This window comes from Alteromonas sp. BMJM2 (genome assembly GCF_027257845.1).
Taxonomy (GTDB): Bacteria; Pseudomonadota; Gammaproteobacteria; order Enterobacterales; family Alteromonadaceae; genus Alteromonas.
Map to the genome: position 1 here is coordinate 57,672 of NZ_JAPVOT010000012.1, position 57,671 is coordinate 115,342.

General features: G+C 44.2%; 48 protein-coding genes and 5 tRNA genes (2 of these 53 cut by a window edge). 20 read left to right on the forward strand and 33 right to left on the reverse strand.

Annotation, left to right across the window (positions count from 1 at the left end; translation table 11 throughout):
* Window positions 1-493, forward strand: partial view of a CAF17-like 4Fe-4S cluster assembly/insertion protein YgfZ gene (ygfZ, locus tag O9X84_RS13320; protein ID WP_269520213.1) — the final stretch only. 521 nt of this gene lie to the left of the window's left edge; 493 of the gene's 1,014 nt are visible here — the last part of the coding sequence; its start codon lies off the left edge, out of view; it ends in the stop codon at window positions 491-493.
* 55 nt (window positions 494-548) lie between these two features.
* Entirely contained in the window at window positions 549-1,034 is a 486-nt protein-coding gene (locus O9X84_RS13325) for an FKBP-type peptidyl-prolyl cis-trans isomerase (RefSeq protein ID WP_269520214.1), read from the forward strand.
* A gap of 73 nt (window positions 1,035-1,107) precedes the next feature.
* Here the strand turns inward: O9X84_RS13325 and O9X84_RS13330 are convergent, their stop codons facing one another.
* The gene (locus O9X84_RS13330; RefSeq protein WP_032096901.1) at window positions 1,108-1,446 is read right to left on the reverse strand and encodes a P-II family nitrogen regulator; all 339 of its coding nucleotides are present in this window, start codon (window positions 1,444-1,446) and stop codon (window positions 1,108-1,110) included.
* Between the two features lie 2 nt (window positions 1,447-1,448).
* The gene (gene nadE / locus O9X84_RS13335) at window positions 1,449-2,285 is read right to left on the reverse strand and encodes an ammonia-dependent NAD(+) synthetase (RefSeq protein ID WP_269520215.1); all 837 of its coding nucleotides are present in this window, start codon (window positions 2,283-2,285) and stop codon (window positions 1,449-1,451) included.
* A gap of 284 nt (window positions 2,286-2,569) precedes the next feature.
* On the opposite strand from nadE, the gene O9X84_RS13340 reads away from it, so the two are divergent.
* Window positions 2,570-3,136: a GspH/FimT family pseudopilin gene (locus O9X84_RS13340; RefSeq protein ID WP_269520216.1), complete on the forward strand. Its 567-nt coding sequence runs from the start codon at window positions 2,570-2,572 to the stop codon at window positions 3,134-3,136.
* A 22-nt stretch (window positions 3,137-3,158) separates the two neighbouring features.
* On the opposite strand, the gene O9X84_RS13345 is transcribed toward O9X84_RS13340, so the two are convergent.
* Window positions 3,159-3,623: a type IV pilin protein gene (locus O9X84_RS13345; protein WP_269520217.1), complete on the reverse strand. Its 465-nt coding sequence runs from the start codon at window positions 3,621-3,623 to the stop codon at window positions 3,159-3,161.
* Here O9X84_RS13345 and O9X84_RS13350 point away from each other — a divergent pair.
* Genes O9X84_RS13350 through O9X84_RS13365 form a run of 4 tightly spaced genes read left to right on the forward strand, consistent with a single transcriptional unit; the run spans window position 3,622 to window position 5,994 of the window.
* Window positions 3,622-4,158: a pilus assembly FimT family protein gene (locus tag O9X84_RS13350; RefSeq protein ID WP_269520218.1), complete on the forward strand. Its 537-nt coding sequence runs from the start codon at window positions 3,622-3,624 to the stop codon at window positions 4,156-4,158. The genes O9X84_RS13345 and O9X84_RS13350 overlap by 2 nt on opposite strands.
* On the forward strand, window positions 4,152-4,748 hold the full coding sequence (locus O9X84_RS13355; RefSeq protein WP_269520219.1) for a prepilin-type N-terminal cleavage/methylation domain-containing protein: 597 nt from the start codon (window positions 4,152-4,154) through the stop codon (window positions 4,746-4,748). Before O9X84_RS13350 ends, O9X84_RS13355 begins: the two co-directional genes overlap by 7 nt.
* The gene (locus tag O9X84_RS13360) at window positions 4,738-5,664 is read left to right on the forward strand and encodes a hypothetical protein (RefSeq protein WP_269520220.1); all 927 of its coding nucleotides are present in this window, start codon (window positions 4,738-4,740) and stop codon (window positions 5,662-5,664) included. Before O9X84_RS13355 ends, O9X84_RS13360 begins: the two co-directional genes overlap by 11 nt.
* Before the next feature lie 33 nt (window positions 5,665-5,697).
* Window positions 5,698-5,994, forward strand: a complete 297-nt coding sequence (locus O9X84_RS13365; protein ID WP_269520221.1) for a hypothetical protein — start codon at window positions 5,698-5,700, stop codon at window positions 5,992-5,994.
* 71 nt (window positions 5,995-6,065) lie between these two features.
* Here the strand turns inward: O9X84_RS13365 and O9X84_RS13370 are convergent, their stop codons facing one another.
* From O9X84_RS13370 to murJ, 11 genes are all read right to left on the reverse strand, one after another.
* Window positions 6,066-6,527, reverse strand: coding sequence for a type IV pilin protein (locus O9X84_RS13370; RefSeq protein WP_269520222.1), 462 nt, complete (start codon window positions 6,525-6,527; stop codon window positions 6,066-6,068).
* 2 nt (window positions 6,528-6,529) lie between these two features.
* Window positions 6,530-10,633 carry a PilC/PilY family type IV pilus protein gene (locus O9X84_RS13375; RefSeq protein WP_269520223.1) on the reverse strand — a complete coding sequence of 1,368 codons (4,104 nt, stop codon included), beginning with the start codon at window positions 10,631-10,633 and terminating at the stop codon, window positions 6,530-6,532.
* A gap of 8 nt (window positions 10,634-10,641) precedes the next feature.
* Complete coding sequence (locus O9X84_RS13380) at window positions 10,642-11,205, reverse strand: pilus assembly PilX family protein (protein ID WP_269520224.1); 564 nt, start codon at window positions 11,203-11,205, stop codon at window positions 10,642-10,644.
* A complete protein-coding gene (locus O9X84_RS13385; RefSeq protein ID WP_269520225.1) occupies window positions 11,202-12,146 on the reverse strand; it encodes a PilW family protein in 945 nt (314 codons plus the stop codon). Before O9X84_RS13385 ends, O9X84_RS13380 begins: the two co-directional genes overlap by 4 nt.
* Window positions 12,143-12,772, reverse strand: a complete 630-nt coding sequence (gene pilV, locus O9X84_RS13390; protein ID WP_269520226.1) for a type IV pilus modification protein PilV — start codon at window positions 12,770-12,772, stop codon at window positions 12,143-12,145. Before pilV ends, O9X84_RS13385 begins: the two co-directional genes overlap by 4 nt.
* A 409-nt stretch (window positions 12,773-13,181) precedes the next feature.
* The gene (gene ispH / locus O9X84_RS13395; RefSeq protein WP_269520227.1) at window positions 13,182-14,126 is read right to left on the reverse strand and encodes a 4-hydroxy-3-methylbut-2-enyl diphosphate reductase; all 945 of its coding nucleotides are present in this window, start codon (window positions 14,124-14,126) and stop codon (window positions 13,182-13,184) included.
* 2 nt (window positions 14,127-14,128) lie between these two features.
* Window positions 14,129-14,596, reverse strand: coding sequence for an FKBP-type peptidyl-prolyl cis-trans isomerase (fkpB, locus tag O9X84_RS13400; protein ID WP_269520228.1), 468 nt, complete (start codon window positions 14,594-14,596; stop codon window positions 14,129-14,131).
* An 11-nt stretch (window positions 14,597-14,607) separates the two neighbouring features.
* Entirely contained in the window at window positions 14,608-15,162 is a 555-nt protein-coding gene (gene lspA, locus O9X84_RS13405; protein ID WP_269520229.1) for a signal peptidase II, read from the reverse strand.
* Window positions 15,155-17,974, reverse strand: coding sequence for an isoleucine--tRNA ligase (gene ileS / locus O9X84_RS13410; RefSeq protein WP_269520230.1), 2,820 nt, complete (start codon window positions 17,972-17,974; stop codon window positions 15,155-15,157). Before ileS ends, lspA begins: the two co-directional genes overlap by 8 nt.
* Window positions 17,975-18,102: 128 nt before the next feature.
* A complete protein-coding gene (gene ribF, locus O9X84_RS13415; protein WP_269520231.1) occupies window positions 18,103-19,023 on the reverse strand; it encodes a bifunctional riboflavin kinase/FAD synthetase in 921 nt (306 codons plus the stop codon).
* 164 nt (window positions 19,024-19,187) lie between these two features.
* Window positions 19,188-20,747 (reverse strand): murein biosynthesis integral membrane protein MurJ, encoded by a 1,560-nt coding sequence (gene murJ, locus O9X84_RS13420; RefSeq protein WP_269520232.1) that lies wholly within the window; start codon window positions 20,745-20,747, stop codon window positions 19,188-19,190.
* A gap of 337 nt (window positions 20,748-21,084) precedes the next feature.
* Here murJ and rpsT point away from each other — a divergent pair, with 337 nt between their 5' ends.
* On the forward strand, window positions 21,085-21,348 hold the full coding sequence (gene rpsT, locus O9X84_RS13425; protein WP_032096948.1) for a 30S ribosomal protein S20: 264 nt from the start codon (window positions 21,085-21,087) through the stop codon (window positions 21,346-21,348).
* 189 nt (window positions 21,349-21,537) lie between these two features.
* Here rpsT and O9X84_RS13430 read toward each other — a convergent pair whose 3' ends face one another.
* The 3 genes from O9X84_RS13430 to O9X84_RS13440 are packed head-to-tail and all read right to left on the reverse strand — an operon-like array spanning window position 21,538 to window position 24,269.
* A complete protein-coding gene (locus O9X84_RS13430; RefSeq protein ID WP_269520233.1) occupies window positions 21,538-22,290 on the reverse strand; it encodes an SDR family oxidoreductase in 753 nt (250 codons plus the stop codon).
* A complete protein-coding gene (locus O9X84_RS13435; RefSeq protein WP_269520234.1) occupies window positions 22,290-23,387 on the reverse strand; it encodes a phosphotransferase family protein in 1,098 nt (365 codons plus the stop codon). Before O9X84_RS13435 ends, O9X84_RS13430 begins: the two co-directional genes overlap by 1 nt.
* Window positions 23,388-23,447: 60 nt before the next feature.
* Window positions 23,448-24,269, reverse strand: a complete 822-nt coding sequence (locus tag O9X84_RS13440) for an SDR family oxidoreductase (RefSeq protein ID WP_269520235.1) — start codon at window positions 24,267-24,269, stop codon at window positions 23,448-23,450.
* 192 nt (window positions 24,270-24,461) lie between these two features.
* Between O9X84_RS13440 and O9X84_RS13445 the strand changes: the two genes are divergently transcribed.
* From O9X84_RS13445 to O9X84_RS13460, 4 genes are all read left to right on the forward strand, one after another.
* Window positions 24,462-26,180, forward strand: a complete 1,719-nt coding sequence (locus tag O9X84_RS13445) for a lysophospholipid acyltransferase family protein (RefSeq protein WP_269520236.1) — start codon at window positions 24,462-24,464, stop codon at window positions 26,178-26,180.
* A 230-nt stretch (window positions 26,181-26,410) separates the two neighbouring features.
* The gene (locus O9X84_RS13450) at window positions 26,411-26,581 is read left to right on the forward strand and encodes a hypothetical protein (protein ID WP_269520237.1); all 171 of its coding nucleotides are present in this window, start codon (window positions 26,411-26,413) and stop codon (window positions 26,579-26,581) included.
* A 520-nt stretch (window positions 26,582-27,101) separates the two neighbouring features.
* Window positions 27,102-29,351: a catalase/peroxidase HPI gene (gene katG, locus O9X84_RS13455; RefSeq protein WP_269520238.1), complete on the forward strand. Its 2,250-nt coding sequence runs from the start codon at window positions 27,102-27,104 to the stop codon at window positions 29,349-29,351.
* 121 nt (window positions 29,352-29,472) lie between these two features.
* Window positions 29,473-31,980 carry an excinuclease ABC subunit UvrA gene (locus O9X84_RS13460; RefSeq protein WP_269520239.1) on the forward strand — a complete coding sequence of 836 codons (2,508 nt, stop codon included), beginning with the start codon at window positions 29,473-29,475 and terminating at the stop codon, window positions 31,978-31,980.
* 114 nt (window positions 31,981-32,094) lie between these two features.
* Here the strand turns inward: O9X84_RS13460 and O9X84_RS13465 are convergent, their stop codons facing one another.
* The 11 genes from O9X84_RS13465 to O9X84_RS13515 form a co-directional block, all read right to left on the reverse strand.
* Window positions 32,095-33,987, reverse strand: coding sequence for a SurA N-terminal domain-containing protein (locus O9X84_RS13465; protein ID WP_269520240.1), 1,893 nt, complete (start codon window positions 33,985-33,987; stop codon window positions 32,095-32,097).
* Window positions 33,988-34,259: 272 nt separating this feature from the next.
* A complete protein-coding gene (gene hupB / locus O9X84_RS13470; RefSeq protein ID WP_044057587.1) occupies window positions 34,260-34,532 on the reverse strand; it encodes a nucleoid-associated protein HU-beta in 273 nt (90 codons plus the stop codon).
* Window positions 34,533-34,839: 307 nt separating this feature from the next.
* Complete coding sequence (gene lon, locus O9X84_RS13475; RefSeq protein ID WP_269520241.1) at window positions 34,840-37,191, reverse strand: endopeptidase La; 2,352 nt, start codon at window positions 37,189-37,191, stop codon at window positions 34,840-34,842.
* Between the two features lie 398 nt (window positions 37,192-37,589).
* Window positions 37,590-38,864, reverse strand: coding sequence for an ATP-dependent protease ATP-binding subunit ClpX (gene clpX / locus O9X84_RS13480; RefSeq protein WP_269520243.1), 1,275 nt, complete (start codon window positions 38,862-38,864; stop codon window positions 37,590-37,592).
* Between the two features lie 74 nt (window positions 38,865-38,938).
* Entirely contained in the window at window positions 38,939-39,568 is a 630-nt protein-coding gene (gene clpP, locus O9X84_RS13485; RefSeq protein WP_269520244.1) for an ATP-dependent Clp endopeptidase proteolytic subunit ClpP, read from the reverse strand.
* Window positions 39,569-39,666: 98 nt separating this feature from the next.
* A complete protein-coding gene (gene tig, locus O9X84_RS13490) occupies window positions 39,667-40,971 on the reverse strand; it encodes a trigger factor (protein WP_269520245.1) in 1,305 nt (434 codons plus the stop codon).
* A 355-nt stretch (window positions 40,972-41,326) separates the two neighbouring features.
* Window positions 41,327-41,403 (reverse strand) — tRNA-Pro (locus O9X84_RS13495).
* A 43-nt stretch (window positions 41,404-41,446) separates the two neighbouring features.
* Window positions 41,447-41,531, reverse strand: a tRNA-Leu gene (locus tag O9X84_RS13500).
* A gap of 7 nt (window positions 41,532-41,538) precedes the next feature.
* A tRNA-His gene (locus O9X84_RS13505) sits at window positions 41,539-41,614 on the reverse strand.
* Between the two features lie 86 nt (window positions 41,615-41,700).
* A tRNA-Arg gene (locus tag O9X84_RS13510) sits at window positions 41,701-41,777 on the reverse strand.
* A gap of 64 nt (window positions 41,778-41,841) precedes the next feature.
* Window positions 41,842-41,918: transfer RNA gene (locus O9X84_RS13515), tRNA-Pro, on the reverse strand.
* Window positions 41,919-42,413: 495 nt separating this feature from the next.
* Here O9X84_RS13515 and folD point away from each other — a divergent pair.
* From folD to O9X84_RS13545, 6 genes are all read left to right on the forward strand, one after another.
* Window positions 42,414-43,268 carry a bifunctional methylenetetrahydrofolate dehydrogenase/methenyltetrahydrofolate cyclohydrolase FolD gene (folD, locus tag O9X84_RS13520; protein ID WP_269520246.1) on the forward strand — a complete coding sequence of 285 codons (855 nt, stop codon included), beginning with the start codon at window positions 42,414-42,416 and terminating at the stop codon, window positions 43,266-43,268.
* 222 nt (window positions 43,269-43,490) lie between these two features.
* Window positions 43,491-44,105, forward strand: coding sequence for a DUF1415 domain-containing protein (locus O9X84_RS13525; RefSeq protein ID WP_269520247.1), 615 nt, complete (start codon window positions 43,491-43,493; stop codon window positions 44,103-44,105).
* Window positions 44,102-44,818 (forward strand): tRNA (N6-threonylcarbamoyladenosine(37)-N6)-methyltransferase TrmO, encoded by a 717-nt coding sequence (gene tsaA, locus O9X84_RS13530; RefSeq protein ID WP_269520248.1) that lies wholly within the window; start codon window positions 44,102-44,104, stop codon window positions 44,816-44,818. The genes O9X84_RS13525 and tsaA overlap by 4 nt, the downstream gene beginning before the upstream one ends.
* 83 nt (window positions 44,819-44,901) lie before the next feature.
* Window positions 44,902-46,626, forward strand: a complete 1,725-nt coding sequence (locus O9X84_RS13535; protein WP_269520249.1) for a proline--tRNA ligase — start codon at window positions 44,902-44,904, stop codon at window positions 46,624-46,626.
* Window positions 46,627-46,668: 42 nt separating this feature from the next.
* Window positions 46,669-47,517: an MBL fold metallo-hydrolase gene (locus tag O9X84_RS13540; protein ID WP_269520250.1), complete on the forward strand. Its 849-nt coding sequence runs from the start codon at window positions 46,669-46,671 to the stop codon at window positions 47,515-47,517.
* 73 nt (window positions 47,518-47,590) lie between these two features.
* Complete coding sequence (locus O9X84_RS13545; RefSeq protein WP_269520251.1) at window positions 47,591-48,601, forward strand: phospholipase A; 1,011 nt, start codon at window positions 47,591-47,593, stop codon at window positions 48,599-48,601.
* A gap of 99 nt (window positions 48,602-48,700) precedes the next feature.
* Here O9X84_RS13545 and O9X84_RS13550 read toward each other — a convergent pair whose 3' ends face one another.
* From O9X84_RS13550 to guaB, 5 genes are all read right to left on the reverse strand, one after another.
* A complete protein-coding gene (locus O9X84_RS13550) occupies window positions 48,701-49,600 on the reverse strand; it encodes a histone deacetylase family protein (RefSeq protein WP_269520252.1) in 900 nt (299 codons plus the stop codon).
* A 78-nt stretch (window positions 49,601-49,678) separates the two neighbouring features.
* Window positions 49,679-51,301, reverse strand: a complete 1,623-nt coding sequence (locus O9X84_RS13555) for a methyl-accepting chemotaxis protein (RefSeq protein ID WP_269520253.1) — start codon at window positions 51,299-51,301, stop codon at window positions 49,679-49,681.
* Window positions 51,302-51,457: 156 nt separating this feature from the next.
* Window positions 51,458-52,564 carry a hypothetical protein gene (locus tag O9X84_RS13560; RefSeq protein ID WP_269520254.1) on the reverse strand — a complete coding sequence of 369 codons (1,107 nt, stop codon included), beginning with the start codon at window positions 52,562-52,564 and terminating at the stop codon, window positions 51,458-51,460.
* 149 nt (window positions 52,565-52,713) lie between these two features.
* Entirely contained in the window at window positions 52,714-54,291 is a 1,578-nt protein-coding gene (gene guaA / locus O9X84_RS13565) for a glutamine-hydrolyzing GMP synthase (protein ID WP_269520255.1), read from the reverse strand.
* A 180-nt stretch (window positions 54,292-54,471) separates the two neighbouring features.
* The gene (guaB, locus tag O9X84_RS13570; protein WP_269520256.1) at window positions 54,472-55,941 is read right to left on the reverse strand and encodes an IMP dehydrogenase; all 1,470 of its coding nucleotides are present in this window, start codon (window positions 55,939-55,941) and stop codon (window positions 54,472-54,474) included.
* Between the two features lie 100 nt (window positions 55,942-56,041).
* On the opposite strand from guaB, the gene xseA reads away from it, so the two are divergent.
* Window positions 56,042-57,394 (forward strand): exodeoxyribonuclease VII large subunit, encoded by a 1,353-nt coding sequence (xseA, locus tag O9X84_RS13575; RefSeq protein ID WP_269520257.1) that lies wholly within the window; start codon window positions 56,042-56,044, stop codon window positions 57,392-57,394.
* An 11-nt stretch (window positions 57,395-57,405) separates the two neighbouring features.
* Window positions 57,406-57,671, forward strand: the beginning of a protein-coding gene (locus tag O9X84_RS13580) for a hypothetical protein (RefSeq protein WP_269520258.1). Its footprint extends 784 nt past the window's final position; the window shows 266 of its 1,050 coding nt (coding positions 1-266); its start codon is at window positions 57,406-57,408; its stop codon lies beyond the right edge, outside the window.

Genomic DNA, 57,671 nt, shown 5'->3' on the forward strand with positions numbered 1-57,671 from the left:
AGCAAACATAGCCAAGAACGCACTTCCCTGTTATGCACAATCGGTGTTTGACGCCATAAAAATTGTTAATGCCCACGCGGCAGTCAACGGAAGTACAGTGGGTGAATATGTACCCCAAATGCTAAATGTACACGCCCTTAATGCCATTGATTTTGATAAAGGTTGCTACATGGGCCAAGAAGTGGTGGCGAGAACCCGTTTTTTAGGGAAGAACAAACGTGCTGCATTCAGCTTTTGTGTTGATGGTAATGTTGAGGTGTCTGCAGGAGATACTATTGAGAAGCAACTTGGCGATAATTGGCGAAGAGCCGGCGTGGTAACAAGCGTTGCCTGTTTAGGTAATGAAACTCACTTTATGGCGGTACTTCCTAACGATACCACACCACAAGATTTACACAGGTTGGCTGATAATGAGACTGTAACCTGTTACCCTAGTGCGCTGCCTTACAGTATTGAGCAACAGGCCAGCAACATCATAAAGAAACGTCGCTGATTTGTAAGGCAACGATTTACATTCATTACCCACATGGGAAAACTTAGGATTTTATATGACTATTACCTCTGATAGCGTTGTAACACTTCACTATACTGTTTCAACCGAAGATGGAACCACATTGGATTCTTCTGAAGGAAAAGAACCGCTAGTCGTGTTGCTTGGTCAACGCTTCCTTATTGAGGGACTAGAAGACGCATTAATTGGAAAAGACAAAGACGATAGCTTCAATGTTTCTATCGAGCCTGAAAAAGCATACGGAGAGCGTGTAGACGAGTTAGTTCAAACCGTTCCTCGCTCAATGTTTGAAGGTACCGAAGTTGAAGTAGGTATGTCTTTCCGCGCGACCACGCCACAAGGCGAGCAATCTGTAATCATCATTGAAACTAGTGATGAAGAAGTGGTTGTTGATGGCAACCATCCTTTAGCCGGTATTCCGTTGACCTTCGACGTTAACGTAGTAGATATTCGAGAAGCTACAGAACAAGAGCGTGAGCACGGCCACGTGCATGGACCTCAAGGTTGTGGACACGACCACTAAGGCATTCGCCTATATAAAATAACAAAGGGAGCATTAAGCTCCCTTTTTAACGCTGTTTAACCGCTTCACTCAATTAAATAGCGTCTTCGTTCTGTTCACCCGTACGAATTCGAACCGCACTTTCAACGTTATAAACAAAAATTTTCCCGTCGCCAATCTTGCCTGTTTTAGCCGCCGACTGAATAGCATCTAATGCTTGCTCTACCCGTTCATCGTCGAGCACTAACTCAACTTTGATTTTAGGGAGGAAATCGACTTGATATTCAGCACCGCGATATAGTTCAGTATGGCCTTTCTGCCTACCAAACCCTTTTACCTCAGTAACTGTCATCCCTGCAATACCGACTTCAGCTAATGCTTCCCTTACATCATCCATTTTAAATGGCTTAATGATAGCTTCAATTTTTTTCATGATTACAACTCATCATAGATTGTTGGAATGGGTACACGCTTGTGCTGTGTACGTTCATAAATATAAAGCAATTTCTCTTCCACTTCAGCGGAAACGGGTTTACCTTCCAAAAAATCATCGATTTGATCATAAGTCATTCCCAGCGCTTGCTCATCTGCCTTTTGTGGAGACAGGCTTTCCAAGTCCGCTGTGGGAGCTTTGGTAATGACATTGTGAGGAGCACCTAAGTGTGCGGCTAATGCCCTTACCTGCCGTTTACTCAAACCAAAGAGCGGCGCTAAATCGCAAGCACCATCACCATATTTCGTATAGAACCCTGTAATATTTTCAGCCGAGTGATCGGTACCGAGCACAAGCCCATCTACCATGCCGGCAATCTCGTACTGAGTTACCATGCGCGCTCTGGCCTTGACATTGCCTTTCACAAAATCTTGTTTGGCCGTACTGTCAGGCAGTAAACCTGTTTCTTTAAGCGCATCCGTTGTAGAAGTATGAATGGCATCAACACCTGGCTGTACGTTTACTGTGACAGAATGTGAAGGTTGAATAAAATCGATTGATTGCTGTGCATCAGCCTCATCGGCTTGGGTATCATAAGGAAGTCTGACAGCAATAAACTGGTAGTTTTCATGATTTTCTTTGTTCAATTCATTAACAGCGAGTTGCGCCAATCTGCCCAAAGTACATGAATCTATCCCGCCACTAATGCCTAGCACTAAAGCGTTCAAACCTGAAGTGAGCAACTGCTTTTTAATAAACGACACTCTTCGCGCTATCTCAAATTCAACATCGATTTCAGGAAGCACCTGCATCTCTTTAATAACTGCTTGTTTTTGCATCATAATATCCACGTGTTTTTAAGCGTCTTAGTCGTTGAGTTTACGATATTATCCGTATAGATGTTAGTGGTAAGATTAAAAGCCACGGTTTATCGTAGAACGTGTAGTAAGCCTAACGTAAAGGTGTATAGCGAATCATGCTATATAGAAATAATCTATACGCTATAGACTTCGTTTTAGTGTACGCTAAAGATTAGTGTTTTTGTTTATCAAATTCTGCATAATGAATTAAAAAAGTGTCAGATTTTAAACGAGAGCTTTAAGTGAACAAGATAAAAAGTCGAATGAAAAATAATAAGAAAATTTCAGTGAACCAAGCAGGTCTTACCTTACTTGAACTGCTAATTGCTATATCCATTGTTGCCATACTGCTAACAACGGTTGCGCCTGCGATACAGAGTATAGTTATAACAAGTAGAATTACTGCAGACCTCAATACCTTGAGCGCGGTAGCACAACGTGCTCGATTTACTGCAGTAGATGAGCAATCTAACGTGGTTATGTGCCCCACTACAAATTACGAAAGCTGCGTGAGCAGTTGGAAGAACGCTACCATGATTTTCGTCGATGAGAATGGCAACGGCTCTCGCGATACCTCAGAACCCCTCATCACAACCAGCGACCCGCTCAATAACGCGAATACGATTTACGGTATATCAGGAGCTATTACCTTCAATGAGCAAGGCGGTATTAGCCAAGCTGCTACCATTACGGTGTGCCCGAAAGATAATAACAGTAAATATGCGTCTGCACTGATTCTTTCCTTGTATGGCCGTATTGCAGTAGCAATAGACAGTGATGGCGATGGTACAAAAGAAGATTTAACTGGCACGGATTTGTCCTGTTCATAAATGAGGGCTATTTCCACACGCTCTAATTCGCTAACCAACACTGCCGAGGCAACAAGGCCGTGTTGGTGACAATAAGCTTGCGACATGGGGCATTGATATCAAAATAAGTGAGCTCGACCTCGTACTCGTAGTGGGTCGTACTGCTCGTTACTTCCGTTATTTCTACTCCGCCAGTATCTATGGCAGGTAACTGTGATAAAGAAACAAATACACCGCCACTTAGCCAATGGCGCGACTGAATTGACTGAAGCTTTATGATATGACTTTTCGCCGCATATCTAGATGCTACCTTTTTTCCTAATTGATAAGAGTGTAACGTCAGTGTGGTTAAAATACCCACAACACTCAATACAATTAACAACTCAATCAGGGTAACCCCTCTTCTCTTAAAATAATTACCTTCCATAGTACAGATTACCTGCGGCTCAGTTTCCCTATAGATTAACCCTATCAATTCACCCTCTTTGGCATAACCGACCGTTAGCATGGTTTATAACAACGCCGTTAAATATAGACAGCATATAAGTGGCCTAACGCTATTGGAGTTAATGGTCGCAATCTCCATTTTAATTATTACGCTACTTTTAGCTGTGCCTTCTTTTGCCAAGTGGCACGAGGGAAATAGGTTTAAGCACGCACTGCGTCATGTCAGTAACCTCGCTGAAACAGCAAAAGCAGTAGCCGTAACCTCACAATCGAACGTTTCATTTGTGGTAGACGTTAGCGCTGGTCAATGTGCGGGGAGCAGTCGTCTAGCAGAATGCGATTGTGCAACGGCCAACGCCTGTCATATTGATGGAAAAGAATACGCATTCTTAGCGATGCAATCAGGCATTACGCTGCTAACTGCTAACAATGAAAATCGCGTGGTCACATTTACTCATTTCGGAGCAGTGAGCTTTGGGCATAACACAACAATTACCGTTAAAAGCTCGTCTCACTCTGGCGAGGTGGTGATAAGTCCACTGGGGCGAATAAAACACTGCTCTACTACCAGTTTAAGTGGTGTAGCCACATGTTAACATCTAAGGGGTTTAGCCTAGTTGAGCTACTTGTGGCCACGTGCATAGCCAGCGCATTAATGGTTTTTGCGTCCCGTCATACTGCATTTTTTTACAGTGCGCTCTTAAAAGTTCAGCACACGGTCGCCATCGAAGCCGAGTTTCAGGCGCTGCGGCATGTTATCACAGCTCACCTTGAACGAGCAGGTTATGTACAACAACCGATATCTACTCAACTTGCTGTTTCTAATGCAAACCTGCCAACTGTTGATATTGCTAGTTTTGGCACTGAGGCACTAAATAGCTGCTTTACCTTTTCCTACGATCAGAATGATGATGGTGTTATTACACTCACACCTACTGAGCTTTTTGGTTTTAGGTTGCGAGAGGACGCTATTGAATACAGCGTTGCTAACCGAAGTTGTTCACAAACCCATTGGCAGGATTTAACTGACACTAACGATGTTCACATTAGCGAATTCTCAATCACTCCTTTAAACGCAAGCGGATGGGGAGTGACTTATGAAATCGTTGTCAAAGGATCAAGCAGCGTCTTTTATGGTATTGAAGCCTCTACAACATTTGTGGTGGAGGTAGCGAATGTTCAGTAGCGCTTCATCAAAAGACACTTTATTGCTATCTCCAAGATTCATTGCCAGAGCATTTATCGCTTGCAAGCAACAACAGCGAGGAGTGTTTATTATTTCGTCCGTTCTTGTGTTACTGGGTATTGCAGCATTTGCCCTAACGAGTGTTACCGTTGCCGTAAGTGACTTTCGAACAGTACGGGAAACTATGCTCGCTACCCAAGACCACTATTTAGACGTCAAAAAAGAGATGCGCAATATTAGTTCTCAGCTTCGTACTACACTTCCATCAAACGTCACTACAAGTAATTCTTCTGTCGCTCACTCTATTATACCCAGTGATTTTCATGGTGCTAACTTTCAAGCGGTTAAAGCTTTCGACATAACACTACATCACACTCAAAGTAATACCAGCGTTAAACAACGATTTGTACGATACCCATCTTTTATTAATGTACCCACTACGCTACAGGCCAGCGCACCAGACATAAACCTCACCCAGTGGCTTTTTAACAGAAGTTCTTCTGCACTACTGCCAAAATATTTTCCACTGAGTGTTGTTGCAAATTCATGCACTGATTTAGAAGAGGCAACCATGCATTGGATAAATGGGGATTGTGAACTTAACAACAACGACGTAGACCACAGCAGCAGTGTAAATCCTATGCTGCTTGTGATTAAAAATGGTCATTTGACTGTGTTAAACGGCACTTCTTTTTACGGCGTGGTCATTTTATTGTCAGACGATGGTAATGTTTACTCTGCGACTGTGAAACAAGGTGCAAGTATAAAAGGGGCGCTAACCTCCTCAAATACCATCACGCTGCAAAATGATGGCGCAGTAGACTATTCGTCACAGGTATTACACACGCTTCAGCAAGCACCCAGACTGGCTAAAGTAATTGCTGTTCCAGGTAGTTGGTTTGCCGAGTTCGAATAAAACCCTAAACACGATGTTGAAAGATATAAAATAATGATGAAAACACTGAGCACAATATGTTGTAAAACCCAACGTCACTTAAATAGAAAGGACATACAACAAGGAGGTGCTTTAATTGAAGTACTTGTAGCAAGCGCCCTATTTTTGTCCGTTACTGTGGGAATGGTGGGAGCGTTTATTCACACTGAATCACTTTGGGTTGTCATCTATGACAACGAAGTTTCTCGCAACGACAGTATCAACAGTGCGAAAGAGCAAATGATGATAAATAGCTATGACCAAACATGGGCCGATGTTCAACAATTAGGCCCTTTTACGTCTATTCCGTAGCTTATTCTAATATAATATTTGTCTTGGGAGCTCATTTTAAGCCCTCTTTGTAAAGCTCTTTATTGAAAGGCTTAACATGACCAACAGTATTCTCCAGTGTCTAGCGAGCCACTGTTGTTTTTATCCCACCCTTTTCGACCATCACTAAAATAAAACAGAGCGCCGTCTTCTGCTTGCCCAGACCCGCTCACCGGCGTCGCCTTTAACTCGTAACTCGCTGCATCTGCAGCAACGATGGTTAAATTGTAGCGTTTGCTTGCCGCAGTTTCCGATGACGGAGAATAGGTGGCAAATACAGTGGGGGCACCTGTGTCACCTCCACCGCTTCCCGCTTTCTTATAACTGAATGACCCACTTTGATGGCGCTCCATTGCTGCCGCAAAAGCAAGTAAATCAGCTTGAGCAGTCCCTCTATAACCATCAGCGATGACGCCTTGATAAGAGGGGTACGCAATAGCAGTAATGATCCCGACAATAGTTACTACAATCATTAATTCAATTAATGAGAAACCGTAGTGCTTTACGTTTACCATTACTATTGCTCTCTCTCGGTCTCGGAATGCCAACTTCCGCGTCTAACACGTTCGTATCGGCCGAAAATATTTTCAGATAAGCATCCGAATGGTGATGTACATGCTTGTGGGTTTCCATCTTCGTCGTCCTTAATGACTGCCGAGGCGCACTCTGTGCCGACACAAACAATTGGACTATCTTGTACAATGATTCCAGGTTCAGGCGCAATTCCAGGCTGCAAGAGATCAACCGAGCGGTCTCCGTCTTGCAATATTCCGTCATTGTTAATGTCTCTAACGGCGTTCGCGTTAAATAGGTTTACCAGGTAAGCCCTACTATTGCCTTCAGGTGGCGCACACGCACTGGCATTATTTACAGAAGGCACATACGTGGTAAAAAGTATTTTGTAATCTATTATGAGCGGAGACGCTAGCACCTTTTCGCCACTACCACCTAAATCTAAAACCCATCCCTTCTTATTTGCAATGCTGCTAGCAGCAATCGCCCGCTCTGTTTCATCATCGCTTGTAAGCGCATGGTTTGTGGCATTAAATAAATCGCTTTCAACGACTGTATTTTCGAAAAACTTATATTTATTATCTTCGTCTCTCTTAAATACTTCTCCATCCTTAATCATGTAAAATTTATCTTGTACCGATGTATCAAGCGGCGATGCTCTCCATCCGCTCCCCACTGCTATGCCATAATAAAGCTCGTCTGCTAACGCAATTTCAGTAACGTTAGGAGCGTAATAGAAACGACGATTACTTTCTTCGGTATCACCGCCAAAATCAGCGATTAGGCTTCCCGTAACAAGATTCTCAGTACTTTCACCATTGTAAATATCCAAGCGGAAAAGTTGACCGCCTAAGTCAGCCGCATACATATGGTCGGCATATCCATCGTTGTCGCGGTCAATAACTGCGATACTGGCTGGGATGCTATATTTCATGTCGCTAAGTTCTAAGTCAAAAGTACCGGCCATCCCTGCACTCCAGAGTAAGCTTCCAGTTTCTGCATCGACCATGAATATCGCGTTGCCTATACTGTCAGTGCTTCTTATGATTCGATCATCGTGGCCGTCACTATAACCACCGCCAAAGATCATGACGTTTTTATCAGCACCACCTATTTTCACTTTCGTAAAGACTGGGCGAGACCATGTTTGACCAAGTTTTTCAAACCCGACATCGCCGCCTTTTAAAATGAATTTTAAGGTAGGGGTGTCTTTTGAAGAAACATCGAATACATAGTAATTTCGCCCACCTCGACGCATTCCTGCGTAGAGATATTTGTTAGAACCATACTCGCGCAGCACAAGGTCACCATCTATGCCGTAAACATGATTTAACGTCGAGCTATCATTGTAAAAATGGTCTACGTTTGTCAGCAAAGATTTCGGCATTATTGCAAAATTTTCTTTACCATTTTCGCTATCAAATGAGTGGATCATGCCCTGATTAGTAGAAATAAATATTGACGTGCCACTTTCGCCATAATCGACAACGATTGGTTTAGAATGTATCGGGTCTCCCATTTGAAGGCGATAATCTGAGGTAGAGTTATCGTTGTTGCTATCTTTTAAATCGACCCCCCTAAACCACTTTAAGTACGTTTCTCTCACAACGTCATCGTTAGCACTATTTGGAATGCCCAAGTCGGCTTTTGTAATACTATTATTGTCCTCGTGGAGGAGATTTTCCTCGGCTATAATGCTAGACGATACTGTTGGTGAAGTATCATCAAATACATACAGGGCTCGTTCGAATCCTAACTGGCTAGCAGCCCCTCCAAGAGGCACTTCTGCACCATCTTTTGACGGCGACCAAAAACTTTTCGCATTTTCGTCAAAGTATCCATTTGATATAGCGTTAGCGTCATTAATGTCCACCACGTTTTGGCCATCTAATCGATAGCGTTTAAGGTTTCCAGGCCAGGTAGCACTGTCTGTTGGTTTAAATAGTGCGTAGTAAAGTTCATCCCTATGCGTCAAGCGATTTAGCTGATTCACCGCTATGCCAGGGGTAACAAAAGTCGTATTGACTTCTTTAGCAATAGAAAAAATAGCTTCGAAAGCATCTAATAATTCGTCGCTACTTGAGGCGGAGTGATAACCTCCCCCTCCATTTGACGCTAAGGCTTGCAAAAACGCAGTAGCATCACTGTTTGTTTCTAGACCAATTGTATGCGTGATAACTTTCGCGCCAATCGCCGAGTTTTCTGCATCTCGAAGATTAGAAACTAAATCTACGCCGCAGACTTCACCAGGTGCGTAAGAATTGTCACAGGTAGTGCCAATCAGAGATTCAATCTTTCCGGTGGCGTCATTAAGATTTGCCTCTCCGTCAGATAAAACCACAATGTGATTATTTACTTGGCATTGCAGGTCGTTAATGGGGCTAATGTACCTTGCGCCAGGAGGAATGAACTCTCCCTTACATAGCGGAGAGGAAAGGTTGTCTTCAGAGCATCCCAACGGAAGGACTGAATCTTCACCTACGTAGGAAGCCCTGTTACTTACACGATGGTGCTCTCTATTATCTTGGCCTCCGAAGTTTACTAACACTTCGCCCCTTTTCGAGCCGTAATCGACTAACCTCCCACCATAATAGTTGGCGGCCTCCAACAAGGTTGCAACGATTGGGGTGCCACCAACAACGTTGAATTCATCTACCTTGTTTTTGAGAAGCTCCCGAACGGTTATTGCCTCGCCCGCGGTTGAGTTGCCCTCAAACTTCACAATCAGCTTTACAGCTTTTGAGTTCGACCCGCTATGCGTAAAGGCAGATCTATTACCGTCAAACTGATCAAAGATAAAGCCCAATTTATTTCCGGCCTCCCAGCCACCTCTATTGACGATTTCCGACACAATAGAGGCGATATCGGGTGTTTGATAAACCGATTGTGCGACAAATGAGGGCATTGACCAGATTTGGCTAGCAGACGTTTTCGGACGATTTTGCAACGTGTATCGACTGGCAGTATTACCCCATTGCTTATTCGCATTATTACGGGCAATACCTCTTATCCGCATACTTGCCGAGTCTGAATTCCAATGTGAGGCAGTGAACTCCAAATAAGCCTCTTGAATTGCTGCACCTTGAGGAATCTCAACGTTGTCAAACCTAACTGCTGCATAGTTATTTGCATTGCTAGTAAAGCTCAGATAGCTACCTGTGTCTCTGTAACCTGAGGTATTTTCTTCGTAATTATCATTTTGATTATCTACCTGATACGTTGCTCTATCTGACATACAGCCTGTAGCAGTGCTGTCATCGAACGTAATCGACAGTTGAGGCCCATTACCTGTATTCGATTCCATTGACTTTATTTCTCGGCTACTCAAGGCATTTGTGCTACTGCCTTCAATAATGATATTCAAATCATTTCCACCACACCAATCAGATCTGTCAACTACGTTTTGTATAACAGAGCTCAAGTCAGGAGTGGCTACCAATTGACCGGAAACGGGAAAAGCATTGTCGTTTGACCAATTCAGCGTCTCTGAAGTACGAGGACGTCCACTTATATTGTCGTTATTATTGTTAAACCCTTCTGCATTGCCAACATCTTCGGCCGAAATATCGAGGGTTGTGGCAATAAAGTTCGCATTTTCAGCCGTGAAGAGTAACTTAGCACTGGTTATCATTGCTCCCCTAGGAATACGAACGCTTGAAAAATGTAGACCTGTAACTACTTCTTGGGTTCCATCACTTAATTTAAGAGTATCGCTATTTAATGCAACTTCTCCACCAACTTCGTTTCCATCGTGACTGCCCTCGCTAGGGGTAACCAATATTTCGGCATTTACCGGAGAATCAATATCGGTAATGGGGTAGATAATCGGTCCTCCTCCATTAGAAAAACGCATTAAGCCTGCATTGATATCCGTGGCATTGGTCAGCGACTCTTTTAGCGCCGTTCTAACTCGTGCAATCCGTGTTTCATCATCGTCATTTTCTTCTGTCATACTTCCTGATGAGTCGATGATAAAAAGTACATTAGGTTTAATTGTTGTTGTGTTACTAACGCTACCTAGATAAATATCGAGGTCATCACCAAAAGCAGAGAAACCGATACAGCTAAACAGTGTAATTGATGCAATGTACGTCTTTAATTTTTTCATAAATATACCTACTGTGCTGCTGGGCCGAAAACCGAAGCAGCTAAACTGTTCGCTACAACCGAAGATTTGCCCGAGACTTTTCCGCAACCTCTAACAACAAATACGTGGCATGTAATACTACTGCCGCCAATAACATTACTCGAGCCACGACAGGCCTGCTCTCTAATAAACGCAGTTCTAGACCAGCTCTTCGTCGACATCGATGACTGATAATTTCCCGAGGTAGTATGGCGACTTCCCGTAGTTAGTCCTCCCTCTGTCATATGCCTATCAGTCCAACTTCCTTCATCAAAACAGCTCATGTCATCAATATCCGGATCAAACACGGTTCCCTGGCGCGCTTCTGAAAGCGGATCGGTTAATGCACTATCGGTAAGTAAAACTTCATCTTCCGACTCAAAAAACACACCCGCTATAGCAGATTCTGCAGCATCAAATGCAAGGCCGCTTTGCTGCATAGACATCGCCATTTTCGATTGCGATAAACTACTTGTCACTGCGCTTACACCTAGTACGGTGATAGAAAGCAGTACAAGTAGTGCAAATACCATGACTAAACCACGCTGTTTCATCGTGAACTCCTAACAAAGTTTTTCATATTGCGAAGCGCAAGGGTCTTAGAAAAAACCTGATAGTAATGTGCGGTGTCCATGGTTTTTGCTGCTTCGTTTAGTAAGGCAAATTTTTGTGCGGTCGTTTGACGCACTTCGTTTTGATAACTTTTTAACATGAGCGCCCACCGAAGTGACACCACCTGTTGATTGAGTAAACGTAAGTTTCCTATCTGGTCTGCCGTAACGTAGGTGACCGCCTGTCCCTGTGAGGTAGCTAACGCGTCAGACACACCAAATTGAATTTGAAAGCTTTCAATATTATCTAACAGTGTAACCGTAACAGGTGACACTGTTTGCGATTTAAGACCGCGAAGTACCCTGCCGTCAAAGCCGGTGCATTTGAGCTCGTTACCCACAACGAAATAGTGATTTACCACGTGAAATTCGGTATCCACTGGGTAACCGTGTCGGTTTCCTGTGCAATCATTACCCGCCAAAAGGCTTACCACAAGCTTGTCATTCCCGCCACTGGTTGTCTGTATGCTCCCTAGCGCAACACTATTGATAAAGTCTCCTGGTACAGCGATAGGGTTATTTTGAATATAGGCTGACTCGGCAATGGTATCTACGGACGTATCTACATTTGCGGTAATAAGATCATAACGGCCAACTTCGTAGAACTCTTTGGACAACCGGCTCATAATGAAGCGGCCAGACTCCTGCACTTGCGACACGGCTTGATTGAGTTTATTGGTCACACTGCTACTCACTAGCACCTGAATTATGGCACCTGAAATAATCAGACCCAGCGTCAAGGTAATCATGAGCTCTAATAGTGAAAAGCCGCGCTGACTAGCTGCTACCTTACTGTCTAGGGTTAAGGTGTTTCCAGAATTATTGCGGCTATCGATATGAGGTGTATTGGACCGATTAAAATGGCTAAACAGAGCATTTATCATAAAGTAATATCCTTAACCACACAGGCATTACTGTCGCTTTCACTAGGGTTACAATCGGCATTTTTCGTGTATTTTCGGGTGTTCGACGAAGCCACCGGCCATGAAAGGATTACCCTGACGCGAGAGCCTGGACTGCAAGAATAAATGTCTACGCCATTAGTATCGGTGCAAGTAACTGCAATTCGGGTTTGAGGATTTGTTTGCACGGCTGAGCAAGATAATGCCCACCCATCATACTGAGCCATTTGTACTTCTGAACAGGTGTTATCTTCACAATTAGGAATACTGGCAGGCCGAGTAAGGCAACAAGACTCGTATGGTTGCCCAGAGTCTGCGCAACTTAATAAAGAAAAATTGTATGAGTCGTTGTTGAAATAGGTATTGTTCGCGACCATCCCGTCACCAACAGTCGCAGGTCTTGCGGCCGCACGAAAGCGTTCGGCGACTTGTGAGGCGACTAGCTCCGCCTGAGTTCTACTTATCGCGTCTTTGTTGGCAAACGAACCAGTAAATTGAAGCGCAGCGACGCCCAACAGTCCTACAGCAAGAATAAATAGCGTTATTAGAATTTCAATCAATCCTACGCCATGCTGTGTAGTAATACGGTTATCCTTAACGTGTTTCATTGTTTCCTTAAACGTCGCCATCATTGCCTACCAACTGCCAAACATTTACATTATTGCCAATGATGCAGTTTAAACTTACTCAGTATAAAGAAAAGTATACTTTGTAATAAAGTTGTATGATTTTATAACACTAATCATTTTATTTTTACAGCATTCACAATTGAAATCACCCTGCAGTAACTCGTTGTCAAAACGAATAATTTTGAGATCAGCGACGTATTTTCGCAGTCTGCCCGATAGATATTTCAACATGTAATTACACTGTATTAGTATGATTATCCATCCTTTTTTTGAATTCGCCAATAGCATATAACAAAAAACGCAGTAAAAACTGCGTTTTTTTCAAACAAAATATAAATTTTTGTTAATTTAAAGTTTGGACGAGAGCGTTCGTTTGCTGCTGATACTTTTACAACACTTGTTTCACTCTAAGCTCTTTAGGCACGGCAAACTCAACATTCTCTTCTCTACCCAAGCGCTCAGAGGCAGACACGGCTCCCCATGCTTTAAGGCGGTCCACAACCCCTTGAACGAGCACTTCAGGAGCAGAGGCACCAGCGGTTACGCCAACGTGCTTAACATTTTCCAACCAAGACTGTTGAATGCAGTTTGCATCGGCAATGAGATACGCTTTCGCGCCAATTTTTTCAGCAAGCTCTCGCAAGCGATTTGAATTAGAGCTATTTTGCGCGCCTACGACTAACAACACGTCGCAGTCCGTTGCCAAATCGCGCACAGCATCTTGACGATTTTGCGTGGCGTAGCAGATGTCGTCTTTACGAGGACCATTAATAGCGGGAAACTTCGCGCGCAGTGCGTCGATCACATCAGCGGTGTCATCTACCGACAACGTAGTCTGACTGCAGTAATAGAGCCTTGAAGGGTCTTTGACCGTCAGTTTTTCAACATCACTTTCAGACTCAACAAGATAGATGCCGCCATCTTCATTGCTATATTGCCCCATGGTGCCTTCAACTTCCGGATGACCTGCATGCCCAATTAAAATGCATTCGGTTCCAGATTTACTCGCTCGAGTGACTTCCATATGGACCTTAGTCACTAATGGACAAGTGGCATCAAACACCTTTAAGCCTCTGGAGGTGGCGTTCTTACGTACTGCCTGTGACACGCCGTGGGCCGAAAAGATAACAATACTATCGTCTGGCACCTCATGAAGCTCATCTACAAAGAGCGCACCGCGCTCACGGAGTCCATCAACCACAAATTTATTGTGCACGACTTCATGGCGAACATAGATCGGCGGCTCAAACATCTCCAAAGCGCGCTCTACTATCGTGATTGCGCGGTCAACCCCCGCACAAAAGCCCCGTGGATTAGCTAAATGAATTTGCATACTTATTTCTCGCCTTGAGCGCTAGCTCCAGATTTAACATCAACAATCTCGACATCAAACACAACGGTCTGTCCCGCAAGCGGATGGTTAAAGTCAACCGTTACAGAGTCTCCCGCGACACTTCTAATTATACCAGGAATTTCCGAGCCATCTGGCTGAGCAAAGGCCAAAATCATGCCTTCTTCAATACTCAAGTCTGCACCAAATCGACTTCTGTCCATATAGTGAACGTTATTTGGGTTCGGCTCACCAAATGCATCGTTCGCTTCTAACGTGAACGCTTTTTTATCGCCTTTTTCCAAACCTAAAAGGCAGGCTTCAAAATTAGGCGTAAGGCTTCCATCACCCATTACCATTTTCGCTGGCTTATTATTAACGCGAGTACTGTCCGCTGCAGAGCCATCTTCTAACTTCAAGTCGAAGTGAAGGATAACTTCGCTGTCATTACCTATTACTAATGAGTCTGTCATATCAATTCCGATTACTGCTGTGAAGTTTTGCTGCTATCAGCCTGTGGTTTGTCTGTATGCCTATCAACGTTTTTAAACATATCTACAATCAATAAACCTGCGCCAATAAAGATTGCACTATCGGCAATATTAAACGCAGGCCAATGCCAATTGTTTACGTAGAAATCAAGGAAATCGATGACATAACCATGTACTAAACGGTCGTAGACATTACCAAGTGCCCCCCCCAGGATAAACGCAAAAGCCACTGGCAAAAGCTTTTGTGACCGTGGCGACTGCTTAAGCCACCACAAGATTACCGCACTGATACCGATGGCAATAGCGGTAAAAAACCAACGCTGCCATCCACCAGCATTGCTTAAAAAGCTAAATGCTGCGCCGTAGTTATGCACATAAGTCAGGTTAAAAAACGGAAGAATTTCTATCGATTGATACAAGTTCATCGAATCTAGCACTGCATACTTGCTCCATTGGTCCAGAGCAAATGCCACAAGGCTTATCCACAGAAACCGCAGGCCAGTTTGACTAAAGAGCCTATTATTACCTGACGCGTTGGAATTAGGCATAGTGACGAGCTTCCCCTTCACCATCAATGTTAGTAACGCAACGACCACACAGTTCTTCGTGACCTGCATGTGTACCAACATCTTCTAAGTGATGCCAACAGCGCACGCATTTTTCGCCTTTCGCTTTATTAACGCTCAACCACAAACCATCAACATCGGTTTCTTGCGCGTCAGCAGGCTTACTGTCCACAAGGGTCAGTGACACACCTGAGGTGATCAGAACGAAACGAAGCTCATTGTCGAAGCTTGAAAGCGCATTGTATAAAGACTCTGTGGCATAAAGACTGATGCTTGCCTCTAGCGAGCCTCCTAGCTGACCTTCTTTTCGGGCTTTTTCCATTGCTTGGTTAGCGGCGTCTTTCACGCTGATAACGCTATGCCAAAGGTCATCATTAAAGGTGTCACTTTGAGTGAAGTCGTTAAAGCCTTCGTACCACGTTTCAGTAAATACAAATTCATTGCGTTCGCCAGGCAGCGCTTCCCAAATCTCTTGGGCCGTAAAGCTGGTGATAGGCGCAATCCAACGAACTAACGCTTCAATGATATGGTACATGGCAGTTTGGCATGAGCGACGTGCGATGCCGTCTGATTTTGCCGTGTACTGACGATCTTTAATAACATCAAGGTAAAATGAGCCAAGCTCAATTGAGCAGAAGTGGATAATTTTTTGCGTTACCACAAGCAGATCATACTTTTCAAACGCTTCAAAAAGTTCGTCTTGCAACGCTTTAGCGCGTGCAACAATCCAACGATCTAATGCGACCATTTCTTCTTCGGGCACTGCATTTTCAGCACTAAAACCGTTAAGGTTTGCGAGTAAAAAGCGAGCTGTATTTCTTACTCGGCGGTAAGAGTCTGCCGCGCGTTTTAAAATTTCATCAGAAACCGCAATCTCACCACGGTAGTCTGTCGACGCTACCCATAAACGCAAAATGTCGGCACCTAGCTTGTTAGTCACTTCTTGTGGCGCAACCACATTACCCACAGATTTAGACATCTTTTTGCCGTGAGCATCAACGGTGAATCCGTGAGTTAATACTTCTTTATATGGCGCGTGACCGTGCATCGCAGTTGACGATATGAGTGACGACATGAACCAACCGCGATGCTGATCTGAACCTTCTAAATAAAGGTCAGCACTTGCAGGAAGATCTTCTCGACGGTCAACCACAAAGTAATGGGTGACACCAGAGTCGAACCACACGTCTAACGTGTCAGTCACTTTATCGTAGCTATCCGCATCGCTGCCTAAAAGCTGAGCATCGTCAATGTCCCACCAGGCTTGAATACCTTTCTTCTCTACTTCTAGTGCGACTTTTTCCATAAGAGAGGAAGACTGAGGATGCACTTCACCAGTGAGTTTGTGAACGTATAGAGGAATAGGCACACCCCATGTACGCTGTCGAGAAATGCACCAGTCAGGGCGCCCCTCCACCATTTTTTCAATGCGGTTTTGGCCCCATTCAGGGATCCATTTGGTTTGCTTGATTTGCTCTAACGACTCCCCGCGCAACCCTTTATTATCCATACTGATAAACCACTGCGGGGTTGCACGGAAAATAATGGGCGTTTTATGACGCCAGCAATGTGGATAGCTGTGCTCGTATTTCACGTTCAAAACAAGGTTGCCCTTTTCCTGAACGGTTTCGATAATGGGTTGGTTCGCTTTAAACACGAACTGGCCTGCAAACAACGGTGTGTTTTCAAGATAAACACCGTTATTCCCTACTGGGTTATACACCTCAATATCGTACTGCTTACCCACATTGAAATCGTCAACACCATGAGCAGGCGCAGTATGAACACACCCTGTACCTGACTCAGTGGTCACATGGTCGCCAAGAATAAGCGGTATTTGGATATCTAAAAACGGATGATTAACCTCCAGTCTATCTAACGCAACACCGGTACATGTTGCTACTTCGCGGAATTCGTCCACACCGTAGCGAGTCATGCAGCTTTCAAGCAAGTCTTGAGCTACCACATACCAATCGTTTGAAGGCTGAACTTCAACAATGGTATAGGTTAATTCTGGGTGTAAGCTTATCGCGCGGTTTGCAGGCAATGTCCACGGTGTGGTGGTCCAGATAACGACCCCAGTATTATGAGCAAGCAGGTCTCTTTCTTCTACGCCAAATGCCGACGCAATGGCTGCTGAATCTGCAACAGGGAATTTCACATCAATGGCTGGCGACACTTTATCTTGGTATTCAACTTCAGCTTCAGCTAAGGCCGAGCCGCAGTCTGTGCACCAGTGAACAGGTTTAAACCCTTTTTCAAGGTGTCCTGAGTCTACAATTTTACCTAACGCTCGGATAATGTCGGCTTCAGAAGAAAAATCCATTGTTTTATAGGGATTATTCCATTCACCAAATATGCCTAAACGCTTGAAGTCAGCCATTTGACCGTCTATTTGTTTTTGCGCATAGTCGCGACATTTTTGACGGAACTCGGCAGCCGAGACCTTCTTACCTGGCTTGCCTACTTTCTTCTCAACCATAAGCTCAATAGGTAAACCATGACAATCCCACCCCGGAACGTAGGGAGAGTCAAAGTCAGACAGGTTTTTTGACTTAACAATAATGTCTTTGAGAATTTTGTTAACCGCGTGTCCAATATGAATGTTGCCGTTCGCATAAGGGGGGCCGTCGTGAAGAATAAAAGGCTTTTTACCTTTTTTAGCTTCGCGGATCTTGGTATATACCCCTTTTTCCTGCCAGTCTTTAAGCATCTTTGGCTCGCGCTGAGCAAGGTTACCGCGCATCGGGAACGCAGTTTCTGGAAGGTTCAATGTGGCTTTGTAATCACTCATAAAATTGTTTTATCCGGTTACCTTAAGTTTCATCCAATGTCGTTATGACACTGCGAAGGCGTTATATGATGCCGTTGCATTTAGTTGCATTTACATTTAAATGCGCGCTGCGACTTTATCACGATTTACTATGCTAACAACAGGCGCGCTTTGGCGGCATCAGCCTGTATTTGGTGTTTTAGTGCTTCAAAGGAAGCAAACTTAATTTCATCTCGTATTTTTGCCACCGGCAGTACAGTAATGGGCTTACCGTATAAGTCTGCCGACAAATCGAAAATATGTACTTCCAATTGATTTCTAACCCCATTTAATGTGGGTCTAGTACCAACATTTGCAACCCCATTGTAATGCTGCCCGTCTATGTCCACCCGCACCGCGAATACACCGTGAATGGGTGTTTTAAAACGCTTAAGCATGACATTAGCCGTGGGGAAACCTATGGTACGGCCTTTCTTTTCGCCGTGAACAACCCGCCCGTGAATAGCAAATGGACGACCTAACATTTCTGACGCAAGGCCAAAGTCGCTTTGCGCCAGCGCCTCTCTTACGGCAGTGGAGCTTATGCGGTGAGCATGCATGGTAAAACTTTGTGTACTGACCACGTCAAAACCGTAACGGCGCCCCGCGGCCTCTAGCATGGTGAAGTCGCCTTTACGGCCAAAGCCAAAGCGAAAGTCATCACCTACAACAAGAAATTTAACGCCAAGCTTATCAACCAACAAATCGTGGACAAAAGTATCAGCGCTTTGTTTTGCAAATTGAGCGTTAAAGCGCACGGCAAGAAGCCTGTCTACGCCTTGCTGGCTCAATAGTTCATACTTTTCACGAAGTGGACTGATACGCGCAGGTGCTTTGTCGGGTGTGAATACTTCTTCAGGTTGCGGTTCAAAAACCATAACAGTGGCAGGCAACGACAGCGAGCTCGCTTTTTCCATCACATTAGCGAGTACCGCCTGATGACCTCTATGGACGCCATCAAACTTGCCAATGGTGAGAATACACCCCTTATGGTGAGGTTTTACATTATCTAGCCCGCGGATAAATTCCACTGTTAACCACTACCTTTTAACGACTTAAAATTCAAAGCCCGCGATTATAGCTGACGCCGTCCGAATTACCAAGCGCCGTGCCAAGGAGACAAGCGCCGCAGTGAATCAGCAAAGTGCCACGCTAACGGATCCAGCTGCCGGCCTCCCGTCAAGGTACAGGGAGCTTATTCACCACCACTTCGAAAATGCCGCGGCCTCATTCCCAAAAGCACCATAGTAGTGAGGAAGCCACCAACGGATAACAAAATAGTAAGCCCCACTTCTACCATTTGCTGTGAAAGTGTAAGGTCAAAAAAGGCGAGCCCACGGTCGCGATAGTATATTAGCGCCCCCATCACCGCACTTGCTACCACAACACGAGCAATAAATAGCAGTGACGTTCTACTTAACTCGAACACACCTTGCTTTCGCAATGTAATGTATAATAGCCCAGCATTAAGCGTGGCTGACATACTTGTTGCAATAGCTAATCCAACATACCCGAATGGAATGGCAAAAATGAGGTTAAACACCATATTGGCAATCATGCACCATATACCAAACCTAACGGGCGTTTTTGTATCTTGGCGGGAATAAAACCCCGGAGCCAGCACCTTCACCAACATAAAGCTTATTAAACCAAAAGAGTAAGCGGTTAGTGAATAAGAGGCCATAATAGCGGTTTCGGCAGTAAATGCTCCCCGTTGAAAAATGACGGTGAGTATAGGGCGTGCCATCGTGCCCAGGCCTACCGCCGCGGGTATGCCTAACAAACACACCATTCGAAACGCCCAATCAATATTCGCGGCGAATGCTTTTGGGTTATTGGTGACGTGATTTCGAGATAGCGTGGGCAGAATAACAGTGGCAATAGCGATTCCGAATAAACCCAGTGGGAACTCGAGCAACCTGTCGGAATAATATAACCAGCTAATGGAACCGGTCACTAAAAAGCTGGCGATAAACGTATCGAACAATAAATTGATTTGGCCAACCGACACGCCGAACAAGGCGGGAATCATCAAGGTGCGCACTTTAACCACATATGCATCGTGCCAGCCCCATTTAGGTTTTACCAAAAGTCCGGCTCTGAATAAAAACGGCAGCTGAAAAAGAAATTGTACTATGCCACCAATAAATACCCCCCATGCTAGCGCGAAAGCTGGCTGGGACATACTAGGCGACAGGTATATTGCACAACCGATGATACATACATTGAGCAGTACGGGGGTAAACGCAGCAACGGCAAACTTATTTAATGTATTAAGGATGGCGCCAGAAAGTCCGGTCAATGATATAAAGGCCAGGTACGGAAACGTTATCTTGAGCATAGTTGAAGCAAGTTCAAACTTATCCCCTGCTTCATCGCCTTGCAGCCAAGCAACGAACCAACCGGTTCCAAACAACGCTGCAAGTACTGGCGATGCAATAATACCCACAATAGACACAATAAAAACAATGCCCCCTAGGGTTCCGCTCACTTTGGCGACAAATTCTCGTAGCTCTTTCCTATCATCATTGTTGTGTACTTCTGTGAGCACGGGGATAAACGCTTGGGCAAATGCGCCCTCGGCGAAAAGCCGACGTAGAAAATTAGGAATTTTATTAGCAAAGAAAAAAACGTCTGCAGCCGCTCCATCTCCCATAAGCTTTGCAACGACTACATCCCGTACAAGACCTAAAACCCGTGAAACTAGGGTCATAACACTGACTATTAAGCCTGATTTGATTAACTTACGTGACACGTTGGCGTTCCGATAGAGTAGAGGAAGGAGAGATAAGACGGTGATGATAACTAAAGGCGCTATCAGGTGAAACGATTTATTCAAAATAGTTGTGCATTTCTAGGTATTTTATTGCTATAATCCGCGCCCGTTATGGGATGCAATGTTTATGCATAGCTTTCGCGACGAATGCGCAACGTGTTGAGCACATCTACTGTTTTTAACAGAGGCAGTGTTCAATAGATTGTGCTTTCAAAATAGCCATCGATTTACATAGTTAAATCGTTTGACAATTTAGCGATTGGTAGGCACAATCCGCAACCTCGTTTTTGACATGAATTTATTTGGGAGTTACACCTTGGCTAACATTAAGTCTGCTAAGAAACGTGCAATCCAAGCCGAAAAGCGTCGTCAGCACAACGCTAGCCGTCGTTCAATGACTCGTACAAGCATCAAAAAAGTAGTTGCTGCTATCGCTAATGGCGATAAAGAAGGTGCACAAGCTGCATTATCTGCTGCTACTCCAGTACTTGACAGAATGGCTACTAAAGGCTTGATTCACAAAAATAAAGCTGCTCGTCACAAGAGTCGCCTAGCTGCACAAATCAAAGCACTAGGTTAATCTTTACGACTAGCAATTAAAAAGCGCCCTAGGGCGCTTTTTTTATGTCTGCATTTCTGTATACATGCTTTTTATATCCAAATGCTCCTTAAACCCAAATGCTTTGTAAAATCAAGTGCATTGATAAACTAAGTGCATTGATAAAAAAATGCATTCTCTTTATAAAGAATGCACTCGCTCCCTATCCCACTAACTCATTTTTCTTATTGTACTTGCTGGTGCAATGCGCATTACCCAGTGCAATAGTGCCCAAGGCCAGCTAGGTACGAAAGCACTTGCCTTTTCTTTTTCTATTGCCTTGACCATTGCCCGACAACCCACATCGGTATCAACGATAAAAGGGACTTTCTCTACTTTTTCATTGATTTCACTGCGAATAAAGCCTGGATGAATACAGGTGACTTTAATCGGCGTGTTCATCACATCCATGCGTATTCCTTCAGACAGTGATGTAAGGCCGGCTTTAGTGGCTGCATACACGGTCATGGCACGCCTAAAGCCTCTCACCGCACTGATGGAAGATATAGTCACTAGGTGGCCACTGTTCTGCGCTCTGAATATTGTCATCGCCGCTTCGCATTGTGCTAACGCAGACACAAAGTTGGTGGTAGCAGTTTGTTTATTCGCATGAAAATAACCCGTTCCTACAGATGCTCCCTTCCCCATTCCAGCATTAACAATAACTCTGTCAAGGCGTCCTAAATCTTGTTTAAACGCATCAAAAACCTCAAACACAGCGTCGTGATCATTAACGTCTAAAGAACGAATAAACACATTGATATCTGGGTTAAGTTCGAGTAACTCAGCTTTTAGCGTTTCAAGGTTTTCATAGCGCCTAGCACACAGTGCTAAGTTGCGACCTTGTTTAGCAAACTCAATGGCCATCCCTTTTCCAAGCCCAGAGCTTGCCCCAGTGATCAGAATATTTTCTCTTATAGTCATTATTTTTTTCCTGATGCTTTTATGGCCTTATTGCAGCGCCACAGTAAGTAATGAATAAATACCCAAAAACGCTTAAACGCCGGGTTATTAGTTTGTCCGTGATGATAACGATAATAAATTTGCTGAGCGATCCCCGCTAAACGGAAAAGCCCATACACTTCGTAAAACGTGAAGTCTTCTACGTCAATATCCATCTTCTCGCAGTAGTAGGCGACAACTTGCTTGCGGGTAAACATACCCTCTAAATGTGTGGGCTGACGACGAGTAGATTGGGCTAAAAAGTCATCATCGGCATCAACCCAATAAGCTAGTGAATTTCCCAAATCCATAAGCGGATCTCCAAGGGTTGCTAGTTCCCAATCAAGCACCCCAATGATGTCAGTGTAGTTATTTGGGTTAAGTACAACATTGTCGAAGCGGAAGTCGTTGTGGGTAATACATATACGTTCCTTGTCAGGCATGTGTCTTTCAAGCCAATGCATTACCTTTTTACCTGAGGGTACATTCCACGTTTTCGCTTTGCTGTAGCGCGCACTCCAGCCGCTAATTTGTCGCTCAATATAGCCCTTTCCTTTGCCTATGTGAGATAAACCGGCTTTCTCATGGTCTACCTTATGCAGCTCAATTAAGCTATCGAGCACATTGGTGCACAGCTGAGCCGTTTGTGCTTTTGTTGTGTTCAAATCTCGAGGTAGATTTTTGCGCGGTATAATGCCAGTGAACTTTTCCATCAGGTAAAAATCGGCACCAATAATCGATTCATCTTCACAATAGGCGTACATGGTTGGCACATAGCGATAAACCGGTTTTAGCGCTCGCTGAAGTTTATACTCTCGCTCCATATCGTGAGCACCTTTTGCTTTTGTGCCCGCCGGGCCTCTTCGCAAAATCATCGATGTATTGGGGTAATCTAAGCAGTAAGTCCAGTTAGATGCTCCACCTGCATACTGAGTTACTGCAGGCTTAGTTTCACAGCCATTACAACGGGCTTTCATGGTGTCATCGAGATTATCTTTAAGCCAATTATTTACCGCTTCTGCGCTAAGCTCTTCACCACTTCGCACTTTCTGTGCTTTATCTACAACGCCTTGGTTCATTCTTTCTCCGCTTTACACAGGTTAATGCTTTGCCTTTCTCGAGTTTTAGGATAAAGGACGTTAGCTGTCTCGCTTGTCCATTACTTGCTTCATGGTTTTGGTCTGCGACAGCATCATTTTCAAATAGCGCGTCGATGACAACAGCTTTTTCAACAAAAAGGCGCGCTTACCTTCTTTGTGCGTCAAAATAAGAAACTGCTTAGCGTTTACTTGCTGGTAAATACTTTGCGCTACATCCTCTTTGCTCATGTCGGCTTTGGCGAAAAGTTTATTCAGCATTTTATGTGATGCAGGATTGGCACTTCGCATCGACTCATCAAGATTAGTCTTGAAAAAACTGGGGCAAACCACACTCACCCCAACGTTATCTGGCGCAAGTTCCAACTTCATTGTTTCAGAGAAGGCCACCACCGCCGCTTTCATAGCGTTATAACTGCCCATATAAGGGATAGGCGTTATTCCGGCCTGCGAGGCAATATTTACGAAGTAACCGTGCCCCTGCGTTTGCATCAGTGGCAACAGCGCTCTACTCACTCGCACCATGCCTAACATATTGATATCGAATACCCATTGCCACTGCTCTGGCGTTTCATCAAGCAAGCTGCCGCCGGTGGCAACGCCTGCGTTGTTAAATACATAGTCGATACCCTGCCATTTAGCGCTTATCGTGCTGGCAAGTTCATTCACATTCGTTTCGGATGTGATATCGCAGGTAACGTAGAAGGCGTCGGCTCCTATTGAGGTAAGTGCCTCAACGGTCTCATTGCCGCGAGCCTGATTGATGTCGGCGATACAAATTTTTATGCCTTTATGCTTTTCAGCCCACTTAATGGCAAGTGCTTTGCCCAGTCCGGTGGCTCCACCGGTGATGATGATACGCATAGTTGTTCTGCTCTTTATTGTTATTGTTATTGAATATTAGGTGCTGAGTTTACCTTTTTTACTGGTGGATTCAAAAGTTCCGGCCTAATCAGCCGCAAACACCTAACACAACCACTGTAAAATAAGTGACAAAAAAGTATGTCAAAAACGTCACATTAGGCTGCTAGTGTTTGCAAAAAAACGAGAGAAGCTATGTTTACTGTCAACGACGTTTTAAACAAACATTACCCTCAGGTTGCGAACAATCCTCTTTTATTTAAATCGCTATCTTTCGCGCTAAGTCACCTTTTACACGAAAAAGAAATTCAAGCGTTTGGCGACACGTACCCGCATTACAATGATATTGATTTTGTTGAGCAGGTACTGGCGTATTTTAACGTCAGCTATTCCGCAAGAGACATCGAGAAAGAACGAATTCCTAGTGAAGGTTGTGTAGTGATAATTGCAAATCACCCTATTGGCTCTCTTGATGCACTTGCATTAATTAAACTTGTGAGTGAAGTTCGACACGATTTAAAAGTAGTCGCAAATGAAATGCTTATGGCCATTGAACCGCTGCACAGCATGTTGCTACCCGTGAACAATATGGAGGGCGGGACCCCAAAGCAGCATTTATCAGCCATTCACCATCATCTATCACAGGACGGTGCAGTATTAATTTTTCCCGCCGGAGAGGTCTCCAGACTTAGACCCCAAGGTGTTCGCGACACGCGCTGGCATTCAGGTTTTTTGCGCATTGCCCGTCACGCTAAAGCCCCTATTCTTCCCGTGTATATCGATGCTAAAAACAGCCCTATTTTTTATGGCGTGTCTATGATTTACAAGCCGTTGGCTACTGCGCTACTCGTGAAGGAAATGTTTAAGCAGCGACGTAAACATTTGCCCATCCGCGTTGGGGAACTCATTGCATTTGAGTCTTATCAACAGCCAACATTAGCACTAAAAGAAAAAGTGAAGTTATTTAAACGACATCTTTATCGCATAGGCAATAACAAAAAAGGCGTGTTCGAAACCCAAGCTGCTATTGCAATGCCAGAGGACAGAAAAGAGCTCTCACGGGCTGTTCGCGCCTGTGAACATTTGGGGCAAACCGGCGATGGAAAATCGATTTATCTTTATCAGCATACTCATTGCTCTCCCATTATGCGTGAGATAGGACGTCTTCGAGAGATAGCATTTAGAGCGGTTGGAGAAGGCACTAGTAAGCGACGAGACATAGACCGGTACGATTCTCACTACTATCACCTAGTGCTGTGGGATGAGCGAGACTTAGAGATTGTGGGTGCCTATCGTTTTGGTGACGCCCAAGCGCTCAGCGAAGAAGGCCACCCAACGGGATTGTACACCGCTACGCTGTTTGATTACGGCGAAAATAATGAAGCCCTATTTGAGCATGGCCTAGAGTTAGGGCGAAGTTTTATACAACCTCGATATTGGGGAAAGCGAAGCCTCGACTATCTGTGGTTCGGCATTGGCGTTTTTCTTAGTCGCTATCCAAAGTACCGCTATTTGTTCGGGGCAGTGTCATTAAGCAATGCCTATCCTGATACTGCTAAAGATCTTTTAGTGCAGTTCTACTCAACATACTTTCCGGCTAAGTTCGGTAGTGTTACGTGTAAACAACCTTTTTGCCCCGCAAGAGAGCCTTTGCATGTGTTTACAGGTAATGATTACAAAGCCGAATTCACCATACTTAAGCACCTACTCGCTAATATGGGCGTAAATGTTCCCACGCTGTATAAGCAGTATTCAGAAATAGCGAAAGCCGATGGTGTCGCCTTTTTAGGGTTTAACGTTGACCCAGATTTTAACGACTGTATTGATGGTCTTGTGGTGGTTGATGCAATGGCAATTACTGAAAAAAAGCGCAAACGATATCTATGCCACGATGAGCTAAAGGCAACGGCTTGAATACAGTTTAATAACGTATCTTAAGCATTTAGATACGTTGTTAGGACGAATTGATACTAACGGTTGATTTTTACTGTCAATCTTTACTACATATGTTCACAGCAAAGATTAACGCGCCCAAGTAGAGAATAAAATATCCGTTAGGTCGTTGGCATTTAATACCATACATTGATATAACAAGGCCTGAAATAATGTTTAGTCACTGTGAAGTGCGAAGCTTAGGGCCTTATATGATAAAAATAATTGTACTTATTCCACTTATTCTTTCTCTGCTGTGGTTCGGCTACTTGCAGGCAAACAAATATTCTCTAGAGCAAGGTAAGCAAGGCTTTTTGTATATATTGGTACTATCTGGTGTTATTGCATTATTTTATACGGTAATGATGTTTTTAACTCATTAGCGACACGCTAAAAACTAATGCTGTTTTGCTACTACTCATTACCCATATAATCTTATGCGAAATACATTTTATCTTAGGGCGATATTAGGGGTATCCGAGTGTAAAAGACCAACGGCCAGAAAGGCTTTATGTTATTCGTGTATGCACATTCAGGCTGTTCAATATTTGCGCTTTTTATTTCCTAGCTCCTCCCTTCTAGCTTTTATTTTCTACCTTTCAGTTTTTACTCTCATTTTATTCATTTCCTATCTTTTTTCGGACATGGGGCACACGGCGGCTCTGATGTTTCAAGCTTGATATTGTCGTTGTTGTGAACTTTGCCACCAGCATGGCGTAGTCATCTGTATAAAAAATGTTTAATCAATACATTGCTCTCCATTAGGGCCTTTCAAGCAGTCAGTGAAATTGTTCATTGACTGCTTGAAAGGCTGATCAAGAACCTCTAGCTTGCTGTGATTACTGTAAAGCAAAACACCTGTTGAGGCTTTCCCACGGAGCGCAATATAAAAGGAACTACTGCATGTCTGATAAAATGAAATGCCCCATCGCCGGTGGGTACAAGTCAATCGAGAGTAAACGTATTGAAGGCGCGATAGGTACTCCTCCAATGAATGCTGATTGGTGGCCGGGTCAACTACCCATTGCATTACTTCACAGCCAATCTCCATCAGCAAACCCGCTAGGTGAAGATTTTGATTATCCCGCTGCATTCGCCTCTCTCGATTTAGACGCAGTGAAAAAAGATATTTTGGAGCTTTTGACCACATCGCAAGATTTCTGGCCTGCGGATTACGGTAACTATGGCCCTCAGATGATTAGAATGGCGTGGCACTCTGCTGGTTCATACCGCGTATTCGATGGACGTGGAGGGTCGGCGCAGGGGCTACAGCGCTTTGCTCCTCTTTACTCTTGGGAAGACAACGGCAACATCGATAAGTCGATACGCCTATTACAGCCTATTAAGCTGAAGTACGGTGACAACATCTCTTGGGCAGATTTGATTATGCTAACGGGCAACCTTGCGCTAGAGCAGATGGGTTTCAAAACCTTTGGCTTTGGTGGCGGACGCATTGACTGCTGGGAGGCTGATGACGCCACTTATTGGGGCCCAGAAACTGAAATGGCCACTCAAGACAAGCGTTGGACAGGTGAGCCTGGTACAGAGGACTATGACCTAGAGAATCCGCTCGCCGCGTCTCGTCAGTCGCTTATTTATGTTCATCCAGAAGGCCCTTTTGGCAATATGGATCCCATTTCCTCAGCGCAAGAAATTCGTATTACCTTTGGAAGAATGGGTATGAATGACGAAGAGACCGTTGCGCTTATTGCAGGCGGTCACGCGTTTGGTAAAAGTCACGGCGGCTCGGACAAATCGCATTTAGGCCCAGAACCAAGCGGAGCACCCATTGAAAGCCAAGGCCTAGGCTGGTTAAACAGCAATGGCTCGGGCAATGCCCAGTACACCACCACAAATGGCATTGAAGGAGCATGGACATCAAACCCTATCCGCTGGGACCACGAGTACCTAAAAAATCTATTTAAATTTGAGTGGGAACAAACAGAGAGCCCGGCTGGGGGTAAAGCATGGCGTCCTAAAAATGGGGAAGCTGCTGACCTTATACCTGACGCACATGTAGAAGGACTTCGCCATCCTCCTATGATGATGACCACCGACATAGCCCTTATCAAAGATCCTGCTTACCTAAAAATATGCGAGAAATTTGTTGAGCAGCCAGAACTCCTCGACGAGGCGTTTGCCAAGGCTTGGTATAAATTAATCCATAGAGATATGGGTCCTAAAAACCGTTTACTCGGCCCAGATGTGCCAGACGAAAGCTTAATTTGGCAAGATCCTATTCCAAAGTGCGACCATGAACTCATTGGTGAAGTCGACATTATTGCGCTTAAAGCCAGTATTCTTGCAACTAAACACAGTATCTCTGCGTTGGTAAGTACTGCATGGGCCTCTGCATCAACGTTTAGAAAAACGGATCTGCGCGGCGGCGCCAATGGTGCAAGAATTCAGCTTGAGCCAATGATTAACTGGGAAGTTAATAATCCTACCCAACTTAAAAGCGTACTTGAGTCACTTAAAGAAATTCAGAAAACTTTTAATGATGCGCAGACAAGCAAACGAGTTTCTCTTGCCGACCTTGTAGTATTAGCAGGTAGTGCGGCCATAGAAAAAGCAGCACAAGAAGCAGGCGTTGACGTTACCGTACCTTTTGAGCCTGGACGAATGGACGCTACGCAAGAGCAAACCGACGAGCACAACATATCGGTTCTTGAGCCTCATGCCGATGGCTTTAGAAACTACGTAAAAGGTAAGTATGGTGCAGATACTGAACGCATGTTAATCGACAGAGCCCATCTGCTTGATTTATCGGCTCCTGAACTCACTGCACTAGTTGGCGGCCTTCGGGTTCTAGACACCAATTACGACGGCTCTCAACACGGTGTTTTTACACAAACACCAGGGGTATTAACCAACGACTTTTTTGTTAACTTGCTAGATATCAATACTAAGTGGAAGCCGGTAGATGAGGCCAATGAGCTTTTTGAAGGCAACGATGTAGCAACGGGAAAGAAAAAGTGGTCGGCCACGCGGTGCGATCTTGTGTTCGGGTCGAACTTACAGCTAAGAGCAGTATGCGATGTTTACGGTGCCTCAACAGGCCATGAAAAATTTGTTCATGCTTTCGTAAAAGCGTGGCACAAAGTCATGATGCTAGACCGTTTTGAACTGCAAAACGAACGGTATCGCAAATAAGCAACGCTTAATCGCTAACGCTATCACGCTATTAAAAAGCCTGGCCACTCACTTTGCTGGGCTTTTTCTTTTACCCGCTCGGACACGCTTTTTCTAAACAAGGATGAAATATCACAAGGTTATGACAACATTTGATAATAACTACGTACAGGTACGGGGCTCTCGCGTTCACAATTTAAAAAGCCTCAATGTAGATATTCCAAGAAACAAAATTGTGGCATTTACTGGAATATCAGGCTCGGGCAAGTCCTCTCTCGCCTTCGGCACGCTTTTCGCCGAAGCTCAACATCGCTACTTAGACTCGGTATCACCCTATGCGCGGCGGTTGATAGACCAAGTTGAAACTCCCGACGTAGACAGTATTGAAGGTCTTCCCCCGGCAGTTGGACTGCATCAGCAGCGAGGTGCCCCTTCAATACGCTCATCGGTAGGCAGTATCACTACTATTTCTAATACCCTACGCATGCTGTATTCACGGGCAGGCGATTATCCGCAAGGGCAAAGTATTATTTATGCTGACGCCTTTTCACCGAACACGGTAGAAGGTGCCTGTGAAACATGCCACGGGATAGGTAACGTATTTGATGTTACGCAAGAAAAGCTCGTGCCCGACCCTAGTCTGACAATTAGAGAAGGCGCTATTGCAGCGTGGCCTGGGGCATGGCAGGGCAAAAACTTAGTTAGAGTATTGTTATCACTTGATATTGACGTAGACGTTCCGTGGACCGATTTACCCCCTTCCACGCGAGAATGGATTTTATTCACCGATGAAACACCGCAAGTGCCTGTATATCGGCACTACAATTTAGCGCAGACACGTAACGCATTCGCAGAGGGTGAGCCTGCCAGCTACAAAGGAAAATTTGTTGGTGCTAGACGCTATGTACTTGATACGTTTAAATCTACCCAGAAAGAAAAAATTAAAAAGCGTATTGCAGAATATCTAGATGTGTCTACCTGCCCTAGTTGCGAGGGCAAAAAACTGAAAGCTTCGTCCCTTTCCGTAACAATTTGTAATCTGGATATCATCGAATTTTCTCGTTTATCCCTTAGCGATGTAGTGACTCATTTAACCGCCTTAATGAACAATGTAGATAGTCAAAGTAACGAACGCGCCATGGTGATCCGTAATTTAGCTAGCGATATTATTGCCCGTATAACACCTATAATATCTCTTGGCCTTGGCTACCTCTCGTTAGAGCGCAGCACAACCACCGTCTCTGGTGGTGAATTACAGCGATTGAGGTTGGCGACTCAAATTAAATCTAAACTATTTGGTGTGGTTTACATCATGGATGAGCCCTCTTCCGGATTGCATCCACACGATGTCAATGCGCTACTTAGTGCTTTTAGTGAATTGGTAGAGGCAGGAAATACTGTTTTTGTTGTAGAGCATAACTCACGCGTTATACAACACGCAGACTGGGTAGTGGATATTGGGCCCAACGCTGGGGTTGATGGCGGAGAGTTAATCTATAGTGGGCCTGCTGAAAAACTTAAAGACGCTAGTGGCTCAAAAACATCACGCTTTCTCTTTGACAATTCTCTTGCGCTTACTCGTTACAACAGAAAGCCCTCAGGATGGCTTTCCCTAGCCAATATAACTAAAAACAACCTGAACAATTTTCATTGTGACTTTCCCCTAGGCACGATCGCCACGGTAACCGGCGTGTCGGGCTCTGGGAAATCGAGCTTGGTAAGTCACGCACTAGTAGAGCTTGTGAGGAAATCTATAGGTTCTGATAAATCACAAAGTATACAGGCAGATAGAGATTTTAGTGAATCTGCATTGCTAAAAGGTAGCCAAGAGAAACCCGTCGAAGGAACGATAACCAATGGCATTGAGCAGGTTAAACGGTTAGTTGTTGTTAATCAGGCGCCAATAGGCAGAACGCCGCGTTCCAACCTAGCAACGTATACCGGCCTTTTTGATCACGTCCGAAAATTGTTTGCGGCTACTGAGTTAGCAAAAAAACGGCGTTATGACGCGGGTCGCTTTTCATTTAATACCACAAAAGGGCGTTGCGAAAACTGTGAGGGAGTGGGCTTTGTATCGGTAGAACTTTTGTTTATGCCCAGTGTCTATTCCCCCTGCCCTGTATGCAATACTAAGCGATACAATGAAGACACTCTGGCCATTACATGGAATGACTTATCCATATCAGATGTATTGTCCCTTACCGTGTCCGAGGCACATGCCATATTTGCTGACGAGCCGCCAGTTTACCGCGCTCTTGATGCACTTCAAAAAGTGGGGCTTGGCTATTTGCGCCTTGGTCAGCCTGCGACAGAGTTATCAGGCGGAGAAGCACAAAGAATAAAACTTGCTACAGAACTAAAACGCGCCGAAAAAAAGAATACGCTCTATATTCTTGATGAGCCTACTACGGGACTTCACCCTGCTGATATTAGTTTGTTGATGAAACACCTAAATGCATTAGTCGATGAAGGCAGTAGCGTGATAATGGTAGAACACAACATGCAGGTAGCATCGGCTAGTGATTACATCATTGATATCGGTCCGGGAGCGGGCGATGAAGGTGGAAGCGTTGTGGCTCAGGGAACGCCATCAGAAGTAGCAAAAAGCACCGAAAGTAAAACTGCGCCGTTTCTAAATCATGGGTTTTAACATACAGTAGTAAAGCCAAATGAGCTACAAAGCGCTTTGTAGACGAAAAAACCACAAAAAAAGGGGGCACTTAACAGTGCCCCCTTTATCACATACTCGTTATCTTTTTAAACTTTATACGCTTTCTGAAATCGTAACGTCTGCTTGAGAACGAAGCGCTTCAATATATTGCTCGTATAAACGCTGTCCTCTCATCTGGCCAAGACGCTCTTTAAGGCTATTGCCTAACTCAGCTTCAAGTACCGGCGCTGCGTTAACACCTTCTAGCTTAACGACTGCCACATCACCATTAACCGTTGTTGCAACATCGACATTTTTTTCGCCCTCTGGAGCAAGTGTAAACAAGGTCTCAACTACTGCAGCATTCAACGTACCGCCATTTCTTGGTACTGCTTTGGCAGTTTCCCAACTAGCAGACATTTCGGATAAAAGAGATGATACGTCTTCTTTAGCTCTTACCTTAATAGCAACATCTGAAGCCCACGCTTGCGCAGCTTCTCTAGCCTTAGTTGATTTCACAGATGCAGTAATGCTATCGCGTACTTCGTTGAGCGTCTGAGTGCGCTGTGGCTCGTGCTCTATAACTCGAACAACAACAATGTTTTCGTCATCTAACTCAATGATGTCACTGTTTACGCGTTCTTCAATAAGTTCAGGGGAAAACGCGTTTTCTAATAGTGCAGGAAGGTTTAATTCTTCTGGCGCCGCACTACGGCTGAACAACGCTGTTTCTTGTACTGGGAGATTTACCGCATTTGCTGCATCTTCAAGAGTATCAGGCACTTCAAACGCAATTTCTGCCAACGTATTTTGTAACTCAAAATACTTTTCCATTGCTTGGTCATACAATAGGGAGTCACGTATATCACTCGCTACTTCTTCGAATGATTTAGTTTGCGCTTCGTTGATGTCAGTGAGTTTAATGATGTGGAAACCAAAATCAGTTTCAACAATATCAGACACGTCGCCTACATTCTCCAACGCAAATGCCGCTTCATCAAATTCAGCGTCCATCATTTCTGGCGTTATAAAGTCTAAGTCACCGCCATTTTCAGCAGAAAAAGTGTCGTCTGAACTTTCTGATGCCAGTGTGGCAAAGTCAGCACCGTTATCAAGCTGGGCTTTTAGTGCCTCTATTTCCGCTCTTGCAGTATCAACATCATTACCTGATTCAATCAAGATATGAGAAACGCGGCGTTCTTCTTCTTTACCGTAGCTTGGTAAATTCGCTTCGTAATACGTACGAACCGCATCATCGTCTACAGACACTCTACCTTTAAGGTCTTCTACACTTAGTTTTACATAAGCAAGCTTAACTTTTTCCTCGGTATCAAAAGAAGCAATGTTGTTGTTATAGAACCCTTCGATGTCTTCTTCGGTAATTTCCACTGAATCAGCAAAGCGAGTAGCACTCACAATGGCGTATTTTGCGTCGCGAGTTTGGCGTTGAAGCATGTTCGCCTCTTCCACTTCACTATCTAGTGCGAAAGCTGAGGTAGTCAGTGCAGCAGCAAGCTGATTTTGTGTCATCTGGATGCGAAGGTAATTACGAAAATCCGCCGGTGAGAAACCGTTTTGACGAAGGATAGTTTGAAAACGTTCGTTATCAAATTGACCGCCAAATTGAAATTCTGGCATTTGCACTATGGTTTCGCGAATTTGTTCATCACTTACCCGCAAGCCAATCTCCGCGGCCTGTTGCTGGATTAATTTTTCTGAAATTAAGCGGTCCAACGCACTACGTCTAAAGTTTGCGAGGTACTCTTCACTTGAAAATAGCTGAGCAACACTCTCGCCAAACTGTGATTCCATTTGCGCGCGCTGATTTTGATACGCACGGTCTAGTTCTTGGGCCGAGATCTCTTCGCCATTTACCGTGGCCACTGCAGACGTGCCTGGCGATGTGAGGTAGCTTCCTACACCAGCAAATACGAAACTCAAAACGATTAGCGCAATGATTGCCATCGCCCATGGGCCTTGAGAACCTTCTCTGATTCTTTCTAGCATGATTATTCTTCAACTCCGTTGCTTACTACTGATACCAGACTCAACCTCTTCGCAAAGCGACGAGACCACTGCCATTGGTAAAATAAGCGATGATTATAACCTAATGCCGATGAAGATAAACGACCTAAAACAAACTAATCTGTGTGTTACTAAGACTTTCTTATCCGGCTTAGTGCAAGGTAAACGTTATTCGCGGCGGGGTTATTAACTATTGTTGTATACAAATAAAAAAGGCGATGGACTAGCCATCGCCTTTTTTTATATTTTTTGGCTTAGTTACAAGCGTCTTTCAGAGCTTTACCGGCTTTGAAAGATGGTACTTTCGCAGCTGAAATCTGAATAGTCTCACCAGTTTGTGGGTTGCGGCCACTGCGAGCTGAACGTTCGCGAACTGAGAAAGTGCCAAAGCCTACTAGTGCTACTTGGTCGCCTTCCTTAAGCGCCGCAGTTACTGAGTCTGTGAATGCGTCAAGTGCGCGCCCAGCTGCTGCTTTAGAAATATCTGCACCAGCAGCAATTTGGTCGATAAGTTGAGACTTGTTCACTATTTTGATCCCCTTCAATTGTTATTATACTGTTTGTCCAAAAAAATGGTCTGGACTTTATAACAAGCTTGATCGTTAACATCAAGCATCTGTCACAATTAATTAACTTTTAAATTAATCGCTGCAATCCCTTTTGTGGCAAGGCTTCAAGCGATAACTATTTTAAGGTAACACAACTTTTCTGTCTTGAAAGCCCTAATTTTGAAAAAATCGACAATTCTTTAATTTTACGTACAATTTTTAATCAAAACGTACAAGAAAATGGCTACATCCCTTTAGAATTAAGCATTGTAACCATCACTATTTGCTATTTTTTTTCTATTTTAAAACTTTCAACCGGCTCTTGCAGCGCAATATCTAGCACATCATCAATCCATTTCACTGGATGGATGGCCAAGTCTTTTTTCACGTTATCAGGAATTTCTTCCAAATCTCGCTCGTTGTCTTTAGGAATAATTACGGTCTTAATACCGCCTCGGTGAGCGGCCAACAGTTTCTCTTTAAGACCACCTATAGCAAGCACCTCACCACGCAGAGTTATTTCTCCCGTCATAGCGACTTCGCACTTCACTGGATTACCAGTTAGGGATGACACCAACGCGGTACACATCGCAATACCCGCACTTGGACCATCTTTAGGTGTCGCACCTTCCGGTACATGAACATGTATATCACGTTTCTCATAGAAGTCTTCGTTAATGCGAAGCTTTTCTGCACGGCTTCGCACAACCGTCATGGCCGCCTTAATTGACTCTTGCATAACATCGCCAAGAGAGCCGGTTGAAGTCATTTTTCCCTTGCCTGGCACAGACGTTGTCTCAATAGTGAGTAAGTCTCCACCAACTTGAGTCCACGCCAATCCAGTTACTTGGCCAATCTGGTTGTCTTTGTCAGCTTTGCCGTAATCGAAGCGCTGAACACCTAAGTAATCTTTTAGATTATCCTGAGTGACAGACACCTTACCTTTGTTCTTCTTCAAAAGAACGTCTTTCACAGCTTTACGACAAACCTTTGAAATCTCACGCTCTAGGCTTCTCACACCAGCTTCTCGTGTGTAGTAACGTATCATGCCGATAACCGCAGAATCGGTAATTTCAAGCTCTTTAACCTTGAGACCATTGCGCTCCATTTGCTTGCCAATTAAATGATTTTTAGCAATGTTGAGCTTTTCATCTTCGGTATAGCCAGACAAGCGAATCACTTCCATACGATCCAGCAACGGCCCTGGAATATTCATGCTGTTTGATGTAGCAACAAACATCACATCTGAAAGGTCATAATCCACTTCTAAATAGTGATCGCTGAAACTGTTATTTTGCTCTGGGTCAAGCACTTCAAGAAGCGCTGATGCCGGGTCGCCGCGCATGTCAGATGAAATCTTGTCGATTTCATCAAGCAAAAACAGCGGGTTCTTCACCCCAACTTTCGCCATTTTTTGAACCAATTTACCGGGCAGTGAGCCGATGTAAGTTCGACGATGGCCTCGAATTTCTGCCTCATCTCTCACGCCGCCTAGCGCCATACGCACATATTTTCTGCCAGTTGCTTTAGCGACAGACTGGCCCAGTGATGTTTTACCTACACCAGGAGGACCCACTAAGCACAGGATTGGACCTTTCAGCTTTTTAACTCGTTGCTGAACGGCTAGATACTCAAGAATGCGCTCTTTGACCTTTTCAAGACCATAGTGGTCTTCATTGAGCACTTCTTCGGCCTTAGCTAAGTCTCGTTTCACCGGAGAGCGCTTATTCCATGGAACATTAGTAAGCCATTCAATGTAACTGCGCAGCACAGTAGCCTCAGCGGACATAGGCGACATCATCTTCAGCTTTTGAAGTTCTGACTTCGCTTTGTCCTCTGCTTCTTTAGGCATTTTGGCGTCAGCAATCTTTTTTGCTAGCGCTTCAAATTCGTCAGGTGCATCGTCTAGCTCGCCAAGTTCTTTTTGAATAGCTTTCATTTGCTCATTCAAATAATACTCGCGCTGACTTTTTTCCATCTGTTTTTTAACGCGGGTACGAATTTTCTTCTCTACCTGCAATAAATCGATTTCGCCTTCCATGAGCGCCATCAAGTATTCAAGACGCTCGTTTACTCCTTGCATCTCTAATACTTTTTGCTTTTCGGCCAGCTTAAGCGGCATGTGAGCAGCCATGGTGTCGGCTAAGCGCGCTGCGTCTTCAATGCCATTTAAAGAAGTTAGCACTTCAGGTGGTATTTTTTTGTTGAGCTTTACGTAGCCTTCAAATTGAGAGACTGCGGAACGAATAAGTACTTCCTGCTCACTCTCTTCAATGCCTTCGTCTTCCATTTGGTCAACAGAAGCAACAAAATAAGGTTCTGCCTGCGTATAGCTTTCAATGACACCCCGCACACTCCCTTCGACTAAAACTTTTACGGTGCCATCGGGTAGTTTTAAAAGCTGTAGAATAGTCGCAATAGTACCTACCGTGTAGATATCGTCAGCTTCCGGCTCGTCTACACCTGCATCTTTTTGTGCTACTAAGAAAATTTGTTTGTCGTTTTCCATCGCCGCTTCTAGGCAACGGATAGATTTTTCACGCCCTACAAAAAGGGGTATGACCATATGCGGGTATACGACCACGTCCCGCAGGGCAAGCACAGGAATTTCAATGCGATTTTCACGCTCAACTGTCATACTTGTTCTCAATTTATTTGCGATGTCGTTTTATATGGGGATGTAAGAGCAAAGTTCAATCAAAACTTATTAAAGTGCGTTAATTCCTTACTGTCCCTCACCTTCTGCCTCTACTTGAAGCAACTTTAGTACGTGAGTTGGATATTATCGATTACATTGCGTCGCGTTTATTACAAGCTCACACAAATACCATTATCGATTTTTGCGTTTAAGGCAATAGAAAAAGCGCAGATCTATATCAAAGGATAGACTTTAATGTACTGTTAGTTCAAATAACAGTCAGCTTAGTAGGCTTATGACAACATGTAGATGTGGTGGATAAGAAACAACAGAGAAGTAAAACGATAACGTCAGAAACTAAAAAGGCCCCTAAGGGCCTTTTCTCAACAATTTCCATGTTATTCAGATGCAGCTTTCTTCTCATTACTATCGTAAATCAAAATAGGCTTAGATTCACCGCGGATAACAGTTTCATCAATAACCACTTTACTCACATCTTCGTTTGACGGTAAGTCGTACATCGTCTCTAACAATACTGCCTCAACGATAGAGCGAAGCCCCCGAGCACCGGTTTTACGCTCCATTGCCTTTTTCGCAATAGCGTTTAATGCATCGTCGCGGAACTCTAGCTCAACATCTTCCATTGAGAACAGCGCGCCGTACTGCTTAGTTATCGCATTCTTCGGTTCGCGAAGAATTTGAATTAGCGCTTCTTCGTTAAGCTCTTCTAAGCTAGTTACAACAGGTAAACGACCGATAAATTCTGGAATTAATCCGTACTTCACCAAATCTTCCGGTTCAACTTGCTTAAACAGTTCGCTTATTTGCTTACCATTTTCTTTCGACTTAACCGTAGCACCAAAACCTATGCCGGTGTCTTTTTGTGCACGTTGCTCAATCACTTTATCGAGACCGGCAAACGCACCACCGCAGATGAACAAGATTTTTGACGTATCAACCTGTAAGAACTCTTGCTGAGGATGTTTTCTGCCGCCTTGTGGGGGAACAGAAGCTACCGTGCCCTCAATCAGCTTCAACAGCGCTTGCTGCACACCTTCACCAGATACATCTCGTGTGATTGACGGGTTATCAGACTTACGGGAAATCTTATCGATTTCATCAATGTAGACAATACCACGCTGTGCTTTCTCTACATCGTAATCACATTTCTGTAAAAGCTTCTGAATTATATTTTCAACGTCTTCGCCCACGTAGCCCGCTTCGGTAAGCGTAGTCGCATCGGCCATGGTAAATGGAACGTCTAGTAACCGCGCAAGGGTTTCAGCGAGAAGTGTTTTTCCGCTTCCCGTTGGACCAATGAGAAGAATGTTACTTTTACCAAGCTCAACGCCATCGTGAACATCGCCATTTCGCAAGCGTTTGTAGTGGTTATAAACCGCTACAGCGAGCACTTTCTTAGCATGATCTTGACCAATGACATAATCGTTTAGATGCTCATGGATCTCGGCTGGTTTAGGTAAAGCATCCTGCTTTTGCTTAGGCGCAATTTCCTTAATTTCTTCGCGAATGATATCGTTACATAACTCAACACACTCGTCGCAAATGAATACCGACGGGCCTGCTATTAACTTTCTCACTTCGTGTTGGCTTTTGCCACAAAACGAGCAGTACAGTAGTTTGTTATCACCGTCACCGCTTTGTTTATCACTCATTACTTTTGCCTCTGCCTTGCCTGAGCCACACACTAAATCACACGATATTTTGGCTCAGAAATACTATAACTATACTACTTCGCTGCAGCAACGTCAGAACGGTTTGCTAACACTTGGTCAACTAATCCATATTCTTTTGCATCAGATGCATTTAAGAAGTTATCACGATCTGTGTCTTTTGCTACTTTCTCGTAGTCTTGACCTGTGTGTTCGGCCATTAGGCGATTTAGCTTTTCTTTAATATAAAGAATTTCTTTCGCATGTATCTCAAAATCTGACGCTTGACCTTGGAATCCGCCGAGCGGTTGATGAATCATCACTCGAGAATTAGGCAGGCAGTAGCGCTTACCTTTGGCACCAGCTGAAAGCAAGAAAGCTCCCATACTCGCCGCTTGGCCCATGCAAACTGTACTTACATCAGGTTTGATAAATTTCATGGTATCGTAAATTGCCATACCTGCTGAAACTGAACCGCCAGGAGAATTGATATAAAGGAAAATGTCTTTCTCTGGATTTTCCGCTTCTAAGAACAACATCTGCGCAACAATAAGGTTGGCCATGTGATCTTCAACTTGCCCCACTAAGAAAATAACATTTTCTTTTAATAGGCGAGAATAAATGTCGTAAGAGCGCTCACCTTTAGAGGTTTGCTCTACAACCATTGGAACAAGTGCATTCATAGGGTCAAACGGAGTGTTAGTCATAACTACCTTTATTATCTAGCGTTAAAAACAAAAATGCTCGGAAGGCTCCGAGCATTTAAGCAGTTGCTGACAAGTAATGTCAATCAGACAGTAAAAAATTACGCCTGTTTGTTCATTACCTCGTCAAAAGCTTTAGTTACTTCAGTAACTTTAGCTTGCTCAAGAACCCACTCGATGGCTTGCTCTTCTAGCGCAACGTTCTGCATTTGCTGCATTAGCTCTTGGTTGTTGTTGTAGTACTCTACAACTTCACTTGGATCTTCGTACGCAGATGCTGCTGTTTCGATCATCTCTTTCACGCGTTCTTCGTCAGCTTTAAGCTCGTTTTGCTTAATCACTTCACCTAGAAGTAGGCCGATTGAAACACGACGTTTTGCGTTGTCTGCAAACAGCTCCGCTGGAAGGTCTGGAAGATTTTGGCCACCGCCCTGTTGGCTGAAACGCTGCTTCGCTTGTTCGCGAAGTGCATCGATTTCTTGGTCGATAAGCGCTTGTGGAATATCAATCTCGTTTGCGTCTACTAGCTTAGAGATAACATCTTCTTTTACTTGTGCTTTAAGCGTTTGGTCTAACTCGCGCTGCATGTTCTTACGAACTTCTGCTTTAAGTGCATCAACGCCGCCTTCTTCAACACCAAATAATGTTGCGAATTCTTCGTCTACTTTAGGCAGTGCCTGACCTTCAACTTTCTTAATTGTTGCTTGGAATACCGCGTCTTTACCCTTTAGGTTTTCTGCGTGGTAATCTTCAGGGAAAGTGACTTCAATTGTCACTTCTTCACCTGCTTTAGCGCCAACAAGTGGTTTTTCAAAGCCTGGAATCATACGGCCTTGGCCTAGCTCTAATGAGAAGTCTTCCGCTTTTCCGCCTTCAAACTCTTCGCCGTCGATAGTGCCAACAAAATCCATAACAACTTTGTCATCTTTCTTCGCTTTACGCTTAACTTCTTTCCAAGTCGCGTGCTGCTTTTGAAGCGTTTCCATCATATTGTCTAGATCTTCGTCAGTAATCTCAACTACCGGCTTTTCGATCTCGATGTCGCTTACGCCCTTCACTTCAACTTCAGGATAAACTTCAAAAGACGCTGTAAATTCTAAATCTTTACCATCTTCGTCTGTGGTTAAATCAAACTTCGGCATACCAGCAGGCTGAATTTTTTCTTGAATCACTGCTTGGTAGAAGTTTTGCTGCATGACTTCACCAGAAACTTCTTGGCGAACTGCTTGGCCGAAACGTTTTTTGATTACGCTTACTGGAACTTTGCCAGGACGAAAACCGTTGATGCGCTGCGTTTTCGCCAACTGCTGTAAGCGTGACTTAACTGCTGAATCAACCGTGTCAGCTGGAACGGTGATAGTAAGACGGCGTTCTAAACCCTGGGTCGTCTCGACTGAAACTTGCATTATATTACCTCAACTATACGCCTTTTCAGGCGTTTTGTTTTCAATCCCCTCTCCCGTCATGCTTAATAAGCACATCACTCGGGGAAGAGGTCGTTAAAAATCGTTTATGAATTCAAGATTGCACAATTCAATTAAGAATTTAGGTGTGTTAACACGCAACTTGAAATAAACGTATTGGTTAAAAAAAGACGCGGTAGTATACAGCCGCACACTTTGAGAGTCGAGAGGCAAAAACACGCTTTTAACATAGTTTTGCTCAATAAACGTGCAGAAAAACAGAATTATTAAAAATTCACGTATCAAGAGAAGATTTGTTTTAAGAAAATGGTGATACGATAAGAGAGAGAAAAAACAGTGGTCGGTGAGACAGGATTTGAACCTGCGACCCCTTGTACCCAAAACAAGTGCGCTACCAAGCTGCGCCACTCACCGACAATAGAAGTACTGAAAAGCTTTTGAAAGAAGCCTAAAACTATGGTGCGGAAGGAGAGACTTGAACTCTCACGCCGTGAAGCACTGGAACCTAAATCCAGCGTGTCTACCAATTCCACCACTCCCGCGAAAAAGTGGGGTGGACGATGGGACTTGAACCCACGACAACCGGAATCACAATCCGGGGCTCTACCAACTGAGCTACGCCCACCACTGAGGTGTTATAGTTTACATGCGAATTGATAAACATGTAAACGAAAGATTCTGTCTTTGTGGTCAGGACCTACCTGACCCGCATGGCGCGCCCGGCAGGATTCGAACCTGCGACCCACGGCTTAGAAGGCCGTTGCTCTATCCAGCTGAGCTACGGGCGCTCGACGAATCTTTTTCTTTACAAAACTTCTTGCAAAGACCTCTGCAAACGTTGTTGCAAAGAAATGGTCGGTGAGACAGGATTTGAACCTGCGACCCCTTGTACCCAAAACAAGTGCGCTACCAAGCTGCGCCACTCACCGACAATGTAACTGCTTTCGAAGCGTTTTGCCTCTGTGCCGTTACGGGGTGCGAATATTACTGACTTGCCCCCACCTCGTCAAACACTTTTTTAAATAAAAAAAACAACCGCTCACAAAGCGCGCATTATTGTCTTTTTTTATACAAAGCGAGTGCTTTTTAAGCAAAAAAGGACATTTGAGGTGGTAGATATTCATCTCACATTGCAAAAACAACTTGGTCATTTGACGAAGTAACTTTTTGTATGTCCTTATTTCATTTCTTCTTTCACAAAGGTAAGGCGAACGATTTTTGAAACCGCATTACAGTAGTAACAGAATGACAGGGGTTAAATCAGTCGTGTTAATTCTCTTTTGCAACATCAGTCCATCAATATAAGGAGTTTCTACGCAACTTAAATTAAAAGGACAGATTTACTCATATAATAGACTGGTTTCACATATCGGTTTTGTGAAACAATACGCATCACTCATTAATTACTTTATGAATTTGTGTTTATGACCGCTCACCTAATTGATGGCAAACTAATTGCCAAACAAGTTCGCCAACATGTTGCCTCTTACGTCGACTCATTAACCAAAGCTAATAAACGCCAACCTGGCCTTGCGGTAGTGTTAGTTGGTAGTGACGCTGCTTCTCAAGTATATGTGTCAAATAAGCGAAAGGCATGCGAAGAGGTTGGCTTCATCTCTCGTTCTTTCGACCTTCCCTCAGATACTTCTGAAGAAACACTTCTTTCATTAGTCGACGAGCTTAACGATGATAAAGAGATAGATGGAATTCTCGTTCAGTTACCACTGCCCGCAGGGCTTAACGCCGAACGAGTACTAGAGCGTATTCACCCTCATAAAGACGTGGACGGGTTTCACCCATACAATATCGGTCGTTTAGCTCAACGTATTCCAGCGCTTCGCCCCTGTACGCCTAAGGGCATTATGACAATGATTGAATCAACTAAACGCCCGGTGAAAGGTTTAGACGCGGTAATCGTTGGCGCATCGAACATTGTGGGTCGCCCAATGAGCCTAGAACTGTTGTTAGCCGGTTGCACAGTAACTACTTGCCATAAGTTTACGCAAGATTTAAAGAGCCATGTTCAACGTGCAGATCTCCTTGTCGTCGCGGTAGGTAAACCTAATTTTATTCCCGGAAGCTGGATAAAACCGGGTGCCATTGTTATCGATGTAGGCATTAATCGAGTAAGCGATGGTTCGTTAGTTGGCGATGTAGAATTCGAGCAAGCAAAAGAGCGAGCAGGCTGGATAACGCCTGTTCCTGGCGGCGTTGGCCCAATGACAGTAGCCAGTCTTATTGAAAACACACTAGAAGCCTACGTTAAGTACCATTCTTAAATAGCTTCTGCACGGGCACGTCTAGCGTGATTCCTCTCGCTAGACGATTTCCGCTGCGCTATAGTGCAGAATATGCGCCGCTTTCGGGTCTTTTTGCATGCCTTGTAGCATAGCCATTGAGCTCTCCGATAAGTGCTGATTAAGCGCATGTTCGTATAAACTCTAATGCCTCAGTTTAACTTAGCGTTAATAAGTAAACCGGCAAGCAAATAGTACTATTTCATGAAATCTGTTGAATCTTCAAATAGACCAGCGCAACAAGCTCATCACAACGATGAACACTACAAAAAAGCCACTATGCAGTGGGTTGATGACATTGTTATTCATCATAACTTTTGCCCCTTCGCGTCGTTCGTGAGAACGCCCAATCAAATTCATTCCTGTGTAATAGCAGGCAATACCGGTGATGTACTAGAAGCACTTTTTGAGGAGTTGAAGCGCTTAGACAATGCTGATGATATTGCAACAACCCTCATCATTCTTTCACATACCTCTTTCGCAGATTTTAATGAATACCTAGACGTATTAGCCATCGCAGAGGCCATGCTTCACGACTGGGGTTTTTCAGAGCGCTATCAGCTAGCCAGCTTTCATCCCAAGTATGTTTTCGACGGTAACAGTATTGATGACCCTGAAAATTATACGAACCGCTCACCCTATCCTCTTTTACATATAATTCGCGAGAGCGACATTACTCGTTATATGAAAAATGAGGATGATGCGCAAAAAATCTATACTCACAACATTTCAAAGGCTAAAGAGCTTGGTTGCCCTTACTTTGAAGAGGCATTGTTGTCCCTCACCAAGGCTCGAATCAACGAAGATCCAATCGAATGACAAGAGAAGATGGTTTTCACATCAATACCATTGCCACCATAGCAACGCCATTTAAGCAAAAGTTTGCGGTGCCTCGGCAAGCTAAACTTAACACGGCCAAGGGAGTCATCTCTTTTACGGATGATTTTGACGATATCAATATGCTTAAAGGTATTGGGGATTATAGCCATCTCTGGTTACTGTTTGTATTTCATCAAACCATGGAGCGAGGCTGGAAAAGCACAGTAAAAGCGCCCCGACTAGGTGGCAACGCTACCATGGGCGTGCTTGCAACACGAAGTACACATAGGCCCAACGCCATTGGCATGTCGGCAGTGAAGAATAATGGTATTCATACTATCGACGGCAAACAAAAGTTAGTCGTTGAGGGTATAGACTTAGTAGACGGCACTCCCATTGTCGATATAAAACCTTATTTACCCTATGCAGACAGTATTCAAAGCGCCACCGATAGCCTTCACCGAATGCGTCCAATACCTCAGCGACCCGTAGAGTTTTTAGATGAAATTTCACCACGGCTTTTAAAAGCCTGTGAGCAACACAGCGATTTTGAGCGAGTTGTGCGTGAAGTGTTATCCCAAGATCCCCGCCCAGCATACAAACAAAACATAGAAAGTGATGACAAAACATATAAAGTAACCCTTTATAATTTGGACATAGGTTTTGTCGTGTCTGATGGCATAGTCGTCGTGACACAGATAAATACAATATAAAACAAACAGTATGTAGCGTAATGGCTCGTACTTAATTAGAATGCATAAGAATAAAATTAATTTTTACAGGAATACTGTTTTACATGCGCACTAGTCAATATTTGCTCGCCACGCAAAAAGAAACCCCAGCAGATGCAGAGGTTATCAGCCACCAGTTAATGTTACGCGCTGGTATGATCAGAAAATTAGCGTCGGGATTATATAATTGGCTTCCGTCAGGCCTTCGCGTTCTGAACAAAGTTGCCAACATCGTTCGCGAAGAAATGAACAAAGCTGGCGCAATTGAAATTCTAATGCCAGTTGTGCAACCTGCCGATCTTTGGGAAGAATCTGGTCGCTGGGAAGAATACGGTCCTGAGTTACTGCGTGTAAAAGACCGCCACCAGCGCGACTTCGTATTAGGTCCAACTCACGAAGAAGTGATTACCGCCCTCGTACGAAACGAAGTGAGCAGTTATAAGCAGCTTCCGCTTAATCTGTACCAAATACAAACCAAGTTTCGTGATGAAGTTCGCCCTCGCTTTGGCATTATGCGCAGCCGCGAATTTACGATGAAAGACGCCTATAGTTTTCATCTAGAGGACGCGTGTTTAGAAACGACCTACCAAAAGATGTACGATGCCTACAGTAATATCTTTACTCGCTTGGGGTTAGATTTCCGTGCTGTTATTGCTGACTCTGGCTCAATTGGTGGAAATCACTCACACGAATTTCATGTATTAGCGGAATCTGGTGAAGACGCCATCGCGTTTTCTAACAAAAGTAATTACGCTGCTAACATTGAAATGGCACCGGCCACTGCACCTGAAAAAGCAACTGTATCTGGTGCTCCACGTGAGATTAAGCCTGTGAGTGGTCACACGTTAGAAGAGGCGCTTAGCAGTATTGATGTTGCAACTAGCAACGCGGTAAACGTATTTGTAGTTAGAGGCGCTGATACCGATGAAGGCAATGCTGATGCTGCGTTAAATAGCGATGAGAAGTGGGTTGCGCTTGTACTTCGAGCTGACCATACACTCAACGATGTTAAAGCAGAAAAAATTGATAGCGTTGCGACACCGCTAGTTCAAGCTTCTCCTGAAAAAGCAGCTCAGGTACTGGGTGTTTCTCCTTTATTTGCAGATGCAACCGCATTAGCTATACCTACTTACGTTGATTCAAGCGCGGCAGCGCTAGCCGACTTTACTTGCGGCGCTGGGGAACAGAACAAATTAGCGATTAATTCAAATTGGTCTGATGAAATTAACGCGTTTGATATTCGCAACGTAGTCGCCGGAGATATCTCTCCTGACGGTGAAGGCACCCTTGACATAAAACGGGGTATTGAAGTTGGTCATATTTTCCAACTTGGCAGAAAGTACTCTGAAGCCATGAACTGCGGTGTTTTAAGCGAAACGGGTAAGCATCAAACTCTAACAATGGGCTGCTACGGTATCGGTGTATCTCGTATTGTTGCTGCCGCCATAGAACAAAATCATGATAAATTTGGTATTAAATGGCCTGACGCTATCGCACCTTTTAAAGTGGCAGTTATTCCAATGAATATGCACAAATCTCATCGTATTAAGGAAACAGCAGAAGCCCTTTATGAAGCGCTTTTAGACCTTGGTATTGATGTACTTTTCGACGATCGAAAAGAACGCCCAGGTGTTATGTTTAATGACATGGAATTAATTGGTATCCCTCATAGTATTGTCATTGGCGAAAGAAACTTGGATAATCAACAAGTTGAATACAAGAATAGACGAACTGGCGATAAGCAGTTAGTAGATCTCAGTGCCGCTAAAGACTTTATAGCCGAGCTCTAACTTCTGGCGTTTCCCTAACAAGTAGAAAGCGGGGCTTAGTACATGCGGTTAACATTTTATGGCGTTAGAGGCTCAATACCTACTCCTGGTGCGGACTTCGTACGCTATGGTGGTAATACCGCCTGTGTGCATATTGAACTTGAGGATGGTACGGATATCATCCTCGACTCAGGAACAGGTATTCGGTTACTAAGCCCTCAACTCATTCAAAAAACGTCACCCATTAATATATTGCTGAGTCATAACCATTGGGACCATATTCAAGGCTTCCCTTTTTTCACACCGATTTACCAAAAAGACAGGGAGATAAATATTTACCCTGGGCAGACTATTCTTGATGAGCCAGACCAAATACTTCGACAAATGGAAGGCTCCTTATTTCCCGTTCCCCGAACTGCCTTGCACGCGAATATAGACATAAAACAACTACCTACAGAGCAAGACAGTTTTAGCGTTGGCAGCGCAAGTATTAAGCGTTTACCGATGAATCATCCCGGCAGGGGAAGCGCGTATTGTATTGAAGCAGATGGATGCAAAATAGCATACATCACAGACAACGAGCTTTATCCTCCTTACAAAAAAGAAACTGATTTTCAGACCTTTGTGGCTTTTGCTAGCCATGCCGATCTGTTAATTCACGACGCCCAATATATGGGCTCTGACATGCCAGCTAAAAATGGCTGGGGTCACTCTGTTGCTGAAGAAGCAGTGAAGCTTGCTATGGCAAGTAATGTTAAGCAGCTCGCATTGTATAGCCACGACCCCGAGCGTACTGATGACGATATAGACTTTATCGTTTCACACTGCAACGACTTCGTAGTCGCCGCCGAATCCCCACTGAAAGTATTTGCCTCATCTGAAGGCCAGTCTCTGGACTTCAATACCCCTTAATTTTTAATACTATTTAAGTCCTTAAGTTAGCGCTCTGACTTAAGGAATTTAAAGACAACACGGAGAGTAAAAGGTGAATTTAAAGCCTTTGTTTTTATTAATCACATCTACGTACATTTTACTAGGTGCGAATCATCTTGCCTACGCGCAAGAGACAGACAAGAATAACGAGCAGACAGCGTCTGACGTTACTAAGGATGAAGACAAATCTGATTTAGCTAAAGCTATTGAAGAAGGTATCGAGGTGATTGATATTATCAAGAAAGATACCACAACAGAGAGTGCACTCGACGATAGGTTACAGGGTGACAAAGAAGCCCTCGACAATGTGTTTGCTATTACTCAGCATCGACAAAACTACCTGCTCCCATTTACGTACGTTAAAAACCCAAACTCTGCGGGTAATCAGGAGCTGACCGAGGAAAATGTCGACAGTAAAGAGGCAAAGTTTCAGTTGAGCATGAAGCTGCCTTTATACCTTGAGGACACGGGTTTTGACGGAGTGTATTTCGGTTTTACTCTCACCTCGTTTTGGCAACTTTACAACAGTGAAGTGTCTAAACCATTTCGTGAAACCAACTACGAACCAGAAGTGTTTTGGCAAAAAACCGGTGACTATTCCGTATTGGGATATAAGTTTAATACCTTTCAATTAGGCTTCAATCATATGTCTAATGGCCAAAGTGGCCTTCGCTCTCGTAGTTGGAACCGTATATTTGCCTCTATCACGTTCAGCGATAATGACGATATTTATTACCTAAAAACATGGTATCGCGTGCCGGAAGACGAGAAAGACGATCCATTAGATGCCAGTGGTGATGACAACCCAGATATCGAAGACTTTTACGGCCGCTTCGAGCTTGGCTATGGCAGAAAGATTGGCGCGTTTAAAATGCTCGCACTTGTTCGAAACAACTTAGACTTTGACGAGAATAGAGGCAGCATTCAGTTGGATATGACCTACCCTTTTTCAGATCGCTATGAACTGCTAGTCCAATATTTTAATGGCTATGGCGACTCCTTAATAGACTATAATCGTTCACAAGAGCGTATTGGTATAGGTTTTCAAGTCACATTTCTTTAAGCGCTTCACGCTTTGGCTGAACGACCTTATCAGTACCAGCTAGGCTCACATCATTTTATAGTGAGCCTCTCATCATTCACTTGAACGACGCGAAGCACACTATTCAACAATACCCGCGGCGCGATACAGTTGTATGTGTACATCAACAAGCGCCGCAATGTCCCGTTGATATCCCCCTCCAATTACGGCAGCAATAGGAAGCCCTTCCCGCTCGGCCAAATCAAAAATCATTTTATCCCTTCGATATACTCCCTGTGTAGAAATATTTAATAGCCCCAAATCATCATTAACATGTACATCTACGCCAGCATCGTAAATGATGGCATCGGGCTGAAATTGGCGAAAAGCAAGTGTAATAGCCTGCTCCAACGTGGTGAGATATTCATCGTCCTCGGCCGCTTTAGGGAGGCCAATATCAATGTTAGATATTTGCTTTCTATGGGGAAAGTTTTTTTCACCATGAAGAGAGAGGGTAAAGATGTCGTCATCATTTTCGGCCAGCTTAGCGGTGCCGTCACCTTGGTGCACATCTAAATCAATAATAAGTACATTATCGATGCCCTCGTGAGATTGCATAGCCTTGGCTGCCAAATACAGATCGTTAAATAAACAAAAGCCAGAACCAAAATCAGCAAATGCGTGATGATAGCCTCCGGTCAAATTCAACGCTTTGCCGGTCTCTATGGCAAGATTTGCGGTTTGAATTGTTCCACCCACAGCCGTACGCGTGCGCTCTATGAGTTGATCAGACCAAGGAAAGCCTATTCTTCGCATCGCCTTTTTATCAAGGGTACCTGTGGTGAGTTGATTTACATATTCAGGTGAATAGAAGCGCATTAACTCTTCGTTAGTCACTGGCGTTGGGGTAGTAAAACGTGATGGGCTCACTCCCCGAGCAATTAACTCATCTCTGATTCCCACGTACTTCTCGATTGGAAACCGATGCCGATCTGGCAATGAGAGTTGGCTATAGATGGGATGAAATACTAGGGGTATCATGAAGTCGCAGTAACCTTATAAACAGCATTAGTGTCAGAGGAAGCCAACGCCTCCTCAGTGAATACTGTCAAAGCAGGCTTAGCGGGTCAAACTGTTCACCACCTTTTCAACGTTGTATGACATATTTTTCATAGAGCGAGACATATCGTCACGCTGGGCGAGTTCGTGATAGCGCTCAGCAGAAGTCACTACACTACCAATAATGGATTCAACTTGCCCTAGCACCGCCTCTTGCTCATCAGCGGCTTCATTAAGCGCTACCACAACACTTGCCGTCTCCTGAATGTCTCTCACAACGGTGTTGAGTCGTTCCAGGGCCGACTCCGCCTCAGCGGCATTGGTATCGGATAGCTGTTTGCCAGCATTCATAGCAGTTACCGCACTCATAGCCTCTGATTCGAAACTGCTTAGAATATCGTTAATCTCTCTGGTGGATTGTTGCGTTTTCGCCGCCAAGGCTCTCACTTCATCAGCAACCACAGCAAAACCTCTACCGTGCTCTCCAGCCCGCGCAGCTTCAATAGCAGCATTAAGTGCTAATAAATTAGTTTGATCTGCTATTTCATTGATCACATTCACTACTTTTAAAATGTTAGTACTGCGAGATTGAAGCTCAGTCACAATGTCACTTGATGCTGTAACGGTTTGCGCAAGTTGCCTAAACCCAACGTTGGCTTGTTCAAATGTTTTGTAGCAACTTGCTACATTTTGTTCTGAATTGTTAGTCGCTACGGCTACCTGATCAGTGATTGCTACTAAATTTTGCACAATGCCCTTTAATTTATCAGTGCTGGCCTCCAATGAACGAGACGTGTCTCTTTGCTCATTGGCGCCTTGCATAATGAGATCACTGACACTGGCAAGGGACGTAAATGCGCCGCTCATTTCCTTCTCGGCATCTTTTAATTGCACTACCGATACGTTGAGCTTCTGTTGTAAGGCCCTTGCTGAATTCGCCAGCACACCCAATTCATGGTCGCTGGTATATGTGAGAGCGTAGTCATAATCGCTGTTAGCCAAGTTAGAGATGCATTTAGCAACCTCTTTAGTAGGCTTTATTACCTGTGAACGTAGCCTTGCGATAACATAGCTCAATGACAATATTGACAACACAATGGCGGCAAGAAGAATAAGCCACAGCATGTTGCGCGCATTTTGCTTAAGCTCCTCTATCGCGGTGGCCGACTGTAATGCTATGTCATCAGCTATACTGCCTAACAGTTTGGCGGGTTCTCTATCGATGCCTCGTACATAGCTATCGCCGACTTTAGGGTCGAAGCCTGAATTGACAAAAGCGTCGTACCCTTCGCGGTATTTGGTTGCCATAATGCCATGTGCTTTTTGAAACTGTCGAATCTCTGCTTTTGCTTCATTACTGACTACGTCATTTTGCAGCATGGCACTAAACTTTACTTGAATGTCACTTTCACGCTGCTTAAACCGCTCCCAATACTTTTCTCTATCGGCTTTGTCTTGGCCTCGAAGTAGCACATTCTTCCACTCTTGTACCTGAGTCTTAAAGGTGCTTAGCACATCGTTAACGTCGCGCTCCGATTGAACCAGTGTATTTTCAAGTTCGTCAAAGGCATTTAGCAATGTAAATGACTTTAAAATTGACGCACCGTTGAGCAAAACAAGGAGAAAGAAACTGGCGAGAACGGGGGTAATAACCAAACGGCTTATGCTTGTGTACTTGAACACGATATGACCTTTAACTTAAAGATTAACAGCACTATTAGATGATTTTTTTATGACAGTTGCGTTACGCTTAAGGTATAGCAGGGTATACTTATTACTCGGAAAATATAAGATTAGCCACATCCCTATTATCATTACTGGCTAATTTTTTAAATTAAGTCAATATACTTCCACATGGATATCATCAATCAGGACACTTCCTTCGTAGTAATTTATATGAGGATCGCCAATAACAAAGAAATCTGGGTAACCGGATTTTAACGGCCAACTTGGATAGTTTTTCCCATTAAACGTCACACCGGTATTGTTTACACAACCGGAATTGAGTTCATTGGGCTTTTGATTATAGTGATAAACGCATTCTTTGAATGTATTAATTGAACCAGAGAGTCTTTCGCTAACCTTTTTTTCAAATTTGCCTTTAATTTCGAAACTATAGTGTACAGGTGTTCTCACGAAAGATACTTCGTACCAGTGATTTTTTTGATATCTCGCGGAGGGTAAAGCATCCTGTCGACTAAATTCTTTACCGTCGAATGAAATAAAACTTTTTCCGAATGTTTCATTTGTTTCGCTTCTCCCATCTAGAGCAATAACGTTGATAGTGTTTCTGAAATTTCCTCGATTCCAGCTGTCGATAACAAACTTTCGATGGTGGTGCATCCATATATTGTTATGAGGTTGCGGTTCATTATCTACTATCGCAAGCCAGTAGAAACCATTATGTTTGTAAGCCTTAACATCCTCTACCCATGGTTCAGCGGTTTCATTGCCTATATCGTAACCGTTGAGTTCACTTTCATCACCATAGTTAATATAGCCAACTCTAAATGATATTTTGTAACTTTCCGGTAATGCATTACTCGGTCTGAGAATCACTGCATCAGTATGTTTTGGTGTCGCTATTTTTAATACTTTATTATCTATATTCTCTGGGTCTGAGATGATGTCTAGGTAATCAAAAATGAGCGGCCTACTCTCTCTTGTGTAAATTTCTATTTGAAAGAACTTATCTAGTCTATAAGTTCCTCTCAATGCTTTTGGCGATTCAATATTTTGACCTCTAAAGAAGGCGCCTCCCTCAGAGTATGGGCCTAAATCTTCTGCGGTAGCGGGCTTCCAATTTGGAGAGTGGTCAATTTGAAGACTATCGAAATTTTGAGAATATTTGCTCTGCGTTAACTCAACATTGTTTGCATTTTGAGAAGCGTCTTCGGTACATGACATCAGACAAAACAAAGCCGATAAATAAAACCAAAAACGCATAATCAATATCCCAAGTAAAAAAAACGAGTTTCATGCGTTTTATAGCATGAAACTCGCTAGGATATAATTCAAAAATAATTCAGGACAATTATTTTCTTAGCAATGACTGGTTTTAATAACCAGTCATCCTTTTTAAAAGCTATGGGGCCCTATTCCCACTCAATAGTAGCCGGTGGCTTACCTGAAATGTCGTATACCACACGAGAGATACCATCTACTTCGTTAATAATACGATTAGACACTTTACCAAGGAAATCGTAAGGCAGGTGTGCCCAATGCGCCGTCATAAAGTCGATTGTTTCAACAGCGCGAAGGCTCACTACCCAGTCGTATTTACGTGCATCGCCCATAACGCCTACAGAGCGTACCGGTAAGAATACGGTGAATGCTTGACTCACTTTTTGGTATAAGTCTGCGGCGTATAGCTCCTCAATAAAGATAGCATCGGCACGACGCAAGAGGTCGCAGTACTCTTTCTTAATTTCACCAAGTACACGAACCCCTAAACCGGGTCCAGGGAAAGGGTGACGGTATAGCATGTCATAAGGCAGGCCAAGCTCAAGACCAATTTTACGCACTTCATCTTTAAATAATTCACGCAGTGGCTCGACAAGCCCGAGCGCCATATCGTCTGGGAGACCGCCTACGTTGTGGTGAGACTTAATCACGTGGGCTTTGCCTGTGGCCGACCCTGCAGATTCGATTACATCAGGGTAAATAGTGCCCTGAGCTAACCATTTAGCATTCGCAAGCTTGCCGGCTTCTTCATCAAAAACGCGAACAAACTCGTTACCAATGGCTTTGCGTTTAAGCTCTGGATCTTCAATACCTTCAAGGCGCGCTAAGAATCTTTCTTCAGCATCGATACGAATGATATTTAAACCAAAGTGGTCGCCAAACATCTCCATCACTTGATCGGCTTCGTTTAATCGCAATAGCCCGTTATCAACAAATACGCAGGTAAGGTTTTTGCCGATAGCGCGATGTAAAAGCATGGCCGTAACCGAGGAGTCTACGCCACCAGAAAGACCAAGTATTACCTCATCATCGCCGACTTTTTGTTTAATACGCTCAATAGCATCTTCAATTATCGCACCCGCAGTCCATAGCTTTTCACACTTACACACGTCCATCACGAAATGCGTTAATAAACGCATGCCCTGGCGAGTGTGGGTAACTTCTGGGTGAAACTGTACACCGTAGAACTGTTTTTCTTCGTTATACATAGCCGCATGAGGGCAAGACGCAGTTTGGGCGATGGTCTCAAAACCAGCAGGGATAGCAGACACTTTGTCGCCGTGGCTCATCCATACATCAAGACGAGCTGCTCCGTTATCGCCGATAGCATCTTCAATTTTATCAAGTAATGGACTTGGTTTAATTACCTCTACTTGAGCATAACCAAACTCACGCTTGTCTGAACCAAGCACGCCGCCACCAAGCTGGTGAGCCATAGTCTGCATGCCATAACAAATGCCGAAAACAGGAACGCCGGCCTCAAACACATAATCTGGTGCTCGCGGAGACCCTTCTTCGGTTACCGATTCTGGGCCGCCTGACAATATGATCCCTTGAGGATTAAATTCGCGAATCTGCTCTTCGGTTACATCCCAAGCCCATAGCTCGCAGTAAACGCCTATTTCACGTACTCGACGTGCTATTAGCTGTGTATATTGCGAACCAAAATCCAAAATAAGTATTCGTTGAGCGTGTATGTCTGAACTCATAAAAAGCCTTTTTTCTTTTTTCAACCACTAAGCCACATTGCGTTGTATGGCGTTTTAAAGCGTGGGCAGAGTGTTTGTCAACAACCTGTCCGAGGCATAGATGCCAAGGCCAAGCTACCATGTATGGGTTTACAGCGTGGTTGTGTCAGGCACAATACCCACGCTGAACGATAACTCGCCTTAACCTAAGCGGTAGTTTGGCGCTTCTTTAGTAATACTCACATCGTGCACGTGGCTTTCACCCATACCCGCTGCGGTTACGCGAACAAACTGTGCTTTGGTATTAAGCTCTTCGATAGTAGCGCACCCCGTCAAGCCCATTGCTGAGCGAAGGCCGCCCATTTGCTGATGAATAATATTCGCAATCGGTCCTTTATACGCAACGCGACCCTCAATACCTTCTGGCACTAATTTTTCAGCATTGTTTGACTCTTGGAAATAACGGTCTGATGAACCATGGCTTTGGTTCATGGCGCCTAACGACCCCATACCGCGGTAAGATTTGTAATAACGACCTTGGAAAAGCTCAACTTCACCCGGTGCTTCTTCGGTACCTGCAAGCATGCTGCCTACCATAACGCAGCTTGCGCCAGCAGCTAATGCTTTAGCAATATCACCTGAGAAACGAATACCGCCATCAGCAATAACTGGAATACCAGTCCCTTCAAGCGCTTCTACCGCATCGGCAACGGCTGTAATCTGTGGCATACCGCAACCAGTTACGATACGGGTTGTACAAATTGAACCCGGGCCTATACCTACTTTCACTGCGTCTACGCCTACATCCGCTAGTGCTTTTGCACCTTCACGAGTGGCTACGTTACCAGCGATAATTTGTACATCTGGGTAATCTTGGCGTACTTTCTTTACGCGATCGATAACGCCTTGCGAGTGACCGTGTGAGGTATCAATTAACAGCACATCAACACCCGCATCTACTAGTAGTTTGATGCGCTCGTCAGTACCTGGGCCAACACTTACAGCCGCACCAACACGCAATCTACCCAGTGAATCTTTACAGGCATTAGGTTTGTTTTCTGCTTTTTGGAAATCTTTTACCGTAATAAGGCCGGTAAGCTTGAAAGCATCGTCTACCACAAGAATTTTTTCGATGCGATGCTCATGCATCAAGTCAAGAACCACGTCAGAGCTAGCGCCCTCTTTCACCGTAACAAGGTCGTCTTTACCCGTCATCACGTTACTGATAGGAAGCTCTAAACGCTTTTCGAAGCGAAGGTCGCGGCCTGTCACAATACCAATGAGGTTATTTTCTTCGTCAGTAACGGGAAAACCTGAGTAACCTTTGCTTTTCGATAAAGCAATAACGTCGCCAATGGTGGCGTCTTTAGTGACGGTAACAGGGTCGGATACTACACCGCTCTCATACTTTTTAACTTCAAGAACGTGTTTGGCTTGCTCTTCAGGCTTCATGTTTTTATGAATAAACCCGATCCCACCTTCTTGTGCCAATGCAATGGCTAAGGGGGCTTCAGAAACCGTATCCATGGCGGCTGACACCATAGGAATATTCATTGTCACATTGCGCGTAAGACGCGTTTGTAGACTTGCTGTGTGAGGGAGGACGGTTGAGTGGCCAGGGACTAGCAACACATCGTCAAAAGTAAGGGCTTCTTGGATGATACGTAGCATGCAACAACACCTATTCAGTTGAGGGTTAATTGCGGCGTGATTGTAGTGTTTTTTGGTTTTAAGGTAAACTCTATTTGTATTAAACCATGTGATTTTTTTTATGTTTACAAATTCGCCATCTACATCTCGACAAATTTTAACAGTAACAAAGCTAAATCGATTGGCTAGAACCGTGCTTGAGGGCGAAATTGGTCTGATTTGGCTGTCTGCTGAAATTTCCAATTTTGTCTGCGCGGCATCAGGACATTGGTACTTCACGTTAAAAGACAATAAAGCGCAGGTACGTGCTGCCATGTTTAAGGGCTCAAACCGCTCGGTGCGACAGCGCCCCAAAGAAGGGGATAAAATTTTAGTGCGAGCGTCGGTGGGTCTTTACGAGGCTAGAGGCGACTATCAGCTGGTTGTTGAACATATGGAAAGCGACGGTGAAGGCGCCCTAAAACAAGCATTTGAAGCATTGAAGCTGAAACTCAACAATGAGGGTCTGTTCGACGCGTCAATAAAACGAAGCTTGCCCACGTATATCAATCGTATTGGCGTGATCACCTCATCAAGTGGCGCCGCCCTTCACGATGTGCTTAGCGTATTAAAACGTCGAAGCCCGCAAACACAGGTGATTGTTTACCCTTCAATGGTACAGGGAGAAACTGCCCCGGCTCAGCTTATTCAGGCCCTCAAGAGAGCTAATGAAAGAAACGAAGTAGATGTACTACTTTTAACACGTGGAGGCGGTTCGTTAGAAGACTTGTGGTGCTTTAACAATGAGGCATTAGCGCGAGAAGTGTCTGCCAGTCATTTACCCATTGTGAGTGCTGTTGGCCACGAAGTGGATTTTACTATTTCTGATTTTGTTGCCGATTTGCGCGCTCCTACCCCTTCTGCTGCCGCTGAGCTGTTAAGTCAAGACTCAAGCGACATTGTGCAAAAGCTAGTGCAAAAACGCCAGCGTTTACACCGTGCGATTGCACAGAAGCTTGTGAGCAACAAACAACAACTGACCATTCAACGTCAGCGATTACAAAACCTACATCCGCAGAGTAAAATTCAGCACCAATGGCAATCACTAGACCGGTTGCAGCTGCAATTACTTCACAAAATACAGCGCGATATAGCAGGTGCAGATAAACGACTACAATCACTAACTAGTCGCCTGAGTAGACAAAACCCCGCCCAACGCCTTGAGCAATCAAAAAGTAATTTGGCCTATGTGAGAACGAGGTTACTCAATAGCATGACCGCACTTATTGGTGCTAAAAAACACCAGTTAGCATCGGGAGCATCATTACTTCAATCGGTAAGTCCACTGTCTACACTGGCAAGAGGTTATAGTATTACTCTCGCTGAGAACGCTGCTATAACCAGTGTGGAGGCGGTGAATAATGGCGATACGATAACAACTCGAGTGACTGACGGTGAAATAACCAGTACAGTAACCAAAACGTTAAAGGAATAACTCAGCCAATCATGCCGACCTTTCGCAGCTTCGCTTTTCGAATAGCCCCCTTGTCTCTTGCTATGGTTTCAACTGGAGCACTCCTTTCTATTGGTACTTTTTCACCAACAGCACACGCCGTTGTGACCAACCCTGCTGTAAATAGTGTGTCTGCACCAGTCTCTTTGTTTTCCACCTACCCGTCGTCTGAGCTCGTGGCCTTGTGCAACGAGCCAGAGGTTCGCTGCAAAGAAGATAGTATTACTCCCGACGAATTTGTGTCTGCTCTAAAGGCAAC

What these genes read in the sequence shown, in the direction of transcription:
- O9X84_RS13360 (WP_269520220.1), top strand. Translation starts at nt 4,738, where the DNA reads ATGTTCAGTAGCGCTTCATCAAAAGACACTTTATTGCTATCTCCAAGA.
- clpP (WP_269520244.1), bottom strand. Translation starts at nt 39,568, where the DNA reads ATGACTAACACTCCGTTTGACCCTATGAATGCACTTGTTCCAATGGTT.
- lspA (WP_269520229.1), bottom strand. Translation starts at nt 15,162, where the DNA reads ATGCCTAATTCCAACGCGTCAGGTAATAATAGGCTCTTTAGTCAAACT.
- O9X84_RS13350 (WP_269520218.1), top strand. Translation starts at nt 3,622, where the DNA reads ATGGTTTATAACAACGCCGTTAAATATAGACAGCATATAAGTGGCCTA.
- O9X84_RS13550 (WP_269520252.1), bottom strand. Translation starts at nt 49,600, where the DNA reads ATGATACCCCTAGTATTTCATCCCATCTATAGCCAACTCTCATTGCCA.
- ileS (WP_269520230.1), bottom strand. Translation starts at nt 17,974, where the DNA reads ATGAGTGATTACAAAGCCACATTGAACCTTCCAGAAACTGCGTTCCCG.
- guaA (WP_269520255.1), bottom strand. Translation starts at nt 54,291, where the DNA reads ATGAGTTCAGACATACACGCTCAACGAATACTTATTTTGGATTTTGGT.
- xseA (WP_269520257.1), top strand. Translation starts at nt 56,042, where the DNA reads ATGTTTACAAATTCGCCATCTACATCTCGACAAATTTTAACAGTAACA.
- O9X84_RS13370 (WP_269520222.1), bottom strand. Translation starts at nt 6,527, where the DNA reads ATGGTAAACGTAAAGCACTACGGTTTCTCATTAATTGAATTAATGATT.
- O9X84_RS13440 (WP_269520235.1), bottom strand. Translation starts at nt 24,269, where the DNA reads ATGCGTATCATCATCACCGGTGGAGCCACCGGACTGGGCAAAGCACTT.
- O9X84_RS13330 (WP_032096901.1), bottom strand. Translation starts at nt 1,446, where the DNA reads ATGAAAAAAATTGAAGCTATCATTAAGCCATTTAAAATGGATGATGTA.
- O9X84_RS13325 (WP_269520214.1), top strand. Translation starts at nt 549, where the DNA reads ATGACTATTACCTCTGATAGCGTTGTAACACTTCACTATACTGTTTCA.
- nadE (WP_269520215.1), bottom strand. Translation starts at nt 2,285, where the DNA reads ATGCAAAAACAAGCAGTTATTAAAGAGATGCAGGTGCTTCCTGAAATC.
- O9X84_RS13435 (WP_269520234.1), bottom strand. Translation starts at nt 23,387, where the DNA reads ATGAACCAAGGCGTTGTAGATAAAGCACAGAAAGTGCGAAGTGGTGAA.
- O9X84_RS13450 (WP_269520237.1), top strand. Translation starts at nt 26,411, where the DNA reads ATGATAAAAATAATTGTACTTATTCCACTTATTCTTTCTCTGCTGTGG.
- O9X84_RS13365 (WP_269520221.1), top strand. Translation starts at nt 5,698, where the DNA reads ATGATGAAAACACTGAGCACAATATGTTGTAAAACCCAACGTCACTTA.
- clpX (WP_269520243.1), bottom strand. Translation starts at nt 38,864, where the DNA reads ATGAGTGATAAACAAAGCGGTGACGGTGATAACAAACTACTGTACTGC.
- O9X84_RS13345 (WP_269520217.1), bottom strand. Translation starts at nt 3,623, where the DNA reads ATGCTAACGGTCGGTTATGCCAAAGAGGGTGAATTGATAGGGTTAATC.
- O9X84_RS13525 (WP_269520247.1), top strand. Translation starts at nt 43,491, where the DNA reads ATGAAATCTGTTGAATCTTCAAATAGACCAGCGCAACAAGCTCATCAC.
- ispH (WP_269520227.1), bottom strand. Translation starts at nt 14,126, where the DNA reads ATGCAAATTCATTTAGCTAATCCACGGGGCTTTTGTGCGGGGGTTGAC.
- O9X84_RS13465 (WP_269520240.1), bottom strand. Translation starts at nt 33,987, where the DNA reads ATGCTAGAAAGAATCAGAGAAGGTTCTCAAGGCCCATGGGCGATGGCA.
- O9X84_RS13445 (WP_269520236.1), top strand. Translation starts at nt 24,462, where the DNA reads ATGTTTACTGTCAACGACGTTTTAAACAAACATTACCCTCAGGTTGCG.
- tig (WP_269520245.1), bottom strand. Translation starts at nt 40,971, where the DNA reads ATGCAAGTTTCAGTCGAGACGACCCAGGGTTTAGAACGCCGTCTTACT.
- fkpB (WP_269520228.1), bottom strand. Translation starts at nt 14,596, where the DNA reads ATGACAGACTCATTAGTAATAGGTAATGACAGCGAAGTTATCCTTCAC.
- O9X84_RS13560 (WP_269520254.1), bottom strand. Translation starts at nt 52,564, where the DNA reads ATGCGTTTTTGGTTTTATTTATCGGCTTTGTTTTGTCTGATGTCATGT.
- katG (WP_269520238.1), top strand. Translation starts at nt 27,102, where the DNA reads ATGTCTGATAAAATGAAATGCCCCATCGCCGGTGGGTACAAGTCAATC.
- O9X84_RS13385 (WP_269520225.1), bottom strand. Translation starts at nt 12,146, where the DNA reads ATGATAAATGCTCTGTTTAGCCATTTTAATCGGTCCAATACACCTCAT.
- O9X84_RS13380 (WP_269520224.1), bottom strand. Translation starts at nt 11,205, where the DNA reads ATGAAACAGCGTGGTTTAGTCATGGTATTTGCACTACTTGTACTGCTT.
- folD (WP_269520246.1), top strand. Translation starts at nt 42,414, where the DNA reads ATGACCGCTCACCTAATTGATGGCAAACTAATTGCCAAACAAGTTCGC.
- O9X84_RS13535 (WP_269520249.1), top strand. Translation starts at nt 44,902, where the DNA reads ATGCGCACTAGTCAATATTTGCTCGCCACGCAAAAAGAAACCCCAGCA.
- O9X84_RS13430 (WP_269520233.1), bottom strand. Translation starts at nt 22,290, where the DNA reads ATGACTATAAGAGAAAATATTCTGATCACTGGGGCAAGCTCTGGGCTT.
- O9X84_RS13540 (WP_269520250.1), top strand. Translation starts at nt 46,669, where the DNA reads ATGCGGTTAACATTTTATGGCGTTAGAGGCTCAATACCTACTCCTGGT.
- pilV (WP_269520226.1), bottom strand. Translation starts at nt 12,772, where the DNA reads ATGAAACACGTTAAGGATAACCGTATTACTACACAGCATGGCGTAGGA.
- O9X84_RS13460 (WP_269520239.1), top strand. Translation starts at nt 29,473, where the DNA reads ATGACAACATTTGATAATAACTACGTACAGGTACGGGGCTCTCGCGTT.
- tsaA (WP_269520248.1), top strand. Translation starts at nt 44,102, where the DNA reads ATGACAAGAGAAGATGGTTTTCACATCAATACCATTGCCACCATAGCA.
- lon (WP_269520241.1), bottom strand. Translation starts at nt 37,191, where the DNA reads ATGACAGTTGAGCGTGAAAATCGCATTGAAATTCCTGTGCTTGCCCTG.
- O9X84_RS13340 (WP_269520216.1), top strand. Translation starts at nt 2,570, where the DNA reads ATGAAAAATAATAAGAAAATTTCAGTGAACCAAGCAGGTCTTACCTTA.
- O9X84_RS13375 (WP_269520223.1), bottom strand. Translation starts at nt 10,633, where the DNA reads ATGAAAAAATTAAAGACGTACATTGCATCAATTACACTGTTTAGCTGT.
- O9X84_RS13355 (WP_269520219.1), top strand. Translation starts at nt 4,152, where the DNA reads ATGTTAACATCTAAGGGGTTTAGCCTAGTTGAGCTACTTGTGGCCACG.
- guaB (WP_269520256.1), bottom strand. Translation starts at nt 55,941, where the DNA reads ATGCTACGTATCATCCAAGAAGCCCTTACTTTTGACGATGTGTTGCTA.